The sequence below is a fragment of the Rhizobium sp. C4 genome (genome assembly GCF_021026315.1).
In the GTDB taxonomy this organism is placed as follows: domain Bacteria; phylum Pseudomonadota; class Alphaproteobacteria; order Rhizobiales; family Rhizobiaceae; genus Ensifer_A.
This window is the reverse complement of the sequence record NZ_JAJNCX010000005.1, coordinates 285,747-332,554: the sequence shown is the minus strand read 5'-3', so window position 1 is coordinate 332,554 and position 46,808 is coordinate 285,747. Positions and strand designations below refer to the sequence as shown.

The following is a 46,808-nucleotide window of genomic DNA, read 5'->3' as shown; positions in this document are numbered from 1 at the left end:
CGCTGTCCTCAATCGCATGCTGGCCTGCGCACGCCCGAAATCCGTCCGCTGCACAAAAGCTAACCCATAGAAGCAGCATCAAAGACGGAGTTCCGTTCTTTCAACGACCCACGCACCAAAGCCGTGGGTGTGCGGATATCGCGGGTAGCGTCATGGAGAACGAGGTCTTCGAGGTGGACGAGTTCGCCGTCGATCCACAGTGAGGCGCAGGCGTCGGTGAACTGGGATCGTTCGATCCATCCCTGGCCGACCGGCGAGCGGGCGATCCGCTCGTCCAGACGCGTCAGAGCGACACCAGCGTCGAAAGCTGGCCGCATCAGGTCGCTCAGGCTGATTTTCGTCAAATCGTAAGCCATTGAAATTATGGTAGATGATTTCTTATAGGAACTCTATCTGAATATTACAGTTCCTCACATGGTACGGTTGGGGGTTGGGTGGATAACCATCGATAAGTACCTCTTATCGGAGATCATATGTACGAATGGTTTGTACATCCGCTTTCCCAGTGCTATCGTTCTCCAAATCGACCAACCGGAGCCAACCATGCCTCAGACCCACTACAAGATCAGCGAGGCGCGTAAGAAGTTCGCCGAGGTGCTTGAACGCGCCAACCAGGGCGAGGAGATCATCGTGACGCGCGGTAACGAGATCTATGCGCGCATCGGTCCGGCCGACCCTTTGGGTAAGCGGCCGTTCGGGCTACTGGCGCAGCGGAAGCTCCCGGACGACTTGTTCGACGCTGAGGACGCAGAGCAGGTTGCAATCGATGCCGGCGACTGGAATGATGACACTGGGATCTTCCAAGGTAAAGCTGTCGATGGCGGGAAGAAGCCGTGAAGCTCCTGCTCGACAGCCATGCCGTCTATTGGTGGACGATCGGGAGTTCACGTTTGTCGCCGCATGCGCGGGCTTTGATCGAGGACAAGCGCAACAACGTCCTTGTCAGCGCGGTCTCCTTTTATGAACTCGACACCAAGATGCGCTTGACGAAGCTCGATCTCAAACCGCAGGAATTGCGCGCTGCCGTGAGCGCCAGCGGGCTGCAGACGCTCGCCATCAGCGACCTTCATGCAGAACTCGCGGCCGCGTTCGAATGGGAACACCGGGACCCCTGGGATCGGATCCTCGCCGCGCAGACACGGCTGGAGCGCTGCGCGCTGGTCTCGACGGATCTGGTCTTCGATGCGGTCTTGCATGAGAGGGTCTGGTGAGGAAACCTCGATGAGGGTTCTTGTTGAGGTGAATGAGGCGGCGGAACGGTTCGAGGAGCTCATTGAACTCGTTTTGCGCGGGGATGCGATTGTGATCTGCCGCGACGAGAGGCCAATTGCGACACTCATGCCGATCGCGAAGACGGCGGACACCGAACCGAGCTTCCTCGAATTGGCTGCAGAGGGTCGCAAAAGCGTTCCACCAGGGACGACCTCCGGCCATTCCGATTTCTACGACGAGCATGGCTTGCCAAAATGAGTGCGATTGATCGACGGATCCAACAGCTCGACACGATCGCCTCGGTCCTGCCAATGGGTCGCCGGGACGCGTTGGCGGACCTGCTCACCGATCAGGATGTCGAAACGCTGCGGCATCTGGTCAATCAGGGCATGGGGGAAAACACGCTGCGTGCCCTCACCTCCGATTTGGCCTATCTGCAGGCCTGGTCGCTGGCCGCGACAGGCGGTTCTCTTCCGTGGCCGGCGCCGGAAGCGCTTCTCCTGAAGTTCGTGGCCCATCATCTGTGGGACCCGGAAAAACGCCTCGCAGATCCGCAGCATGGAATGCCAAACGAAGTCGAAGACCAACTTCGCGTTCAAGGCTTCCTCAGAGCTGCCGGGCCTCATGCCCCCGATACTGTGCGCCGGCGGCTGGCCACGTGGTCGACCCTCACGAAATGGCGTGGGCTGGAGGGTGTATTCGCGTCCCCAAGGGTCAAGTCCGCTATCCGCCTTGCCGTGCGGGCCACGCCGCGTCCGCGCAAGCGCAAGAGCGCCAAGGCGGTGACGGGCGACATCCTCGCCCGGCTTCTCAAGACCTGCGAAAGCGGAAGTCTCCGCAATCTCCGCGACAGGGCCATTCTCATGGTCGCCTTCGCCTCCGGCGGCCGTCGCCGCAGCGAAGTGGCGACGCTACGCAAGGAGCAACTGACCGACGAAGAGCCGATTGCTCTTGAGGGCGGCTCTCCCCTCCCCTCGCTGTCCATACATCTGGGGCGGATAAAGACCAGTGGTGCTGATCACGAGGAAATCGTCTATCTCACCGGTCGGCCGGTCGAGGCGTTGAAGCACTGGCTCAAAGCCGCGCGAATCGAAAGCGGCAGTGTGTTTCGGGCCATCGATCGCTGGGGCAATGTCTCGCCCCGCGCGCTCGATCCTACCGCCGTGAACGACATCGTGAAGCAGCGTGCCGCCATGGCAAGTCTCGATCCGGCGGAGTTTTCCGCGCACGGGTTGCGGTCCGGCTATCTGACGGAGGCAGCCAATCGCGGCATTCCGTTGCCTGAGGCGATGGAGCAATCCCGGCATCGCTCCGTTCAGCAGGCCTCGGAGTATTATAACAGCGCGACCCGCAGGAGTGGCCGAGCGGCGCGGTTGCTTTAGCAGGCTTTTGAAAAGCAGAAATGATTTGCAATGCGAAGAGAGAGCCTGTTTCGCAACAGTTCCTGCCGGGGAAGAGACTGTCCGGGCTGTCGAGAAAAATTGGCATAAAGCCGACATTTCCGGCTTCAAAAGCAGCTGGAGCGTACGTTTAGGTGCTTATGCAGGCCCAAGGAGCGAGTCTGCCATCGCCACGCGTTGAGCCCGAAAACCTAAAACCTCGATAATACGCGGCCCATTGTGCAATAGCCCAAGATCATCTTCGCGAAGCATGGTCTTGAGGCGCCGGTCTACGCGGCTCCGCAATCGGGGAAATTCAATCTGGACCGGAATATCATCAGGAGATCTGAGGGGGACGAAAATGACCACATCAAGCATGGCGAGCGCCTTGCTGATATTGGCCAGTTCACGGCCGCCGGGCAGCCATTCAAAGCCCTCACGGGCACTGACAACCTCTAAATAGGCGAGAAAGTCGAGTGGGCAGCGGTCAAAGATCACGTCGCGGCCATGAGCATGCCCCAGGATCAGCTTGCAGCTCTCGGCAAGCTGCTTTTCAAGATCAGGTATCGTTGCTCCATTGGAAAACGCAACCCCTTGCTGCTCAAGAAGCCAATAGGGTTCCGGCACGCTTTCATAGCCGCGATGAACGGTAGTGAAATCATCGATGAATGTCGTCTTGCCTGTGCCATGCGCACCCGTAACTGCAATATGCATGATCCCTCTCGAAAAATGTCACGGTCGTGGTGGTTGCCGATCATCAGGTGTACTGGCATGGGAAGTTGGGAGAGGATACGCGCTGCCTCGGCGTAGCCCAGTGGGTCAACGTTATGAGTAAGATCACCGCTTACAATGCAGAAGGCGGAATCGCCATGCTTGCGTCCGACGTGGGAGACGCAAGATGCCAAGCACTCCTCGGGCCGGAGTCCGTGTCGTTCCTGACCGGGTGAAACAAGGTGAAGATCAGACAGGTGTATGAGTTGCAGCATCCTGAGTCTACCGAGCGCTCGGTAGACGTTTGCTTAGAAAAACGCTTCGATAGTTCGTATGCGACCACTGTGTATGCTCAACGAACCGATAACCTAAACGCTTAGCCGACTGAACATCGTGTTCATGACAGGCATGTTCCTGGGTGGCACAGCCGGATCAGCGTTGGCGACTCCGGCTTGGCGAGAAGGCGGCTGGCCGCTTGTCTGCCTGCAGGGCGCGGGGCTTGGCGTAAGCGCCTCCTGATCAAGCTCCGCCATCATCGCCGCCACCCGGCGGCGGCCGCTGGCCATTTAGGAGAAGACGATGCGATAACTCAAGATCAGAATCGCCGGCGGGTCGCTCACCGGGCTTTTCGCCGGTATCCTCCTACAGCGGGCCGGCCATGATGTCCGTATTTTCGAACGCTCGTCACACAGTCTCGCCGGACGTGGCGCGGGGCTGGTCGGCCAAAGGGATCTACTTCACATTCTGCGGGGCGCGTTGGTGCATGGATCCATTATGTGATCCATGCACCAACGCGCCCCGCAGCAATTGGCGAGGAAAAGCGTTGTCTGCGACTGCAAAAGAACCGCGCTGAATTGCAAAGCGGGCAGCGATAGAGTTATACTAGTGTTTTAGATGACAAATTGCAGGACAAGTGATGCTTCGACGGGAAAAGACAGGCCTCGGCATTCAGGTATATCAACATGTGAGACAGATGCTGTTGGACGGCACGCTTCAAGTCGATGTCATGGTGCCGATCGATGCTATTGCCAATGACCTCGGTGTGAGCCGCCAGCCGGTTATGGATTCCGTGCGTCGGCTCGCGCTTGAAGGCTTCATCAGCATTATTCCCCAGGTCGGCAGCTACCCTCGCAGCTACAGCGTCCAGGAGATGGTGGACTTCTACAAATTGTTCGCCGAAGCGGAATGCGTGTGTGTATCGCTGGCCTGCGAGCGGGCCGAAGCTGCGCATATCCGGCAGCTCAAGTCCATCTCGGTCGAGATCGGCCAGCTTGTGACGGGGCCGACGAACGAAAGCGAACTCGCACGAGACTATCGCCGCCTGAACCAGCGGTTCCATTCCGAAATCCACAACCTGATCGGCTCGGCGGCTCTGGCAGACTCCACTGAAATCATGGGCGATCTCGGCGATTTCATGGTCGCTACCGCCAAGGCTCCCATCTTCATGGAACGCCTCAAGGTGGCGCATGAGGAACATCAGGCTCTGATCGCCGCCATCGAGGCGCGCGATGCGGCGACGGCTGTCCCAATCATGAGGCAGCATGTTCTGGCCGTTTCAGAACGGATCGCCAGAGTGGGCCAGCAAAAAGCTTCGGCATCGCAGACCGAAACGGGGCGACAGCGTCTGTCTCAGCGCTGACGCGCGAAATCCCGACGCTTTCTATTATCGAGATCCTTGGTTCGGGCGACGCATGTCGCCTAAACTGCTCGACCGGACCTTCATCTTCACTACGCTCTTCGGACCCACCGCCATTGGGTACCCGTCAGTCTCGGCATTTCAGGTCTGAGGAAAATAACCTTCCAGTGGTTCAACGTTCGCGGCACATGATGCCGAAGCACTTCGTCGTCAGGCATGCGCATGTGATCGTCGCGCGGCGGATACCGGACTTTTGCGCGTTTGGGTACCGCCCAGCAGGCCGATCAAGCCCATCCTTGCCCACAGTCGAGCATCGCATTCGCCTGGCAGCATTGACTTCGCGGGCATAAATCGGTCTGTTGACGCAACATAAATACTAGAATATATATCCGGCAGGAGGCAGGGTGACTGCGCAGGATTGGATCTCGCCATATGGCTCAAGTGAAGCCGATCATTTGCAGATCGCCGCCGGTTTTCGCTGACGCAGCAGAGCCGGATTTTCAGGAGGTAAAAATGAACGCAATGGCCAATCCGAGTGAAATCCCCGTCGGATGCCCGATGCATCAGGCGGGCGCACGCTTTCAACCGTTCGAGCATCAAGGCATGACGGATTTTTACGCGTCTGTCCGACCCGAGGTGCCGATCTTCTATGCGCCCAGCATCGATTGCTGGGTCGTGACCCGACGAGAGGACGCGCTGGCTGTCTTGCGGGACCACGAGCGGTTCTCGGCCTCCAATGCGACGGCTCCGATCGTGCCATGGCCTCAGGAGATGCATCAGTTTCTTCAGGACCAGCATTTCACCAATGAAAGCGTCCAGGTCGCCTGCGATCCGCCCAGGCATACGCGCGGACGCAATGCGGCCGTCACCTTTCTGAACATGAAGAAGTTCCAGAACTACGAAGCCGATGTCAGGGCGCTTGCCCGATCCTATGTCGATGAAATCAGGAAGAGCCGCGAAGAGGTCATCGATCTCGTTGCATCCTTCACCTACGAATATCCCGCAAAGGTCGCGTTTCTCCTGCTGGGCGAAAAGGAACTGGACGCGCGTAAGCTGAAGCAATGGGCCGACCTTCGCATCAAGCTGATCTTCGGCAAGCTAAGCCATGACCAGCAGATGGAAGCCGCACGCGATCTGGCAGACTTCTGGCATTTTGCCACCGCGCTGGTGGATCAACGCAAGAAGCATCCGGGGGACGATTATCCCAGCGCATTGCTGGCGGCACGCGGGGATGACGATTCCGTTCTGACCGAAAATGAGGTGAAGAGCCTGGTGTTCGGGCTGTTGCTCGCCGCGCATGAAACCACGACGAACGCCGCCGGAAATTTGCTTTTCGAGCTTCTGAAGCGCCCGCAGACATGGCAGGCGATCGTCGATGACCAAACCCTGATCCCGAATGCGGTCGAGGAGGGTCTACGTTATGCGACATCAACCATAGCCTGGCGCCGCCGCGCCAAAGTGGATGTCGAGATTGCGGGTGTTCAACTCCCTCAGGGCTCACAGGTCCTGCTTTCACTGACATCGGCCAATCGGGACGAAAAGCAATTCGCAGATGGTGAGATTTTCGACATTGGCCGCAGCAATGCCCGATCCCACATCGCGTTCGGAAACGGCATCCACCACTGCCTCGGCGCGCCACTGGCACGGATGGAACTGCGTATCCTTCTTGAGGAACTGACCTCCGCCTTCCCGAAGATGAAACTGGTCGAAGAGGAAACCATCAGCTTTCTCCCGACCTTGTCATTTAGAGGTCCCGACCGGCTGCCGGTTCGGCTGAACGGATAAGGCAGCGGTTGAACGCTTGCGAATACAATCGCCCGGCCGAAACCATTCGGTCGGGCCTGCAATGCACTATCCCTGCACTCCTTCCCTCCACAAGTGCTGCGGAAATCCAGGACATTTCATGCCTAAGTTGATCTTTATCTCTCCCGACGGAAGCAAACGCGAAGTGACCGCCGAAAGCGGCACGTCAGTCATGGAAAACGCCATCGACAATGGTGTCGAAGGCATCGTTGCCGAGTGCGGCGGCTCCATGTCATGCGGCACCTGTCACATCTATCTGGATGAGGAAACGTTTGAACGTCTCGGAGAGCCCGGCTCTGCTGAAAACGACCTGCTCGACTTCGTGAATTCTCCCCGGCGGCCCACCAGCCGCCTCAGCTGCCAGCTGAAGGTGGATGACCGCTTCGAAGGGGCCATCTTTTTCGTTCCGGAGAGCCAGTATTAACGCGATCCATGCTGATAATCGGATCGGCTTTGAAAACTCAAGAGGCTGCCAACTCTCCATCGGAGCTGGCAGCCTCTGTGTTTTGACCCTAAAGGCTGATCAACCCGCGCAATGCCTCAGGTCCGAGCCTGATCTGCTCGGCTGTCGGGTTCACGGAAGCAGCAAGCAGCCTGCGCGCGAGAATATGTTCGGCCGGATTGCCGACGGTCTCGACGGCGACGAGCTCCGCACCGCGCAGGTGATAGACGGCCAGCCGTCCCGGTTCACCGCGAACAATACGCTCCGTCGAACCGGCAGACAGACCGACAATCTGAAGCTTGGCCGGGCCGATATCGGACCAGAACCACGGGACGGCCTGATAGGGCGTGACCTTTGACGTCGCAATGCTCTTGGCAACGTGGCGGGCTTGATCTGTGGCGTTCTGCACGCTCTCAATCCGCAAGCGGGTTCCGGTCTGAGGCGATGCGACATTCGCCACGTCGCCGATGGCCCAGACACCGGGCAAGGCCGCCCGCAACGCCTCGTCCACCAGGACACCATTGTCGGCTGCCACCGCCGCCGCGCGGGCAAGGTCGCTATCCGCATCTGCACCAATTCCGACCACAACGAGGTCACAGGCAACCCTGCCCCGGTCGGTTTCGAGCGCGGTGATGCGTTCGCCCTTGGAGACAACGTCAAGGATCCGGGCACCGGTGATCAGATCGACATTCATGTCTTCCAGAACGGCCGCGATAGCCGCCGACGTGTCCGCCGCCGCCACGCGCCTCAGAACGCGGTCGGCTGTTTCCAGCACAACAACATCGCGGCCGGTAGACCGGATCGCCGCTGCAACCTCGAGACCGATAAAGCCCCCGCCGACGATCACCACACGACGGGCCTCCGCCATGGCTATTCGCAGCGCATGCGCATCTGCAAGCGAGCGCACCGAAAACACATTGCCGGCCGCCGGCCACGCTGAAAGCCTGCGGTTGCGCGAGCCGGTGGCAAAAACGAGATGCTCGTAAGAAAGGCTGGGACCGCTCTCCAATTTGAGTCGCCGACCATTCGCATCGACCGATGTCACACGCCCGACGACCCTCTCGATGCCGCGATCGTCGTAAGCACTTGCCGGGCGAAGAGGCAGCGGCCTGGCGTCACTCTCCTTAAGGAAGGTCTTGGAAAGGGGCGGCTTGTGATAGGGAAGTTCGCCGTCCGCATCGATCAGCGTAACGGCCCCTTTATAACCCTCATCGCGCAAACTGACGGCGAGCTGGCTTCCCCCGTGGCCAGCTCCGATAATGACGACGCCACTCATGAAAGCCCCCGCGCAACCCTGCTCAATAGACAAACTGAATATGAGCGCGATGACGGCTCGGCTTTTCGATCTCGTCGACGACAGCAGATGCGAAATCCTCGCCGCCGATTGCCGATTTTCCTTCCGGGTCGAAGAGCGCCACCTCATCGCCGATGCGATAGGCCCCACGGCGCTCGCCGGGTGCAAAGGCCCCGAATACGCGACCGGGACTCATATAAAGCCAGTCGAGGTTGCTTGGTGCGTCAGCAAGCAAGTTCTCCAGCACATCCGCGGTTTCCCGCGCCGCAGCGGCAAATTCGGGCGCGACTGTGCCGGCATCGATGAAGCGCTGCGCGCCCGTGCTCGGACGAAGCGCCGTAAACCCACCCACGACCAGAAGCCGTGCCTTCGCGTCGGCCGTAAGTCCGAAAACGCCCCGATAGGCCGAGGTCAGCGCGCCGCTAAGTTCGCCGCGCGGGGAGAGAGACCCGACGACAACATCGGCCCCCTGTATCGCGGTTTTCAGAGCGTTTAGATCCGTGACGTTGCCATGCCGATAATCGACACCCGCCACGGACTCGGATGCGCCCGACCGACTGAAGGAGGTGACCTGATGACCACGGCCCGCAGCCTCGCGCACGATATGGCGTCCGGCATAACCGGTTCCACCGACAACAACTATTCTAGCCACTTGCTATTCCTCCCGATTGTCATTTTGCTTGAGAGAGCCTTTGCGTCAGGGTTCCAGCGCAAAGGGTATGCCGGCAGCCCTGTATTCGGGACCTTCCAGCGGCCCCCAGAGATTGCGCACCCGGCTTTCCGGGCCGAGGGACCATGTGCGCGGCGCATAGACATCATCGCAGTCGATGCGCTCCATCTCGATGGAGTTCTCGACGACGCAGCCGTTCGGATCGGCATAATAGGTAAAGATGTTGTCGCCCGCCCCGTGACGGCCCGGCCCCCAGAGCATCGTCCGGCTCTTGAGCGCCAGCGTATCGGCAACCTTGGCGAGGTCTTCGAAGCAGCGCGCATCGAAGCCATAGTGGTGCAGCTTTGCTTCGCCGGTCCCGATTGCGAGCGTGTGATGGAAACCGTCAGCGGCCCGCAGCCACTGCAACTCATCATTCGTGGTCCGGTCGGAAAGCCGCATCCCGAAAACGGCCTCGCAAAGCCCCCCGAACGCCTTGGCGTTCTCGACACGAACGTTGACATGTTCCAGACGGACGGGGTGAACGCCGTGACCGACATAGCGGGCGTTCTGATCGCGCGGCACCGGCGTATGCACCTCGAAAATCGGCCCTTCCGGTGTGAGAAACCGCAGGGCCTTTTCGATATTTGGAAAATAGGAGCGTTCGGACAGGATCTTGCAGCCATGATCCATGGCGCGACGGCGCACTTCGCCGACGGCCTCCGCGTTGATCGCTTCCAGCCCGATCGCAAGCGCTGCCTTCCGGGAACTCTTGAAATAGCCGACTTCGTGCCGGCGGTTGTTGCTCGACAGGGTAACTAGATCGGAGGTGCGCGCGATGATGCGCGGTCCCGAAATCTCGGCCAAGTCCTGCGCCGAGCCTTCGGGGTCGGGTGTCGCAAGCGCGATATGGCCCATCTGGCGAATAAGATAGCTCACTGAAGTCTCCTCTTGCTGCTGCGCTTGATCAGACCGCAAAATCCGCCGCCTCTTTGGCGACACCATTCCTGAGCACGCCGATGCCCGAAATTTCGACCTCGACACGGTCGCCCGCCTTCATCCAGAGTGGCGGCTTATGGAAGGCGCCGACGCCCCCGGTCGTGCCGGTGATGATCACATCGCCCGGCTCAAGCGTGATGAAGCTCGAGCAATAGGAAACCAGTTCCGGCACGCTGAAAATGAGATCATCAAGCGTTGCGCTCTGCACTTCCTGACCATTCAGGCGGGTTTTCAACGTCTGCGCGGCGATGTTGGGCAGTTCGTCGGTCGTGACCAGCCAGGGGCCGAATGCACCCGTTTTCGGAAAATTCTTGCCCGGCGCAAATTGCTGCGAGTGCCGCTGCCAATCGCGAACGCTGCCGTCGTTGTAGCAGGAATAGCCTGCCACGCGTTCCATGGCCTGCTCGGGCGTCACATAGCGACTGCGCTTGCCGATAATGACAGCCAGTTCGCCCTCATAGTCGAACTGCTCCGACACTTTGGGGCAAATCATGTCTTCATTCGCGCCGATCTGCGTCTCGGCAAAACGAGTGAAGATCATCGGCTTCGTCGGCATTTCACGGCCGGTTTCCTTGACATGGCTCGCGTAATTCACGCCAACGCAGAGGATTTTCGACGGGTCCGTGATCACCGGAAGCAGCCGCACATCGCCCCAGGCGACGGAGGGCTGAGTGCCAATGCGTGACCGGGCATAGTCAAGCCCGGCCGGATCGGCAAGCAACGCGCGAACCGAGGCATAACGGTCGCCGAGATCGATGATACCGGCTGGATTCGTTTCGTTGCCGATTACGAGACCACAGCTCTCGCGGCCGCTCTTTTCTTTGTAGCTGACGAATTTCATTGGCTTTTCAATCCTCCTCTAATCGTTTTCCTGTCACCGCCCGCCGAGAATGGTAACGACGGTTGCAGCCTCTTCAAAACCAAGGAAACCGCCCCCGTTCTCCGCGATCGCCCAACGGGCATCCGGCACCTGCCGCGTCCCGGCCTGCCCGCGCAACTGGGTGACGAGTTCGTGAATCTGGATGACGCCTGTCGCGCCGATGGGATGGCCCTTGGACAGGAGGCCGCCTGAAGGATTGACCGGTATGCGACCGCCGAGTCGTGTCGCACCTTCTTCCGTCAACCTTCCGCCTTCTCCCCGCGCCGCAAAGCCGAGGTTTTCAATTTGCAGGATCTCGGCAAAGGCCGTGGCGTCATGAACTTCCGCCAGCGACATGTCCGTTGGCCCAACGCCGGCCTGCTCGTAGGCCTTCAAAGCGGCCCGCCGTCCGAGGTGATTTTCGAAATCATCGACGGCGCGAGGGCTGGCAGATGTCAGCGCGCAAGCGGCGACCGGAACCGCCCTTTTCGCATCGAAGCGATGAAGCGCGCTTGCGGTACACAAGACCAGCGCGCCCGCACCATCACTGATGGGCGCGCACATCGCGCGGGTAAACGGCCATGAGACGGGCTTATCCGCCAGCACTTCCTCAATCGTCATGTCGAAGCGGTATTGAGCATCCGGGTTGAGTGTCGAATGGTGATGGTTCTTCGCCGCCACGGCAGCAATCTGCCGCTGGGTCGTGCCGAAGCTCGCCATGTGATGGCGTGCGAATGCCGCATAGATATCCATGAATACGCTGCGCTCAGCTGCGGGTTCGACATCGGCGGGGATGGGCGTAGCCTCTGCCAGCGCCAGCAATTGCTCAAGCTGCTGATCGAATTGCTGAACGTCGGTGCTGCCCTTGAAGGCTGCAAACATACCCTGTCGATTTTCGGGGAAGAACATCTTCTCCGCCCCGACGACCAGAGCCACCTCGCCGAAGCCGGCCTTGAGATAGGCAACGGCGTTGAGCAAGCCGGTGCTGCCGCTGGCACAGGCGTTTTCGACATTCGTGACCGGGATGCCCGCAATGCCGCTGGAGCGCAAAGCCACTTCACCGCGAACACCGTTCTGGCCCTCGAGAAGCGCCTGGCGTGTATTGGCAAACCATGCTGCCTCCACAGAGGCAGCATCCGCAAGACCCGCGTCGGCAAGCGCCTTGCTGACGGCAATCGCGGACAGCTGTCGCACCGATTTCTCCGGCTGCTTGCCAAGCGGCGTGATACCGGTCCCGACGATGTAGATTTGCGTTGCAGCCGACATTATGCATTCTCCTTTTCCAGCGCCTCGACAACCCGCAACACGTCACGGCGCGTGACCTTCCCAACCGGGTTTGTGGGCATTTCATTCAAAAAATGGATGGCCTTTGGAGAGCGAACGGGGCCGACCTGAGCTCTGGCAAAGGCGATCAGTTCTTCGGGCGTGACGCTGCTCTCTGCCGCCCGCACCACGGCCGCCTCGACACGCTCGCCCCAATAATCGTCTTCGCGCGCAATCACCGACACCTGGCGCACATCGGGATGGAGGGCCAGTGCTGCCTCCACATCGGCCGGATAGACATTGAAGCCCCCGGAAATGATCACGTCGCGCGAGCGGCCTTTCAGCGTCAGATAGCCGCTGGCATCGAAGGCACCGAGATCACCCGTATGCAGCCATCCATCCACGATGGTTTCCGCCGTCAGATCCGGTCTGTTGAGATAACCCCGCATGACAAGGTCGCCTCTGACAACCACTTCGCCCGTCTCGCCCGCCGGCAGGATCTCGCCCTGCGGCCCCATGATCTGCACATCATTGTAGGGACAAGGCCTGCCCACCGAACCGACATGCTGCTCGTCGCGCAATTCGCGGGCTGTCATTGCCGTGATCATGGTCGGTGCTTCGGTCTGGCCATAGATTGCCGCGAGACAGGGGCCGAATACCTCCTGCGCCTGCCGGACCTTGGAAGACGGCATGGGGGCCGCACCGTAGATCAGGTGGCGAAGGGCTGGATATCGCGCGCCTTTTGCGATCGCATGATCCATCAGGGAATAGATCAATGTCGGCGGCATGAAGCTTGCCGTGATCCGCTGCTCAATCATCACATCCGAAATGCGTGGCGCCTTGGCGCCATCCAGCAGCACGATGGAGCCACCGACCGCCAGAACCGGCAAGATGAATGTGCCCGCGCCATGCGTCAGGGGCGCGACCGCAAGCATGCGCTCGTCCTGATCAAACCCGAAAACCGTCAACATGCTGGCGATGCAGTTCATGAAAGCACGATAGGGCTGCATCACGCCCTTCGGGTTCCCCGTTGTGCCACCGGTGAACTTGATCGCCATGATCCCTTGATCCGGCTTCAGAATATCAGCCGGACGACGACCGGCATGACGTTCGCAGATCGCGGAAATGGTATCGCCCTTCCCGGTAGTGCCTGCGGCCAAAACCAAAGGGCGGTCCTGGCTTTCGAAAAGCGGCAGAAAATCATGATCTGTGACGATGAGTGAGAGTTCGGACGCGGCTGCGATACCGCCCAGTTCCTCTCGCGAATTGCGGGGATTGAGCGGCACCCAGACATGCCCGGAGGCAAAAACGCCGAGCATCGCGATCACATGCTGCCAATTGTTGTGCGCACAGATACCAACGCGCGCCTGCGGCTCGGGCAGCGCCTCCTGCAGGTAATGGGCGAAAGCGTCGACCTGCTGCGCAAGCTCAGCATATGTCAGCGTGAGCGCGCCATCGACGAGCGCAATGCCTTGCGCATTTATCCTCAGGCCCCGCTGGAGCATTTTGATCGGTATCATTTTCCACCCGCCATCGGCCCTGAAGCCTTTGCAGATCTGCCTCGAGAGTTCCGGCCGAGAACGGCCGATCAAAGGCACTATCTATTTGTTTTTACGTAAATTATTGGGCAGGGCTCGGTGCGCCCTGCCCCAGACTTCTCCCGTAAAGCCCGGCATCTGACATTCTTATATTCTAGAATCTAAGAATGTCAATCCGATGCGACGTACCAAAAAAGCAAGTTGGCGTTCCTTCAGTTGCCGGCAGCGCGCAGTGCATCATGAACGTCATAGCCGTAGAGCCACTCGCCATTGTTGAGCGTGGCATGCGGGTTGCTGTATTGGCGGATCTTGAACTTGAGGTTCCGCACGAAACGTTGGAGAGGAGACCGAAGGTGATTTTCCGCAGCGCGCGCGCGGGAGCCGATCTGCGCACGCGCCGTGCGTGGCAGACGCAGTCTCTCATAGAGCGACAGACGTTCCGCGATCGTCCCGTGATCCCGAGACAGAAGAAGCCCGAGTGTCAGGCCGTCCTCAAGCGCCATCGCCGCCCCCTGCCCCAGGAATGGCAGCATGGGATGAGCGGCGTCACCGAGAAGCGTGATCCGTCCCTGCGACCAGCGCGCAAGCGGCGGTCGATCAAACAGTCCCCATTTGAAACAGGTTTCCGCTCGTGCAAGCAGAGTTAGAAGGCTCCGGTTCCAGCCGCTGAAGGTTTGCAGCAGCTCGGCAGGGTCGCCTTTGAGCGCCCAGGACTCGGCGGTCCATTGAGAGGTCTCGCAAACGGCGACGATGTTCACCAGTTGTCCGCTGCGCACATAGTAGTGAACCACATGCCCGCCGGGGCCCAGCCAGTTCGTGACAGCGGGCTCGATCGCATAAGGTAGCGCTTCGACCGGAACAGTGAGACGCCAGGCGACATTTCCGGTGAATTCCGGATCATCCTTGCCAAACATGCTCTCGCGAACTGCGGATTTGATGCCATCGGCGCCGATAACGACATCTGCTTCGACCTCATCCCCATTGTCGAGAAGGACGACGGCGCAGTGCTCGTTCTGGCTGACGGATCGGCATCGGGCTTGAAAGCGAACATCGCGCTCGGGGAGTCCCGCCGCCAGAATACCATGAAGATCGGCGCGGTGGACGCTGAGATGCGGAGCGCCAAAGCGCGTCTCGTATTCCGATTTGATGTTGGCGCGGAAAAGCGTCCGCCCGCTCCGCCAGTCCCTGAAGACATGAAATTCGGGCTGGAAGGCACAGCGTCGCAACGGATCTTCCAAACCGAGTTCCCGTAGCACCTTAAAGGCATTGGGCGACATGTTGATGCCGGCCCCGACCTCGCCGAATTGAGACCCTTGCTCAAGGATCACGGTATCCGCCTGTCCCCTCAAGGCGCGGGCGACGGCAAGACCTCCCAATCCGCCGCCAACGATGGCGACGCGCAGCTTTCTGACCATGCCTTTCCGCCTCCTCCGACATCAGGCAATGCGACCGTTCCCGTTCGCGTTACACCTGTGCGATCCTCCGTCGACCGACCCGGCCCGGCGTCTCCGCTTCCTGTTGCAGTGACGATCAGAGCGGTCGCAAATCGGCGGGGCGGTCGATCAGACCACGGATCGCCCAGATCTTGTCTGATGCCTGCCCGAGGAGGTCCTGCGCACAATCCCGGGCAAACGAATTGGAGACGAGGCGATGCTGTGACGCGGTGAACATGTCCCTGAAGCAACGCTGCAGGGCGGTGTTGCGGATGGAAATTCCACCCGCCGCCTTGTGGGCGAACACGCAGATGTCGGTCGCGGTATTCGTTACATGGACCAGCGCCAGCCGCGCGAGCGTGTATTGGCGCGTTTGGACCGGGTTGCCCTCGTTCAGCGTGTTCGAAATGTCGTGCCAGACTTCGTAGCAGAGCGCGCGCGCCGCTCTCAGTTGCCCCTCGGCAAGTCCATAGTTCTCCTGGAACTGATCATCTCCGCCCTGGATCGCAAGCCGCGAAGGCCGTCCATCGGGTGATTCCGCCAACGCCGCAAGCTCCGACAGCGCCCTGCGTGCGATCCCGAGTGCCGCGCCGGTATGGCCCAGCGGCGACATTCCGACGATGCCGAGCCGAAACAGATTGCCACCTTGTTGCGGAACATTGGCATCCGGGAAATGCGTGAACTCCTCCGGAACGAAGACGTCTGTGAGTTCGTAGTCCACACTCCCGGTCGCGCGCAGACCGACGACATCCCAGTTTCCAAGCATTGTCGCCTGCTGGGTGGGCACGATGAATGTGCGCACCTCTGGCTGCCCCGTCAAAGGATTGAGGCGCGGCTTGCCATTTTCAAACACGCGTCCGCCGCTATGAAGCCATTGGGAATGAAGAACGCCACTGCCGTAGCTCCAGCGGCCAGACAAACGGAAACCCTTCCCATCCACATCGGCCCTGCCGAAAGGCCCGCCATTGCCGGCGATGATCGGAATTCCTCCGCCGAATACCTTGCGCGCGCCCTCTGGTGGCAGATAGCCCGAGGCGGAACCGATCGCCACATTGGACGCCATGACGACCCAGCCGGCCGCAGCATCAGCCTCGCAGAGGGTTTCATAAACCTCCAACACCTCCGTCGGGCCAACCTCTGCGCCGCCAAAGGGCCGCGCGGCGAGCATGGTGAAGAAGCCGCTTTTCGATAGCAGATCGAGGCTTGGAGGCGTAAGCCGGCCAGCAGCCTCATTGGCCTCCCCATGCATGCGCAGCTCTGGCGCAATCTCGCGTGCCCTATCTACCCAATTTGAAGATTGCCCGATGTTCAACTTCTCGGCGCTCGCGTTTGGCATGGGATTCTCCTCAATCCATGAAAGCAGCAAATATCCGTCCTTCGCCCAGAAACATCTGGCGACAGGCTGCCCCAGCGTCGGATCGACGCCGCGCAATTCCATTCAGTTTTCGGAAGGCCTTCGGGCCTCTTACGTGGCGGTCCAGCCGCCATCCTGCACCAGCAACTGCCCGGTCATGTAAGCCGAGGCAGGCGATGCAAGATAAAGTGCGAGCCCGAGGATTTCTTCCGCCTGTCCTCTTCGCTTCATCGGGATGCGGCTATGGATGGCGGAATAAAACCGCTCCTCGTCGCCGCTAGATGCCTGCTGTCGACGCGCTTCGCCCAATCGCGTACCGCCGTGCCAGCCGGGAGCGATCGTGTTCGCGCGGATATTGAGTTCCGCATATTCGACGGCAACCTGCTTGGTGAAGCCGATGATGGCGGACTTCGACGCTGCGTAGTCCACACCCGCCGAAGCAAAGCCGGGATAGTAGCCGCCGATCCCAAGGATGGACGCCAGGTTGATGATGGAGCCCCCCTGCTCGAACATCATCGGCAGAGCCGCGCGCGTCACCAGAAAAGTCCCCGTCAGATTGATGTCGATGACACGACGCCAGTCCTCCAAAAGGGTTTCGTGCGTGCGGGCGGGTACAGCAGACACTCCGGCGCAGTTGACCAGGATATGCAGATGCGACTGTTTGATTTGCGCAATGGCATCCGCAACGGATGCCTCGTTTGCAACATCGATCTGGCGGGCCACGGCCTCTCCGCCGGCAGAAACAATCGCCTGCGCAGCCTCTGTCGCACGATCCTCGAAAACATCCGCGCAGATCACATAAGCGCCGGCTTTGGCGAAGCCTTCCGCCATTACCCGCCCAAGTCCACTCCCGGCACCCGTGACGAAGGCAACCTTGCCGTCCAGTCCAAAAAGCTCTTTCAAAGTGAAACCTCCCTGAATTTCAATCGCGTTGCGTCAGCCGGAACGAACCTGACCGCCATCAACGTACAGCGTCTGCGCGGTCAGGAACGCGGCGTCGTCGCTCATGAGGAAGGACAGCGCACCGGCCAGATCATTGGGCTCTGATGGTCGCGGAATGGCCTGACGATTGGCGTGTGCCTCGAACAGCTGCTCGGACGTCATGCCATTGAAGTTCGGCTTGCGTGCGAGCGTGCCGGGCGTGCGCGTGAACCCGGGCGCGATGGCATTGACCGTGATCCCATCGGCCCCGAGCTCGCTGGCAAGCGCACGCGTGAAGCCAATGACGCCGGCCTTGCTGGCGATATAATGCGTCAGTCCCGGCGCAACCTGCGCATAGGAATTCGAGGTCATATTGACCACGCGGCCCCATTTGCGCTCGCGCATGCCCGGAACAAACTGCTTCGCCATCAGGAACATGGAGTCGAGATTGACCGTGATCATCTGGCGCCATTGCTCATAGGAAAGATCCTCGAACCGGCAGCTCGGGAAGATCCCCGCATTGTTCACCAGGACATCGCAGCGGCCAAAGCTTTCGAGGATCGTGGCGGCAAGCTGCCTGACGGCTTCAGGGTCCCCGACATCGCAGGTATGCGCCACAGCCTTGCCGTTGGCCTTGGTGATGTCGGCCACCACATCGTCGGCCGCGATCCGGTCAACGATGACCACGTTCGCACCCTCCTGCGCCACCCGCAGAGCGAAGGCCCGGCCGATCCCGGACGCCCCGCCGGTAATGACAACCACTTTGTTTTGATGACGCTTTTCCATGTCGAGTTCCACTAACCCCAATTGCATAACGCCTTCTTATATTCTAGAGTTTCAGTTGTCAACGGGCTGTTCTGTTGGCTCCCGAACTCTTTCAGACGGCCTCTTGGCCCGGAATGGCCAGGCGCTCGCCGCCGCGCAACGTCGATTTTCAGGGCTGGCCAACGGACGCCTCAGCCTGCATCCAACCGATAAGGAACTGCCTATGACCGTGAGCTCCTCCGTCCCGTTCCGCGCCTCTCTTGGCGAAATGGACCCGGAATCCAAAGCCCTCATGGCCGCACTACCGCGGCCGACAAGCCCGCCATCGCTGGAGATGATTCGTGACGGTCTGCGCCGCTCGCGACCGGTCAATCAACCCGACCTGCCGCATATGGCCAAGACGCGCGAGTTCGCAATTGCCGGGAAGCATGGGGACTTTCAGCTGCGTTATCATCGGGGCATGGAAACGGCAAAAAACGCGGACCTGCCCGTACTCGTCTGGTTTCATGGTGGCGGCTGGGCCGTTGGGGATCTGGACAGCCACGACTGGGTCTGCCGCGCCATCGCCAATGCAGCCAGCTATGCCGTCGTCAATGTCGATTATCATCTGGCGCCGGAGCATCGCTTTCCCGTCGCATTCGATGATGCCGAAACGGCAACGCGTTGGGTCTTTGCCAACGCCGCGATGCTGAAGATCGACCCGGCGCACATTCTCGTCGGCGGCGACAGCGCCGGCGGCAATCTGGCGGCCGCTACGGCACTCGCACTGCTGGGCGACCCGCAGATCAAGCTGCATGGGCAGGTTCTCGCCTACCCGATTACCGATCTGACATTCGAGTATGATCCACGTTTCGAAAGCGGGGTCGCCCTCACGAACGGAGACATGCGGGTCTTCATGGACCATTACGTGCCCGATCACATGCAGCGCCGGGACTGGCGTTGTTCACCCTTGCTGGCTCCAAGCCTGAAAGATCTGCCCCCGACGGAGATTATCCTTGCCGGCTTCGACCCGCTTTATGACGAGGGCGAAGCGTATGCGACGCGGCTTGCGTCCGAGGGTGTGGAAACACGCGTTGCACGCTTCCCCGGCCAGATGCATGGGTTCATCTCGCGGCCAAAACTGATGCCGAAGGCCTATGAGGCGATTTCGGAAATTGCCGCCTTCCTCAAAACGCAGTCATAGCCGTTTTCAGCCAGAGCTGTTCGGAACGTGCCGCTGGGTGATCAAACGTCGCTCGCCCAGCGGCCACACGGAGGCAGCCATCGCGGTGCCCCGCAAATACGCTCAAGCAGCGAGATTCTTGGAAGAAAGAAAGGAAGGGAGGCCCCGCTCAAGGCCCCATTTCCGCATACTCTTGACGAATGCGCTTCTTTTATACTAGAATTTAACATCGCGAGAGAAGACCTCGCCTGACCTTTGCAGGAGTCCCATGTCCATTCCCCTGATCGATACGGCTGAAACGTCTCCACGCGCGTCCTTCGACATGCGCGAACTCAGAGATTGCTTCGGCGCGTTCTACACAGGCGTCACCGTCGTCACGACAAGGGACGACGAGGGACGCATCTACGGAACAACCGTCAATTCCTTCAGTTCTCTCTCGCTGGATCCACCTCTGATTTTGTGGAGCCAACGCCGGGTGTCGTCGACCTTTCCGATTTTCAGTGCCGCGCGATATTTCGCCGTCAATATTCTGGCGGAAGATCAGGTAGAGATATCGCAGGCCTTTTCGAGCACCCGGCCGGACAAATTCGCAGGCATCCGGACGCAGCCAGGGCTTGGCGGCGCGCCCCTCATCCTGGGCTGCTCCGCCTATCTGCAATGCTCGAACGAGATGAGCTATCCGGGCGGCGATCACGAAATTTTCGTTGGGCGAGTTGAGCAGATCGAGACGATGCAACGCCCCCCGTTGATTTTCGGGGCCGGTCGTTACCGGACGTCGCAGCTCTTGCAGGCCGGCGCCGGCCGATAAGACCTCTCCCAGAATCAAGAACCCGCCAGTCTCGCATCGAGGCTGGCGGGTTCTTTGTATTCCTGGTTGCGCCGGATTTTTTGCGGCGGGCAATCACACAGTCGAGCGGCGAAGACCATCGACCGTCCAGCTGCCGCCGCCTGCAAAGGCGATGTAGAGGAAGATGAAGCAGAAAAAGATTGCCGATTCACCCATATTCAACGTGGGCCAGAAACTGGAAGGCATGTGACCCTTGAAATAGGCAATGGCCATTTCACCGGACGCGATAAAGGCTGCTATGCGGGTCTGATAGCCGACGAGCATCAGAACCGATGTCACGGCCTCAATGAGACCGGCCACCAGAAGAAGCGTCGGCATTGGGCTTCCGACGCCGGGGATGGCCGCCGGGAAATGCAGAAATTTCATCGTGGCGTGCTCCAGGAAAAGAAGCGCAGTCACAATGCGAAGAATGGCCAGAACATTGGGCGTCCAGCTGTTGAAATTCGGCATGCTATATCTCCAGTGAGTTCTCGTTTCCCTTAAGCAGCAGGCGCTGCCGTCTTGACTTCGATATGATCCAGAGCCGCACAGCATCGTGCCGGGCATAACCCAGCAAGCAGCGCTTGGTGTCTGGAAAACAGTTGCTCCCAACGAAGAGCAGCTCGAAAGCGTATCAGGCTCTCATATTCGAAAGGCTGAGATCGTCACCCCGCCTGATGCACGGGCATCCGGTGCATGCTGCAATTTGAAAATAACGAGTTCATGGTTGCCTCCCAAGAAGCAGCATCTCTCACGCGGGGAGGACAAATTGATCGATTGCAATGGCCCGACGGCCTGTCTTGTTTCTGCACGATGCGTTCAACCTCCCAGTCGGCGCCACCTCTCGCGGTTTTATATATTCTAGTATTTATCATCGGTCAATTCTGGACGTCGATTTTCCCTGCATGCGTCGATCGGCCATGCGTCTAGCCGAGTAAGGGCGTAAGGTTTGACATTTGTAAGATGCTAGAATATATGAAGCTTGGGAGCATGGCGTGGACCTCATTGTTTGGTCTCCGCCTTGTGGGACCTACACGCATGCGGCGCCTTGGCAGGATGTAGACGCCTTGTCGACCCGGGGGGAAATGCCTGGACCGCATGAGCCACATCAGGGAGGAACTTCATGAAACAGCTATCAAAATTCGCGTTTAGCGCCTGCATTGGCGCGGTTGTCAGCGTGGTCGCCGCATTTCAGGCGCAGGCTGAAATTGTTGTCGGGGGGACATTCTCGCTGACCGGCCCCGCCGCCGCGCTTGGCACGTCCTTTCAGAGGACGCTTCCTCTTCTGCCGAAGGAAATCGCCGGGGAGCCGGTCCGCTACGTCATCGTAGACGATGGGTCAGACCCGTCTGCGGCGGTGCGCAATGTCAGAAAGCTGATCACCGAAAACCATGTCGACGTTCTGATCGGCCCGACAAACGCGGCGACCGGCTATGCCATTGCACCTGTTCTGGGAGAATTGAAGGTGCCCTTGATCTCCGGCACCGCACTCGATCTCTTCGGCGACAAGAGCGACTGGTTCATCAACCTCTCGACTCCGATCACGATGTGGGTTGCCCAGATCGTCAAGCATATGAAGGAAAGCGGGCTCAAGAAGGTTGCCTTTGTCGGCTATAACGACGTCTACGGCGACACGGCGTTTGCCGCCTTCAAGAAAGATTGCGCCGAGGCTGGCCTGGAAATTGTGGCTGACGAGCGTTTCGCGCGCTCGGACACGAGTTTCGTCGGTCAGTCCCTGCGCATTTCCACAGCCAAGCCAGACGGCGTTTTCATTGCCGCTTCCGGCAGCCCGGCCGTGTTGCCCAATGTGACGTTGCGTGAGCGGGGATATGCAAAGCCTCTCTATAACGCTCCGGTCGCAGTGAACCAGGATTTCCTGCGCCTTGGCGGCTCCAAGGTGGAAGGCATTATTTCAGCCGCCTACCTGATTGCTATTCCGCACCAGATTCCGGATAGCAACCCGTCGAAGAAGGCCGTCACCGAACTCTACGATCAGTTCACGAAACTGTATCCGAATGTGCAGCCCGACACGCAGAACCCGACCGCCTATGACTCCGGCGTAGTCCTGAAAATGGTTGCAACCGAAGCGCTGAAGGTGGCAAAGCCGGGCACCGAGGAATTTCGCGTGGCTATTCGCGATCGCCTGCACACGATCAAGGGCCTGGTCGGCAGCATCGGCGTCTATGAATTCAAGCCCGGTCAACCCTATGGCGTTCAGGAGAACAGCATCGTCTTCGTGACCGTCAAAGACGGCAAGTGGACCTATCTCAGCCAGTGAACTTTCAGCCTTCCTGGTGAACACAGGAAGTGGCGAGCCAGACAATACATGCGGCCACGGTATTCCGTGGCCGCATTTACTTGAGCGCAATCACAAGCTTTGTGTCGAGGCAGAGCTTCAGCGGGACGTCTGATGGAAAGGCAATCATGATCGCCGCAAAGGCGATGAACAGGATGCTCCCAGCCACGTTGATCACGAGAGCCTGGGCGGAAATCACGGTTCCCGCCACGTCACCGATCATGCTGTCGAAGCGCTTCCGGCTTTGAGCCGCTCCGTCGGAAAGCATGCATGACCGACATGCACACAATGGCCATGTCATAGGAAACGAGACACAAGAACCACCACAGAAAGTGGACTTTGCGAGATGCTCTACTGATAATTGGTCAGGTCATTTCAAAACTGAGGGATAAAGCTTTAGCGACCCTGCCGGAAACAGCCGCAGCGAATGCCGTGTTTCCGACCCGTGCGATCAAACTCACGCGCCGCCCAGGTAGGCCTTCGCAAGACGAGGATCTTTCAACAATTCACTGGCGGTGTTCTGCAGCGTGATCTCGCCCGTCTCCATCAGGTAGCCATAGTCCGCGCATTCCAGCGCGGCACGAGCATTCTGCTCGACAAGCAGGATCGCCACGCCGGCCGCCTTCAACTCGCGGATAATCCGGAAGATCTCCTGAACGATCAGCGGAGCAAGACCGAGACTTGGCTCATCCAGCATCAAGAGCCGTGGCTGGCTCATGAGCGCGCGCCCGAGCGCCAGCATCTGGCGTTCGCCGCCCGAAAGAGTGCTCGCCTGTTGTTTGCGACGTTCGGCAAGTTTGGGAAAGAAGTCGAATACATCCGCCAGCCTCGCATTCAGCCCGGCACGTTTCCTGCGGTGAACATAATATCCGAGCTGCAGATTGTCCTCGACCGACATCGAGCCGAAGAGCTCGCGGCGTTCGGGAACAAGGCACAGGCCCATTTCCGCCCTGTCTTCAACATCGAGCAGATCGAGCGCGCATCCGTCGAATTCGAAATATCCGGATGCAGGGATCAGACCCACCGCTGCATTCAGCAATGTTGTCTTGCCTGCCCCGTTTGCCCCGATGATCGTCACCATGGTTCCGGCCGACACATCGACGCTCGCGCCCTGTACCGCAGCGATCCTGCCATAGCTGACCTGCGCGTCGCGCACCTTGAGAATAGAGTTCAAAGAATGCCTCCCAGATAGGCTTCACGGACGACGGGGTTGGAACGTATTTCCTCCGGCGTTCCTTCCGCACGCTGCTTGCCAAAGTCCAGCATGATGATGCGATCGACCAAGCCCATGACGAATTCCATGTCATGCTCGACGAGCAAGAGGGTCACTCCGGCGGCGGATATCTCCTTGAGCAACTGGCTCAGCTGGTCCTTCTCAAGACGGCGCAAACCTGCTGCCGGCTCATCGAGCAGAAGAATGACAGGGTCGGAGGCCAGAGCCCTGGCGATCTCGACGGCGCGCTGTTGACCAAGCGGCAGGCTGCTCACCATATCGTTCGCCCGTTCGAGAAGCCCGATACGTTGGAGCTGGAAGGCCGCCTCTGCTCGCAATTGCTTCTCGACGGCCGTATCGAGGTGCAGCGCACCAGCCAGAAATCCCGTTTTCGTTCTGGAATATGCGCCAAGCATGACATTCTCCAGCAGCGACATATTGGGCCGCAACTTCACATGCTGGAACGTGCGCGCCACGCCGGCTTTGACGAGATTGACCGGCTTCTCGGTCGTCAGATTCTCGCCCGAGAACGTCACGGTTCCCTTCGTAGGTCGCAGGGCTCCCGAAATCAGGTTGAAGGTCGTGCTTTTGCCTGCGCCATTGGGGCCGATGAGCGCGACGATCTCGCCCGCCCGAACATCGAAGTTGACGTTGTCGACAGCCGTCAGACCACCAAACCTCTTCGACAGACCCGAGACCTGAAGCAGCGGCTCGCCGCGCATCGGCAGAGAGCGGCGCGCCAGGGGTTCGGCTGTCTGTGCGACGGGTTCGCTTTTACGCGGTGTGAAGCGCGGCAGCATGCCGACAATACCGGACCTGGCATGCTGCAGAACCAGGATGAAAAGGCATCCGTAGATGATCTTTTCAATATTGCCGGCCCGCGAGGTTACCAGCGGCAAAAGATCCTGCAGGATGGAGTGCAGCGAGGTGAACAGGGTGGCCCCGATGACCGCCCCGGCAATGTGGCCCGAACCGCCGATCACCGCCATCAGCAGAAACTCGATGCCTGTCTGGATGCTGAAAGGATCCGGTCCGACATAACGCTGCGAATGCGCATATAGCCATCCGGCAAGCCCGGCCAGCAGCGCGGAGATGACGAATATTCCCAGCCGGATGCGGAACTGGCTGATCCCGAGGCTCGTGACCAGCGTCTCGCCGCCCTTCAGCGAGCGGATCGCCCGCCCCTGCCGGGATTGCATCAAAAATGTCGTGCCCAGCATGACAAGGATGAGGCAGACGGCGACAAGATAGAAATACCGCTCCTGAGGCGCCAGGGAAATGCCCGCAATGGAAAGCGCAGGGATATCGCTAATGCCTGTGTGTCCGCCCAGTTCCTCCAGATTGCCGAACAGAAGCGTGATCACCATCCCCCAGGCTAGCGTCACAAGCGCAAGATAGTGGCCAGACAGATGCAGGGTCACCATGCCGAGAACCGCTGCGGTAAACGCAGACACGGCCAATGCGACAGGCAGTCCCATCCAGGGCGAAAAGCCGAGCTTAGCGCTCAAAACGGCGGTCGCATAGGCCCCCAGGCCCACAAACGCCGACTGTCCAAAGGAGATCAGCCCTCCCGAACCGGTGAGAATGACAATACCGATTGCGACAATCGAATAGATCCCGACGAAGTTCAGGATCGCAATGTAAAAGCTGCCTAGAACATAGGGCGCAAGCACGACAAAAATCAGTACGGCGAGGCTCAAAATCACGGAACGCGTGGTCATCAGAGCTCCTCCTCTTCTTCTTCAACTTCAGAATGGACCGACAAGCCGCGCAAGAGGACGATCGGTATCAACAGCGCAAAGACTGCCACATCCTTCAAGGCACTGGAGTAGAAGGATCCAAAGGACTCGATGATGCCGACAAGGAGCGAGCCGAACAGGGCTAGCGGATAGCTGGCAATTCCACCGATAGCGGCGCCGACAAAGCCTTTCAGACCGATCAGGAAGCCAGTATCCGAATAGACAGTCAGATTGGGCCCGATCAGAATTCCCGAAATCGCCGCGAGCCCGGCCGCAATGAGGAAGGCCGAATTGCCGGCCGAGGCGACGCGAATTCCAACGAGACGCGCGCCGACACCGTTCACAGCAGTGGCACGCAGCCCCTTGCCCCACAATGTTCGCTCGAAGAAAAAGTAGAGACTGATGGCTATGATAGCCAGAGCGATCAACACGACGATATTGGCTGCCGGGATCTCAAGGCTCCCGATCGTGACACTGCCGCTGATATATTCCTTTGTCCTGTAGCCCTCCGCCCCAAAGAACAGCAGCGCAACACCGGCCATCGGAAAATGAACGACCGCAGCGGTCATCAGCAGCGTAAGCACGGATGCAGAGCGCATCGGCTGGAAGACAACGCGATACATCAATGGACCAAGCGGCAGAATAAGAGCAAATGTCAGCGCGATTTGAACAGCCATCGGCAATTCGTAGGTTGGCAGCACAGCCGCCACGACAACCGGCGCACAGGGCAATACGCCATAGGAAACCGCCGACCGCCAGAACTTCGACAAGCGTTTCCGACGATAGAGTTCCACCGCCTCCATGAACAGCGCAAGACCTGACAGGATCAGAATAAGCCAGACTGTCCCGGGGAGCGTATTTGCCTGGATCGACGCCAGTGTCAGCACGGAATAGGCAATGAGGTCGCCATACGAAACAAACGCGATGCGCGTTATGTTGAAGACAAGCACCGTGCCTAGAGAAAGCAGCGCATAAATCGCGCCGCCAGCAACTCCTTCGCGTAGAAGAAGCAGGGCAATATCAAATTCCATATTAGAGATTCGCTCCCAACGATAATGCGCATGAAGACCACAGCAGGGGATGAACCCACAACGGCTGGATCTGGCACCTTCTCTTGCCCCCGAGAGAAATGCCGTTCTTCGATCGAGGCCCAGAAATGCCGCAAGAATTCATCGCACCTGCTCCATCCCACTCTCCCCAAACCACATTTTTCTGCCCCCTGCCGGTAAGCCAAGGCGCAGCGCCTCCGCAGCAAGCCTGCAACTCCCGTTTCTTATATTCTAGAGTATTAGGTGAGGAGTTAACACGAGTCAACTCTGAAAGAGCCTGCTTGCAAGGCAGCCATGAAGAGCCATCCGTGGGGCTTTGTCGCAAACTTTTGGTATGGTCGCAGAGAGGGCCTGTCGCAAGTTTCCGTGGGTGACGCGCTGTTGACGATCGGCAGGGAAATTACCGTTCCCAATGTCGAAGCATAGCCATGACTCTGAATGCCATTGCCGAAAAGCTGACGCGCCAATCGAAGGACGATTTCAAAGGGCGTCATTCAGAGGCATGGCTGATTATGCAGGCGGTGACCTGGTATTTGCGTTATCCGCTCAGATATCGTGACCTTGAGGAAATGTTTCGTGAACGCGGCTTCGAGGAGATGTTGTGGCTGCCGAAGGGATATGAACCCGCGACCCCTTCGTTAAGAGAGCTATACGTCCAAAATAATATGATATTTTACACCTTGCATGAAAGGTCCGATGTGGAGCTGCTTCCCAACGTTCCAGTTTGGAAGTCGAGGATGAAATTGCTGCCATGGCGCAGGACACCTCGATAGCCGCCTTTCACCTCGTCTCGGACATCAGACAATCAAGCTGACAATTCAAAACCGGTCGTTGCGCTTTGCGTGAACAGCCGTCGATACTTCGTTGCGCGCAACAAAAGGATCGCGCAGCAGTTTGCGATCCTGGCGCTGGCGAGCCGCCGCCAGCCGCTGCGCCGTTCATCCCAACTCAACCGCACAAAAAAGCGGGCCATTCCATCCTCCTGAAATCAGGCCCATTATAGTCTTCGTTGCATTTGAAATTGGAATCTGCCCTCGGCTACACACTTTAGGTTGATCGTTTATAATGGAACTCACGTTCTTTTTCTCTGAAAGCTGATTGAAAGCTTGGCCTGCTAGGTATGCCTACATGCTGAGGAGAAGGCGATCGGGATGATTGCCTTGGCATGTATCAACCGGGAGGAAATAATGACTTTCAATCGTAAAGCCGTGCGCGCAATTGCGGGTTCCACGCTCACCGTACTCACGCTTCTGGCCGCCACGTCGCTGGCAAGCGCTGCCGACAAGATCACCATCATGGTCGGCGGCTATGAGAAGCAGATCTACCTGCCCGCCAAGCTCGCCGAGTCGCTCGGTTACTTCAAGGATGAAGGCCTCGATGTCGAACTCCTGAACGAGGCGGCCGGCGTTGACGCGGAAAACCAGCTTCTGGCCGGTGCAGTGCAGGGCGTTGTCGGCTTCTACGACCATTGCGTCGACCTTCAGGCCAAGGGCAAGTTCGTCGAATCCATCGTTCAGTTCAGCCAGGCGCCGGGCGAAGTCGAACTCGTCTCCAACAAATATCCCGACATCAAGAGCTTCGGCGACCTCAAGGGCAAGAATCTCGGCGTGACCGGGCTCGGCTCCTCCACCAATTTCCTGACGCAATACATGGCTTCGAAGGCTGGCCTGAAGCCGGGCGACACGGTGTCTGTTCCCGTCGGCGCTGGGGGAACCTTCATCGCCGCCATGCAGCAGGACAAGATCCAGGCCGGCATGACAACCGAGCCGACCATCTCGCGCCTGCTCAAGACCAACGAGGCCCGCGTTCTCGTCGACATGCGCACGGTCGAAGGCGCGCGTGCAGCGCTCGGCGGCACCTATCCGGCCGCCTCGCTCTACATGGAAACCAACTGGGTCAACGCCCACAAGCCGGAAGTACAGAAGCTTGCCAATGCCTTCGTCAAGACGCTGAAATTCATCAACACGCATTCGGCGGCCGAAATTGCCGAAAAGATGCCGAAGGATTTCTATGTCGGCGACAAGGACGGCTATGTCGCAGCCCTCGACGCCGGCAAGGGCATGTTCACGCCGGACGGCGTGATGCCGGAAGATGGCCCGAAGACGGTTCTCGCCGTTCTCTCCGCCTTCTCCAAGAATGTACAGGGCAAGCAGATCGATCTTGCCAAGACCTACACGACCGAATTCGTGAAGGCCGCGAAGTAAACCACCACCCAATCCGTGCCTCTGCCCCAACCGGCGGAGGCGCTCCCGACCTTAGTTCGCCTGCGCGACGCCGCGCGGAAAGGATGCCCCATGTCCGACAGACAGTCCGGCCCCCCGGCCATCGAGCTGATCAACATCACCCGCCGCTTCGTTTCACCCACCGGCAAGTCGCTGACCGCTATCCGCGATTTCAACATGACGGTGGAGCGCGGCGAATTCGTCGCCGTTGTCGGCCCGACCGGCTGCGGCAAGTCGACGACGCTGAATCTCGTGACCGGCCTTGCGAGGCCCTCTGCCGGCGAGGTTCGCCTGATGGGCGCGCCGGTGAACGGCATCGACCCGCGCGTTGGCTTTGCCTTCCAGAAGGATGCGCTCTTCCCCTGGAAGAATGTCATCGAAAACGTCATGGCCGGCCCCCTCTTCCGTGGCCGCTCCAAGGCGGAAGCGGAAAAGATGGCGAAGGACTGGCTCGCCCGCGTCGGGCTTTCAAAGTTCCTGTATCACTATCCCCACCAGCTTTCCGGCGGCATGCGCAAGCGCGTCTCACTGGCGCAGACCTTCATCAACGAGCCGGAAATCCTGCTGATGGACGAGCCCTTCTCGGCGCTGGACGTACAGACACGCACCGTCATGCACGAGGAGCTCCTGAAGCTCTGGGCCGAACGGCAGGCCTCCGTGGTCTTCGTCACGCATGACCTCGAAGAGGCGGTGGCGCTGGCCGACAAGGTCTATGTGCTGACTGCAGGGCCTGCGACGGTGAAATCCGTCTACACGATCGACCTGCCGCGCCCGCGCGTCGTCTCCGAAATCCGCTACGAGCAGGGCTTCATCGATTACTGCAAGACGATCTGGGAAGACCTGCGCCAGGAAGTCGAAACCAGCTACCGCCGCGCCAGCGAAGCCGCGTGACATCTTTGTTTTTCGCAATTCCGGACGCGAAACCGGTTCCCACTTTCGCTGGAATTGCTTTGGAAGGAACACCCCATGACCGATACAACCATGGAAAGCGTCAGCACGCTCTTCCGCCCCGGCACATCCGACAAGGAAATCGAAGCCGCTGCCCTGAAAGCCATCACCGCGCGCAAGCGCACCGTGCTCTTCTGGCAGATCACCATTCTCGTGGCGATCGTCGGCCTCTGGGAAATCGGCGCACGCACGGGCATCATCGATCCCTTCTTCTACGCGAGCCCCTCCGCCATCGGCGCGCGCCTCTACGAATGGGCGACCGAAGGCACGACGGAAGGCTCGCTCTGGTACAATCTCGGCGTCACGATGGAAGAGGCACTCATCGGCTTCTTCACCGGCTCGATTGCCGGCATCGTGGTCGGCGTCGGCCTCGGCCAGAACAAGCTGCTCTCCGACATCCTCTCCGTCTATATAAAGGCGATCAACTCAATCCCGCGCGTGGTTCTCGCACCGATCTTCATCATGATCATGGGCCTCGGCCTCGCCTCCAAGGTGGCGCTCGCCTTCATCATGGTTTTCTTCGTCGTCTTTGCAAACGCCTTCCAGGGCGTGCGCGAGGCCGACCGCGACATGATTGCGAACGCCCGCATCCTCGGCGCATCCGAGTGGAAGGTGACGCGCGAGGTCATCGTACCGTCTGCGATGAGCTGGATCTTTGCCAGCCTCCACGTATCCTTCAGCTTCGCCATCATCGGCGCGATTGTCGGCGAGTTCGTCGGCGCGCGCTACGGCATCGGCCAGTTGATCTCGATCGCCAAGGGAACCTTCGACGCCGCCGGCATGTTCGCCGCCATCGTCCTCGTCATGATGGTCACGCTGGTGGCCGAATACCTGATGACTCTGGTCGAGAACCGGCTGGCCAAGTGGCGTCCGCAGCAGAGTTTGGATACGCATTGAGACGGGAAGCGACTGCGAAGACTGGAGGGCCGGGTCACCGGCCCTCTTTACGTTTGGATCGCGCTGCGTTGCGCCTTTATCCTTGCGGCCCAGATCGAAACGCCAACTTCGACAATATGTCGGCTATGAAGGCGGTCTTCGCGTTCGTATAGCCCTCACGGTCTTCTCCGAAGGTCCGGGCAAGTTCCTGTTTCAGTTCTCCATAGGCATCGGACGCGGCGCGATCGGTGATCAGGTGGTTGCGGAAAGCGATATGTCTCGCCAGTTCAGGATTGTCGGCCGCGCAGACGTAAAGATGATGTGTCGGTAGACCCATCGGCTGAACGAAGGCATGACGCCCTTCAATGCCCCTTTCTCCCGCATAACTGTAGCCGAGCAGCAAAAGCCTGCTGATGGCTTCTTGTAGTTCAAGCTCGGAGGAAATGACGACATCAATGTCGATCACCGGCTTGGCGACCAGGCCCGGAACTGCCGTGCTGCCGACATGCTCGATCCTCAATGCAACCGCGCCCATCACAGCCGAAACGTCATCCCTCAGGCGGGCGAAAATCTTCGGCCATTCGAGATCGTAGGGAACAATCATGACAGGTTCAGCCATCGTCTCACCCCGCCATCGGCAGTCGCACCATCACAGACAGCCCGCCCGCCTTCGAAGTCCCCAGCACCACCGTTCCCCCTGCCCCTTCGACCACCTCGCGAACGATGGCGAGGCCCAAGCCGCTGCCTTCGGCCTGCGTGCCCATGATGCGGTAGAAGCGCTCGAAGACATGGTCGCGCTCATCTGCCGGAATTCCCGGTCCGCCGTCGTCGACGGTGAGCACGACCGAGCCTGACTCCTGCCCGACGCGAACGGTCACTTCACCGCCGTCGGGCGTGTAGCGCAGCGCATTGTCGACGAGGTTGACGACCATTTCACGCAGCATCGTGCCATCGCCCACGACTGGAGCTGCGCCATCGCCTTCCAGGCCAAGGTCAATGCCGCGTCTGAGCGCATCCTCGGCCTGCGCTTCCAGAACATGGCGGGCGACCTCGATCATGTCGATGCGCTCGGCGCGCGGTGCGCGGCTGCCGGGCTCTGCACGCGTCAGCGTCAGCAGTTGTTCGGCAAGGCGCGAGGCCTGTCGCGTCGAGCGTGTCAGCGCTTCAAGAGCATCGCTGCGACGCTGGTCGTCGGTCTCGCGCGCGGCAACGCTCGCCTGCGTCGTCAGAAGCGTCAGCGGGGTGCGCAACTGATGCGCAGCATTGGCGACAAACCGGCGCTGCGCCGCCATCTGCCGCTGCACGCGCGCCATGTAGTCGTTCAGGGCATGGACCAGCGGGCGCAGCTCCGTCTGCACGCTGGCCGGATCGAAAGGTTCAAGCCGCTCGCGCCGGCTGGCGATGACTGCCTCGCGCAGCCGCATGAGCGGGCCGAGGCCACGCCGCAGGCCGAGAAGCGTTACGACGCCGGCAACAGCGACAAGCACGAACTGGTTGAGGAAATCCGACATCCATAGCCGCCGCGTCAGATCCGTCTCGCCCCCGACCGTCACGGCGACGGTGACGCTGATGGAGGCGTCTTTCTCCAGCCCGATCACGGGATGTTCGATCGCAATCGCGCGTACCTCCTCGCCGCGAAAGCGCATGGTCTCGCCTCGACCGGGGACCGCGGGTGCCGTGAGTTCCGCAAAACCGGCAATCATCGTCCCCCAGGCGGTCCGCACGCTGTAATAGACACGGTCGCCATAACCGTTGTCGAAATTCTCGAGCGCCGCCGGCGGGATTTCGACCGTGACATTGCCGTGCTCGTCGGTGCGCACGGCCTCCGCGATCATCCGCGCCGAGCCCATCAGCGTGTTGTCGGTGACGATGCTGGCGATTTGGCCGGCCTGACGCATGCTGAAATAGATGTTGAGGCCAAGAACGCCGAGCAATGTCAGCAGCACCCAGATGAGAAGCTGGGCGTAAAGGCTTTCCCGGGCATAGCGCGAGAAGCCCGCGAACTCCTTCAGGCGCTCCATGTCACAGCGCCCGTAGCATGTAGCCGAGACCGCGCAACGTGGCGATCTGCACGCCGCTGCCCTCGATCTTCTTGCGCACCCGATGGACGTAGATCTCGATGGCGGCCGGGTCGGGCTCGGCGTCGAAGCCGAAGACGCTTTCGTGCAGCGCCGCCTTGGTGACGGTGGTGCCGGACTTCATCACCAGATATTCGAGCACCGAATGCTCGCGCGGGGTGAGTTGCAGCGGCGCGTCCTTCAGCATGAACTGGCGGCTGGCGCTGTCGAGCGACAGGTCGGCAATGGTGATTTCAGGGCTTGCGAGATCATGGCCACGGCGGATCACGGCGCGCAACCGCGCCTCCAGCTCCGCCAGTTCGAAGGGCTTGGCGAGATAGTCGTCCGCACCGGAATCAAGCCCCGCCACTCGCCCGTCGAGCGAGGCATTGGCCGTCAGAATGATGACCGGCGTGCGGTTACCCTTGCGGCGGATGCGCTTGAGCACCGTCATGCCGTCGATATGCGGCAGCGACAGATCGAGCACGATCGCGGCATATTCGCCAAGCGCGATCAGGTGCTCGGCCTCTTCCCCGTCATGGGCGACCTCCACCGTGTAACGCGCCTGCACCAGCGCCCGCGCCAGCCACGCTGCAAGTTCATGATTATCTTCAACAATCAGCAATCGCATGATGAATTTTCGTCTTTTGCGCCTGCCTCACTCGCGTTCCCGCACTCGGCGGGGTCTCGCCCGGATCAGCAGGCGCGTCCCCTCCGGTATCCTTCAAGGCAGGCTAGCATGTCCAATTGGGCGAGGCGAGCGGCTTCCTGAAGGAGATCAACTCAAGGTGGTTTCCGCCTTTTGAAAGGTATCAGATATCGCACTCAGGCCACGCGAATGTTGTGCGAAGGTTCTGGTCCCGATGGCCTGAGTGGTTGCAGTCCAAACGAATTCGCGCGAACATATGTATTCGTGTGAAGGAGAATTGCATGCAGAAAAAATCAACCCCGATTGACCAACACGTGGGATCACGCATCAGGCTTCGCCGGATGACGGTCGGTATGAGCCAGGAGAAACTCGGTGACTGCCTTGGGGTCACGTTCCAGCAGGTTCAGAAATATGAGAAGGGTGTAAACCGGGTCGGAGCCAGCCGGCTTCAAAGGATCTCCGAGGTGCTGAATGCACCCATCTCGTTTTTCTTCGAGGAGGCGCCCGCCACGTTTGATCACCAACTGGAAGTACGGGAGAGGGATTCCCTTTCAAAGGTGCTCGCGTCAAAGGAGTTTCTATCTTTGACGAATAGTTTCAGTGCCATTCGAGATCCGAAGATCCGTCAGAAAATCATCGACCTTGTTGACGCGCTCGCGGCAACCGACCCCGATGCGGGCGATCATGCTGCAGAGAACATTACCGCTGCACGCTCGGACCGCCTGTGACCTATCGGCTCATCACGTTTGGCGCCGGCCAACTGCTATGGCAAGAGGCTTCCGAGCCTTTGCGCGTTCCCGATCTGTCAATCGCCCTGCTGGCTTATCTTTACGACTGCAAGGCGCCTGTTGAACGGCGCGAGCTGGCACGGCTCCTTTGGCCTCATGCGCGCGATGCCGCTTCGACCAACCTGCGCTCACTCCTTCGCCGACTGACGGCAGCACTTCCCGCAGAGGGAAAGAACCTGCTCGATGTTGATGATCGACACATGTCGATCAGACGCGAGATGGTCGTATCCGACATCGATGCAACAGCTACCGGATCTCCTGCTGAAGAACTCGCCGCCCTGGCCGAGCGCGTTACCAAACAATTCTTGCCCGCTTATGGGAAAGGCTCCGAGCGTCTGGATCTGTGGGTTCGAGATCTGCGAAACCGCATGCTGGTGGCGTTGCGCGAAGCCTTCTTCGAAGCGACAAAAGCTCAAACAGATAGCGCAGCCCAAGCTGCATCCAGGCGCGCAGCCTTTGTCCTGCTCGAACAGAACCCCGAGGACGAGGACGTCAGAGCAACTCTGCTGATCGGGGCCAAGGCAATTCTCCCCGCGCATTCCCGAACCCGGCTGGTGGTCGGCTCTCACATCGGTTCGGCTGAACAGGGAACGGGCGAGACGACGAACCTCCCTCCCCGCCTGGCACTGCTGCCTCCGGACGAAAGCGGGTTGGCCGTCAAGCAACAGTCGGTCTCCAATGCGCTGATCGAGGATTTGACGATCGATCTCTGCACCAGTCGAGCTGTCTCCGTCATTGCCCCCTATACGTCCGAGCAGATCAAGGCCTCGCGGGACAAGGTCGAGGCGTTGAGGCGCCATCATGTGCATTTCGCGCTCGATACGCGCCGCTCGGGGGATTATCTGTTCGTGCAGTTGATCTTTCTGCCGGCCGACGAAGTTGTTTGGGCGGCGCGCTTTGCCCTGAGCCCCGACGGTCTTCTGGAGCAGAGACGGCAGATCGCGGACACGATACGCTCCGTCATCGCACAACGCGTTGAACAGAAATCTCCACAGACGGTGGATTTCCAAGCCGGTCCCGAGGCCTATTTCGCCTATCTGCGGGGGCTGCAGAGCCTTTCCAGCGTGAGCCTGCCTGCCGTCAGAAAGGCGCGTCGGCATTTTCGGGAGGCGCTCGATCACCAGAGCGGCTTTGCTCTGGGTCTTGCGGGCGTAGCCCGAACATTGAGCCTGGAATGGGTCTTGACCGCCAGGGGGGATACGGAGCTGCTGATGGAGGCCGAACGCCTCGCCCGAACGGCAGTCGACAGGGATGAACAGTGCTCGGGCGCACTCAAGGAGCTGGGCGTGAGCCAGCTTTACATGGGCAAGATTGATGAAAGCCTGGATGCGCTTCAACGCGCGGAAGCCGTCAGCCCCCATTACGCCGACGCCTTGTGCAGCTATGCCGACAGTCTCAATCACGGCAGCAGGCCGGCGGAAGCCTACGAGAAGATAATGGCTGCGATCGACCTGAACCCGCTCAGTCCGGACACGTATCTCTGGACCGCCGCCGGCGCCAGCTACTTCCTTGGCGAGCATGAGCGCGCACTCTCTCTTATCGAACGCATGCGTGATCCAAATCCAGCCTCGCGGCTGGCGGCAGCCTGCTGGGGCATGCTCGGCAATGCAGCCAAGGCACGCGCCTGCAGGTTGAAGGTGATGCGCGACAATCCCCATTTTGATGTGGAAAAATGGCTTGCCATGATCCCTCACAAAGAATCATGGCAGACTGAGCTTTATCGTGAGGGTCTGCTGAAGGCCGGTTTTTAACAAGGAGATAGTGATGGCAAAGGTTGTCGTGATGGGCATTACAGGTGAGGCCGGACTCTGGCTGGTGGATCTGAAATCAGGCACCGTTGTGCCTTTCGAGAGCCCTGAGGGCGAGCTCGCAAAGACGGCCGCCCTCAGAAAGGTCGGCGCAACCGTGGTCAAGGGCGTCGATTTTGCAATCGCGGTCTCGACGGCAAGCGAAGCTGCGGCCGGACTGCACGAGGTGGCTAACGGGCTTCACGAGGTTGCCTCGGGTCTGCATGAAGGCTGATCGGCCCACATCGACCAGCGCTTTTCGCGCCTGTTCGCCTGAAGAAACGTTCGCAAGAGTAAGCCCTCACCTTTCCCGCCTGGGAATCACAAGGGTGGCAAGCCAGACAGGGCTCGACAATGTCGGGCTGCCTGTCTGGTGCGCCTATGCTCCCAATGCCAAGGCAATCGTCATTGCCCAAGGCAAGGGCCTCACCGACGCCGAGGCCAGAACGTCGGCGGTCATGGAGGCGATCGAGCGTGCCGTTGCGACAGAACCGGCCTGTGAGAAAGTGCTGACCTGCAAGAGCGCGCTGAAGCGCGGCAAGGCCCGCTTCGACACTGTCGACAGCCTGCTGTCGTCCGCTCAGCCGCCGCTCGGCGAAGAGGAGGAAACAGAGTGGGTCGAAGCTGTTGATCTCATTCATGGAGATCCCGTCTGGTTGCCGTTTGACGCCATCTGGTTCGACCGAACTGTTCCCAGGCCTCGTTACTGGCGCTCGTCTGATGGTCTGGCATCCGGAAACCTGCGTCACGAGGCCAGGCTTCACGGTCTCCTGGAACGCGTGGAACGTGATGCGCTGACGCTCTGGAGCATTGAGCCTGCCCGCTCCCGGTTTGGCAGGCGGATACGCCCCGATGGGGCCGGTCTGCTCGGCGGCGCCAGGGATATGCTCGACCACATCGAACGGGCCGGGCTGGAACTGGCGCTTTTCGACATCACCACGGATCTGGGGATCGCCTCTATCGCGGCCCTATTGAAGCCTCGACAGACGCAGTTCTTGCGTCCGCTTCGCTATGTGGACCTGACCTTGGGCGCAGGCGCCTCGCTCGATCCTGTGGTGGCCGCGGCCCGAGCGATCTCCGAAGCCGTACAATCCAGAATGACATTCATTGGCGGCGCGCGTGATGATCTCCTCCCCGAGATTTTTGCACGTCCGGCCGATCAAAGCTCTTTGCAGGCGTTCGATGCCGCGCCCGTGGTCAATTGCGAGGATTTGCCGAGGCTTGAAGCCAGAAGCTCAGCCGATGGACTATCCCTTCTCATCGAACAACTGCGCCGGTCCAACATTCGAAAGCTCTATGCCGTGGATTTGCAGCCTGCATGGTTGCCGGTCAATGTCGTCAAGGTCATCGCGCCCGAGCTTGAAAATCCCGAAGGGGATCGTCGCCAAAGCCTTGGAAGCCGGGCGATTTCCAGGAGTCTCCGATGAAAGTTGTGTTCGCCGGGCCCAGCCTACCGGATGCCTTTGAATTGGTTGCCGAAGACACGCGGATCATGCCTCCTGCAACGCAAGGCGACATGATGAAGGCGCTGCAGGGCGGGGCGAAGGCCATCGGATTGATTGACGGTCAGTTCGAGTTCGTCGCGCCGGTCTGGCACAAGGAAATTCTCTATGCTCTTTCTCAGGGCGTCCCTGTCCTCGGAGCATCCAGCATGGGCGCGCTTCGGGCCGTTGAATGCGCCGCGTTCGGTATGATCGGGATTGGACGAATCTACGAGGATTACATGACCGGGCGTCGATGGGACGACGGCGATGTCGCACTTCTCCACGCCCCCCGCGAATTGCAATATGCGCCGCTAACGATCCCGCTCGTCAACGTCGACGCAACGCTTCAAAGAGCGCGATCGCTGGAACTCCTCACTCCAGAAGACTCGGAAAGGATGTTCACGTCAGCAAGACGCCTCTTTTTCAAGGACAGGACCTGGCGACGGATCGCTGAAATCGCAGGCATCTCGTTTGCGGGTTTTGAAGCCATCCTGGCCGAGGCATGGGTAGACGAGAAACGGCAGGATGCGCTGGAACTTCTAGAGGCGCTGAAGCGTCTCGACCCGACGCCGAATTCCAGAGAGAAGCCTGGCTGGATATTCAATTCGACGCCCCTTTGGCGCAATTTGTATAACACAGACCTCTAATGCAGCCTTGTGGTTGGTCGCCACGGCGTCTCCTGCGTGTGCAACGGTTCTGCAACGCGCAAATTGGTCCGGCCTCTGACAATATGAAGGTACAACAATATGGATCACCTTCAATGCGAACTGCGACCAGCCCTGATGAAAATGAACGTTCCGGCGAGATGATCGCGCTCCTGAATATGATTATCTATGCTCAGGCGATCGCTGACGACATGCAGCTCGATAACACGATCTATTATCTATCAAGTGCCGCACAGGAACTGGCAGGCATCCTGAAGGAAGGCATGCAAACCGAAATTTCGAGCATCATGCTCGCATCGCTCGTCACGAGCAAGGCCGGCAACTGCTGAGGCTTTCTCCTCCTGGAAGCATTTGAACGGAAGACCTGCCTCAGAACCGCATCGCCTTGTCTGCTTGCGTATCGTTCCGAGTATGTTTTCGTCCCTTGGCCTCATTTGTGTTGCCTAAAGCGTTTCCGCGTTTCATGGAAACGCGAAGGCGCTCTATCTCTTTGTTTTCACGCAATTCTGGACGCGAAACCGGTTTCCACTTTCGCTGGAATTGCTCTAGAACGCAGCTTTCTAAGCCTTCGACACAAAGCTGTTCTTCGTCGGCTGTCTCCGCCCCACCCTGTGATGGTCGCTTGCTCCTGTGCTGCACTTGAGCAACGGCCGCAGCGTGGGAGGTCACATTCGAACGGTGTCTGATCACTCGTTCCGATCCAGAGCCAAGTCGCAAACCATCGTGAAGATGTTCGACCAGCGGCGGCGAGAAGAAAGTCCATGATGCTCCGCTTGCCCGTCAGGATCTCGGCCTTGATGGACATGCCGGGCTGCAAGGTCACCTTGTGATCGCCGTCGGTCAGACCGGCTGCCGGGTCAAGGGCGACCCTGACCGCGTGGCGCAGACGAGGGAATATGGATCGACTTGTCGCCGGGAGCGCGCATCAAGGTTCTGCACACCAAGCCCGACATCCGGCGCCGGACATTTCTGCTCGAACTTGCGCCCGGCGCTGAGGCAGAAAACTACGCGCATGATGACGATGAAGGATGCTATGTCATTTCGGGCGACATCTGTTTTGGCGACAAGGAGCTTCGGGCCGGCGACGACCATCTGGCCCAAAGAGGGTCCAGGCACGGACCATCAAGGTCAAACTCCGGCTGCCTTTGAGTTATCATCGCCGCAACGGACTGAGACGCTGCGGACGTCATGAGGCGATTTCGGAATGTCCCAAGCGGTCGGCGCGCGTATTGACAACCTGCCATTCGATTGCCGGTTCGCCTTTTGTGCAAAGACCAGCTAGACTGACAGAATACTGAATATGACCGTTGGGCTTCATCTTCAGAGATTCGACGCATTCGAACCGAACTGGAGAGCATCTTGGGCTGGAAAACACCAAAATTTGAAGTCGTCAATGGATACAAGATCGTCGAGGTCGACGGCCCCGCTTTCAAGGTCTACGACGACGGTCACCAACTGGGCGACGACTTCCCATACTCCGGCGAGGCTGCCGCTTACGCAAATTCTTTGCCAAAGCGGGACCGTCAGGGCAAATAGAGCGCGTCCCGCCAAACTGCGTCAGCGGTTTTGCGTCCGGCCTGCGTCAAAACAACGTGATGGTGCATTTCAGGTGACCCGGTTTTCACCGGAAATGCTCTGCGCCGCAGGCCAGCGACGATCACAGGTGAACTCTGTCGAAGAATGCGAATGGAAACGTGACGAACACGCCTCTTCCCACACCCTTGGAATTGCTGGGCTGGTCCGACTTCTTCTCCGATCAGGTCAATCCGGCCGAAGCCGATCTCCTGCCCAGACGCATCGCATCGGTGCATCGCGCCCGTATCGAGGCGATCGGGGTTCAAGGGCCAGTCAGGCTGGAGCTTCCAGCTGGGGCGAACACCGCTGAATTCGCGGTGGGCGATTGGGTGCTTGCCGATCCCTTTTCCGACATGCTCGTCCGCCGGCTCGACAGAAAGTCCGTGTTTCAGAGACGCCCCGAGGTGGGACGCGAGCAGCAACTTGTTGCCGCCAACATCGATACGCTGCTCGTCGTGACCTCGTGCAACGCCGATTTCAATATCGAGCGGCTGGAACGTTACCTGATCATGGCGAACCAGGCAGGAAGCAATCCGGTGATCGTCTTGACGAAGGCGGACACCGCAGAGGACGTTGGCCTGCTGCAGAGCCAGGCTGAAGCCCTGCAGCGTGACGTGCCCGTCATTGCACTGAACGGACGCTCCGACGACGCACGCTCTCTTCTGAGTGCCTGGTGCGGCATTGGCCAGACGATCGCCCTGGTGGGGTCCTCCGGGGTTGGAAAGTCGACGCTCGTCAACACGCTGACGGCATCTCATTCACAGCAGAAAACCGGGACCATTCGCGAATATGACGCACAGGGCCGTCACACCACCACCGCGCGATCGCTGCATTCTATCCCCGGCGGCGGTTGGGTGATCGATACGCCAGGCATTAGAACACTCTATGTGAGCGATGTCACCGACGGGATCGACATGCTTTTTGCCGACATCACCGAACTGGCCCCGCTTTGCAAATTTCGTGATTGCACCCATGTGCATGAACCGGGCTGCGCCGTCCAGGCCGCTGTCAAGAACGGTACTCTGGCGGCCGAGCGCGTCGAACGCTGGCGCAGCCTGGTTTCGGAAAATCGCGACAGAACCCCGGTTGTCGGCGGACCGCGCGGCAACAAGATCGCCCGAAAGAAGAAATATTGAAGGTACGCCGGCAAGAGCCGGCGCACTTCCTCTTGTGACCACACGCGACAGCATCAGCTCCAGGCGTGGAACGGCGGCTTATCGCCTTAGAGGTGACGTGCCGGACAGCGTCGTCTTCTGCCCGAACCAGGACGTCGCCGAACGATCCTCAATTCAGGTTTTCAGACAAAGGCAGTTGCGGGTGGCGTCGCACATCGTCAGGACCGTCAGCCACGTCAACGCCTTCCGCCGGCTGCCATACGCCTGGACGTCTGCTCCCCGGCATAGGGGGCTGCACTCCGCGATGTCGCGTTCGTCGAGCCAGAATGACCTGCTGGCCCCACCTGGAACTGACCGATCAGGTCTGCCAGATCCGCTGTCTCCTGAGACAGGGCATGCCCTGCTGCCGTCGACTCCTCCACCATGGCCGCATTTTGCTGCGTCAATTGGTCGAGCTGGTTGATGGCGGAATTGATTTCCTGGAGCCCGATTGCCTGCTCCTTCGCGCCGCTGGCAATTCCGGTCATGACATCATTGATCTCGGTCACCTGCGCCATGATGCGCTCGAGCGAGCTGCCTGTCTCGCTGACCAGTTTGAAGCCCTGATCAACCTGCGTCGTCGATGTGGAAATCAGGCTCTTGATGTCTTGTGCGGCCTCAGCCGAACGTTGGGCAAGTGCGCGCACTTCAGACGCGACAACTGCAAAGCCTCGCCCTGCATCGCCCGCCCGCGCCGCTTCGATCCCGGCATTCAGTGCAAGCAGGTTGGTTTGGAAGGCGATCTCATCGATCATGCCCACGATATTGCTGATTTTCTCGGCCGACTTGGAGATCCCAGCCATGGCCTCGACAGCCTGGCGAACCACAACAGCGCTCTGCTTGGCGTCGACATCGGCCGAGGCGACAATCGTGCGGGCATGCATCGCGCCTTCGGCAGATTTTCTGACTGTCGCAGTAATCTGGTCCAGCGCGGCTGCGGTTTCTTCGAGATTCGCCGCCTGCTGCTCTGTCCGTTTCGAAAGATCATTCGAGGCAGTTGAGATCTCCAAAGTGCCTGACTGGATGACATTGCTGCTGCCGGCCACACTGCGCATTGCGCCTTCAAGTTCCGAGATGGCCGCGTTGAAGTCAGCCTGCAGCTTGAAATAGGCCTCCGGAATGTCGCCGGGCATACGATAGGTCAGATCCTTAGCGGCAAGCTTCGACAATGCCGTACCGACCGTCGCTGCGACGACTGATCGCTCCTGTTCGATTGCCTGGCGCTGAGCCAGTTCATTGCGGTTTCTATCGCCCTCGGCCTCCGAGCGGCGGTCGGCCGCCTCGCGCTCGAGACGCGCATTTTCGATGGCCGAGTCCTTGAAAACGAGGACCGCCTTTGCCATTTCGCCGAGTTCGTCAAGACGGGTTACGCCGGGAATGGACTGGCGAAGATCTTCATCCGTGCCGCGGGCCAGACTGGTCATCGTCTCCGTGAGGCGACGGATGCCGTTGGTCAGCGAACGCCCGACAAGGACCGCCAGGATGAGCAGGACCACGACCTGAACCGCGCCGGCGATCAGAAAGGCCAAACGGGCCTTTGCGAACCCTCCCACCAACGTGTCGTGGGCATCTCGAGCGTTGGCGATGCGTTGTTTCAGCTGCTCCAGAATACCATTGCGGATATTGGTGATTTCCTTGGCGAGCTGGCCTGAGTTCTGGAATCCCAGCGCCACATTGCGCTCAAGGAGCACAAGTGCACTGGCGGTCTTGGTCTGAAGGAATTCGACCTGCTGATCGGAAAGAAGCGTCTTGTCATTGGCGGACAAGGCCTTCAGCCTGTCGAGCTCCGCCGAGATATCAGCCTTGATCGCAGCCGCGTCCTCCGGATTGCCCTTCATGAACAACCATGTGGTCAGCTTGAAGAGATCTGACTGCAGGGACAGCATGGCCGTTGAGGCTTCCTGCCCCCGGGCGGTGGCCTCCATTGCCTGGTCCTGCACCTTCACAGCTGAAAGCCCAACCTGCACCGCGCTGACCGTCACGCCCAGCAGGATGAGCAGCATCACGACGCCGATCGCCGGACCAAGGCCGATCTTGAACGCGATGCCGTGCCAGAAGCTGCGGCGCGTCTGCTTTCTTGAAGCGGAAGAGGGCGTGGTTTTGTTCATGATCAGCTCGTGTGTTTTGCGTTTGCAGGGGCAGTGACTACGTCGAAATCAAGAGACCTCAGGCACCCCCAACTTGCTAGCGCTCGTTTCGCCGGGCAAGGCAGGGGTGTTGTGCCGTCGTGATCGCTATCGGTTAGCGTTCTTCAACCTCGGTCCAGCCGCAAAGGAGGTGTTCTGCATCGATCTGCGCGCAATATCCTTCGGCGTGACCGGCATGCGAGCTGTTGGGAACAGCGAAGCGAAGCTGAACAACCGCGCCATTCGGGGACTTCTCCACGGCCTTGGCCACGAACGGCCCAAGGGCATTGCCGTCCAGATCAGACACTTCGTTCCACTTCATCCCGACCAGTTCCGGAAATCCGCTGTCAGCGACCAGCGTGCTGTCCTTGAGCGTCACTGTCACATGGAGGCCATACTTGTCCTCGTACCACTTCTTCGGGGTGTTGAATTCCTTGATAGCAGCTTCCGGCCCCAGCTGTTTGAAAACGGGCGCCGCTTTCTCATAATACGCCTTGGTTGCCGCCGCTTCTGCCGAATAGTCGGCAGCATGGGCGCCGGCAGCGACGGGAAGAAGTATAGCGGCTGCGTAGATGATCTTGAGCGATGTATTCATGAATATTCCTCCAGTAACCATTGCATGTGTGATTGGTTTCGTTTCAGTGCTTTGATCTTGTCATACGTTAGACTGAGATTTTTGCGGCTTTATACGATTCATCTCCCCCATATTCAGTTTCATCCCCCGTCAAAGTTGCGGCCGGAAAATTCTCTCCGTCCCTGACAAACCGCTGCGAAAGTTCAACGGCTTCAGATTTCGGAGCGTCTTATGGCGCGCCGCAGAGAATTCGAACGTAATATAACTGTCTTAACAGCTCCTAAAAGAAACGTAATATCGCCGTATTGTCGGTGCAATATCATAAATTATAGCTATATTTTGCATAATTAAATCTACTATTTGTACTATAACGTACATAATGGTTTAAGTTGTACGATATAGTACATTTCAAAGATAATTTTTTACAATAAAATACCTATTATTATGTATTGGATTTGAAATGTATGTGCATTATAGGAGCCCCATCAGGCGGCCTCGCCCAACCTGCATGGAGCGAATGATGCCGAGTGCTTTTTGGGTTTGTGCGAGCGCCGTCCGCACGGATGAGCGTTCATGACATGCAACGACCCGACATGAACAACTTAAAAGAGTATTAGGGCTTTGAGATGATTTTGGTGCCGACTTCCTCGGTGAGCGCAATACAGGTCCAAGCGAGAGGGGATTTTCCAACCGGCTCCATCTGCGCTTCTGTTTCTATCAACGCATACCTCGTCCGCTCGCCGCGACTTCTTTGCAAAATTACCCAACGAGCAACCGATAAAAATGTATTTCATAAGTAGAAAAATTGGTTTTAAGTCGCAAATATGAGACATATATTATTGCGCAAACGGATAAAATGACAAAACAATTCTAGAAAAATTGATCAATACGTGCGATTTGATTTGCCTAAATCACAAATGAAACGTAGCGTTATTTTGCATATAGCCACAAAGGCGACTTTCTCGCTTGGAAGGCTGTCGTGCTTTCGCCCCAAGTAGAGAGCTTGATAACCGTTCAGATGGCACACCCGTTTCAAAACCGATTGCTACGCGCCCTATCGGCTGCCGATCTCGCGCTGGTCTTGCCGCATCTGGAAAGCGTGAGACTGCAGTATCGGCAGGCGCTGGAGACTGCCCAAGAGCAGATTGAATTTGTTTACTTTCCGGAGACTGCCCTGGGTTCTGTTGTCGCTGGGAAAGAAGCAGGCTCGTCGATTGATGTCGGCCTGTTCGGCCGCGACGGCATGTCTGGAACATCCCTCGTGCAAGGTGATAGCAGAAGTGCATTCGACTGCATCACGGCGATCGAGGGATACGCGATGCGTATTTCGGCAGACAATCTGCAAGACGCCATGCGCCAGAGCGCATCCCTGAAAAGCTTGATGGCACATTACGCCCGAGCGCTGGGAATTCAGACGACTTACACTGCTTGGGCAAACGCGGAGATGAAGCTGGAGCAGCGTTTGGCGCGATGGATCCTGATGGTCGATGATCGCATTGACGATCATCGCTTTCGTGTCACGCATGAGTTCATCGCAATCATATTGGGCGTGCGCCGCGCTGGTGTTACCGTCGCGCTCAAGCGCCTTGAGGAACAACGCCTGATCAAGATCGAACGTCGTGAAATCTGCGTCCTGGATCGAGATGGACTTATCAATTTGACCATGGGCAGCTACGGCCCGGCTGAGGTTGAATATCAACGTTTGATCCAAAACTGGTCTGACGGTGCAACGATGGAAGAGGTTCAGAGGCCTCGTGCGGTCGAGCCCGTTTGACAGCCTTGCATTGCCCTCCCTTCAATGCCCCCGAGTTTCGTGGATAGTCTCGGGTTGGATTTTCTGCAGCATCTCGAACGCAACGGGCGACCGCATTTCTGTTTCGAAGCGCGTGCGTTTGAGGTTTTGGGGCATTTCAGAGAATCGTCCGCGCCGGGGAACGGCGAGCCCTGATCCGAATGGATCGGCACCTTGCACTTCGGCTTGCGCGATAGATTCCGCAATTTCGCTTTTTAACAGTCTGCGCCTTCATCCCGGCAAGACGGGTGGGGTCTCCGCGCATTTCGACACGTTTGCAACGACAACACCAAATCAGTGGCGCCAGGTTGGACGGTTGCCGGCCCAATAGGAATAGCTCTCAAAAAGGCAGCGCTATTGGCGCAAATTGATGCTTTTCCGGTGACGAGCTGCGGCCCTATACAAAATCCAAGGCATGAGCTTCGCATGGGCTCGCCGGATCTCGAACGGACGGCGGGTCGCCATCTGGTTGGATCGGCAGCGAGCAACTCAGCCATTGCATTTTTGGAATTCGGCTGAACAGCGCGGGAAGGAAACTCCATGGCACGACCATTCTACTGGCACGAACTGACCGCGTATGAGTTCAGGTCGCTGAACCCGGACGAGACGATTGCCATCCTTCCACTGGCCTCCACCGAGCAGCACGGGCCGCATCTTCCGATCTCCACAGATGTCACCATTGCCAATGGAATGCTCGGCGAAGTGCGCAGCATCCTGCCGGACGACCTCGCGGTTCTCGTCCTTCCGACACAGGAAATCGGCAAGGCCAACGAACATATCTACGGTCCTGGCACACTCTCACTTCCCGCAGGGCTTCTGATCGAGGCATGGACCGCGATCGGACAGAAGGTTGCTGAAGCCGGTATTCGAAAGCTCGTCATGGTAAACTCCCATGGCGGCAATCTCGACATCATGAGCATCGTTTCGCGCGAAATGCGCGTCCGCTTCGGCATGATGGCTGTCGCCACGCAATGGGCGCGCTTCGGTCATCCCGAAGGCCTTGTCCTCTCGCCGAATGAGCAGCGGTTCGGCATTCATGGCGGCGAAGTGGAGACATCCTTGATGCTGCATTTCAGGCCAGATCTCGTGAAAATGGATCAGGCACAGGATTTCCGCTCCAAGGCAGAGTGGATGGCGAACAATACGAAATATCTCCAGCCGCTCCCGCCCCATTCCGTCGGATGGATCGCGCATGACCTCAATCCGTTCGGCGTCGTCGGCAATGCGGCAGCAGGCACCGCCGAGAAGGGCCAGATGATCGCAAGCCATACGGCGCGTGCCTTCATCGACCTCCTCTACGACGTAAAGGCCTATCCGCTGACCAACCTCTATTCGCCCGAATAAACGGCCTGCTCTTCTTGGTGAACGCCGGGCCCGGCGCTCTTGACGCCTTGCGCGGACAGCGTCGCGAGCAGTGAGGTCAGTTCTGCAAGCAGGAACTCGACAAACAGGCTTGTCGCGCTGTCGAGCGGCGTCCGCGCCCGCGCGAAGACCTTCATCTGCTGAACTTTGACATGCGGGTCGGATAGCGGCCTGAAGACAAGATCGCCGCGCTCGCAATCGTGGAT

The 46,808-nt window shown here is 59.1% G+C and carries 47 protein-coding genes and 3 pseudogenes (1 of these 50 only partly in view); 26 read left to right on the top strand and 24 right to left on the bottom strand.

The annotated features are described in order from the left end of the window. Nucleotides 1–83 precede the first annotated feature (83 nt). Nucleotides 84–365 (bottom strand): annotated as a pseudogene (locus tag LQK84_RS11955) (RHE_PE00001 family protein); the annotation flags it as partial. A gap of 178 nt (nt 366–543) precedes the next feature. On the opposite strand from LQK84_RS11955, the gene LQK84_RS11950 reads away from it, so the two are divergent. The 4 genes from LQK84_RS11950 to LQK84_RS11935 are packed head-to-tail and all read left to right on the top strand — an operon-like array spanning nt 544 to nt 2,594. Then, the gene (locus LQK84_RS11950) at nt 544–837 is read left to right on the top strand and encodes a type II toxin-antitoxin system Phd/YefM family antitoxin (protein ID WP_230828944.1); all 294 of its coding nucleotides are present in this window, start codon (nt 544–546) and stop codon (nt 835–837) included. Then, complete coding sequence (locus tag LQK84_RS11945; RefSeq protein WP_230828943.1) at nt 834–1,211, top strand: type II toxin-antitoxin system VapC family toxin; 378 nt, start codon at nt 834–836, stop codon at nt 1,209–1,211. Before LQK84_RS11950 ends, LQK84_RS11945 begins: the two co-directional genes overlap by 4 nt. 10 nt (nt 1,212–1,221) lie before the next feature. Then, a complete protein-coding gene (locus LQK84_RS11940) occupies nt 1,222–1,470 on the top strand; it encodes a type II toxin-antitoxin system Phd/YefM family antitoxin (protein WP_230828942.1) in 249 nt (82 codons plus the stop codon). Further along, nucleotides 1,467–2,594 carry a site-specific integrase gene (locus tag LQK84_RS11935; protein ID WP_230828941.1) on the top strand — a complete coding sequence of 376 codons (1,128 nt, stop codon included), beginning with the start codon at nt 1,467–1,469 and terminating at the stop codon, nt 2,592–2,594. Before LQK84_RS11940 ends, LQK84_RS11935 begins: the two co-directional genes overlap by 4 nt. 156 nt (nt 2,595–2,750) lie before the next feature. Here LQK84_RS11935 and LQK84_RS11930 read toward each other — a convergent pair whose 3' ends face one another. Then, on the bottom strand, nt 2,751–3,305 hold the full coding sequence (locus LQK84_RS11930) for an AAA family ATPase (RefSeq protein WP_230828940.1): 555 nt from the start codon (nt 3,303–3,305) through the stop codon (nt 2,751–2,753). Between the two features lie 591 nt (nt 3,306–3,896). Here LQK84_RS11930 and LQK84_RS11920 point away from each other — a divergent pair. From LQK84_RS11920 to LQK84_RS11905, 4 genes and pseudogenes are all read left to right on the top strand, one after another. Next, nucleotides 3,897–4,052 (top strand): annotated as a pseudogene (locus LQK84_RS11920) (NAD(P)-binding protein); the annotation flags it as partial. 166 nt (nt 4,053–4,218) lie between these two features. Then, entirely contained in the window at nt 4,219–4,941 is a 723-nt protein-coding gene (locus tag LQK84_RS11915) for a GntR family transcriptional regulator (protein ID WP_230828939.1), read from the top strand. A 429-nt stretch (nt 4,942–5,370) separates the two neighbouring features. Beyond that, the gene (locus LQK84_RS11910; RefSeq protein WP_230828938.1) at nt 5,371–6,723 is read left to right on the top strand and encodes a cytochrome P450; all 1,353 of its coding nucleotides are present in this window, start codon (nt 5,371–5,373) and stop codon (nt 6,721–6,723) included. A gap of 118 nt (nt 6,724–6,841) precedes the next feature. After that, nucleotides 6,842–7,165, top strand: coding sequence for a 2Fe-2S iron-sulfur cluster-binding protein (locus tag LQK84_RS11905; RefSeq protein ID WP_230828937.1), 324 nt, complete (start codon nt 6,842–6,844; stop codon nt 7,163–7,165). Between the two features lie 88 nt (nt 7,166–7,253). On the opposite strand, the gene LQK84_RS11900 is transcribed toward LQK84_RS11905, so the two are convergent. The 10 genes from LQK84_RS11900 to LQK84_RS11855 all read right to left on the bottom strand — a co-directional run bounded on the left by LQK84_RS11900 (nt 7,254) and on the right by LQK84_RS11855 (nt 18,279). Next, a complete protein-coding gene (locus tag LQK84_RS11900) occupies nt 7,254–8,459 on the bottom strand; it encodes an NAD(P)/FAD-dependent oxidoreductase (protein WP_230828936.1) in 1,206 nt (401 codons plus the stop codon). 22 nt (nt 8,460–8,481) lie between these two features. Beyond that, entirely contained in the window at nt 8,482–9,129 is a 648-nt protein-coding gene (locus LQK84_RS11895) for an NAD(P)-dependent oxidoreductase (RefSeq protein WP_230828935.1), read from the bottom strand. 45 nt (nt 9,130–9,174) lie between these two features. After that, nucleotides 9,175–10,065, bottom strand: a complete 891-nt coding sequence (locus LQK84_RS11890; protein WP_230828934.1) for a VOC family protein — start codon at nt 10,063–10,065, stop codon at nt 9,175–9,177. A 28-nt stretch (nt 10,066–10,093) separates the two neighbouring features. Further along, a complete protein-coding gene (locus tag LQK84_RS11885; protein ID WP_230828933.1) occupies nt 10,094–10,966 on the bottom strand; it encodes a fumarylacetoacetate hydrolase family protein in 873 nt (290 codons plus the stop codon). Between the two features lie 33 nt (nt 10,967–10,999). Beyond that, nucleotides 11,000–12,250, bottom strand: coding sequence for a thiolase family protein (locus LQK84_RS11880; protein ID WP_230828932.1), 1,251 nt, complete (start codon nt 12,248–12,250; stop codon nt 11,000–11,002). Then, complete coding sequence (locus tag LQK84_RS11875) at nt 12,250–13,767, bottom strand: class I adenylate-forming enzyme family protein (protein WP_230828931.1); 1,518 nt, start codon at nt 13,765–13,767, stop codon at nt 12,250–12,252. The genes LQK84_RS11880 and LQK84_RS11875 overlap by 1 nt, the downstream gene beginning before the upstream one ends. 230 nt (nt 13,768–13,997) lie before the next feature. Then, entirely contained in the window at nt 13,998–15,200 is a 1,203-nt protein-coding gene (locus LQK84_RS11870) for an FAD-dependent monooxygenase (protein WP_230828930.1), read from the bottom strand. A 115-nt stretch (nt 15,201–15,315) separates the two neighbouring features. After that, on the bottom strand, nt 15,316–16,650 hold the full coding sequence (locus LQK84_RS11865; RefSeq protein WP_230828929.1) for a hypothetical protein: 1,335 nt from the start codon (nt 16,648–16,650) through the stop codon (nt 15,316–15,318). Between the two features lie 33 nt (nt 16,651–16,683). Then, entirely contained in the window at nt 16,684–17,475 is a 792-nt protein-coding gene (locus LQK84_RS11860) for an SDR family NAD(P)-dependent oxidoreductase (RefSeq protein WP_230828928.1), read from the bottom strand. A gap of 33 nt (nt 17,476–17,508) precedes the next feature. Then, nucleotides 17,509–18,279, bottom strand: a complete 771-nt coding sequence (locus LQK84_RS11855; protein WP_230828927.1) for an SDR family NAD(P)-dependent oxidoreductase — start codon at nt 18,277–18,279, stop codon at nt 17,509–17,511. Between LQK84_RS11855 and LQK84_RS11850 the strand changes: the two genes are divergently transcribed. Together LQK84_RS11850 and LQK84_RS11845 are read left to right on the top strand one after the other, a co-directional pair. Continuing rightward, nucleotides 18,278–19,441: an alpha/beta hydrolase gene (locus LQK84_RS11850; RefSeq protein ID WP_230828926.1), complete on the top strand. Its 1,164-nt coding sequence runs from the start codon at nt 18,278–18,280 to the stop codon at nt 19,439–19,441. The two genes, LQK84_RS11855 and LQK84_RS11850, sit on opposite strands and share 2 nt — an antisense overlap. A 247-nt stretch (nt 19,442–19,688) precedes the next feature. Continuing rightward, nucleotides 19,689–20,228 carry a flavin reductase family protein gene (locus tag LQK84_RS11845; RefSeq protein WP_230828925.1) on the top strand — a complete coding sequence of 180 codons (540 nt, stop codon included), beginning with the start codon at nt 19,689–19,691 and terminating at the stop codon, nt 20,226–20,228. A 93-nt stretch (nt 20,229–20,321) separates the two neighbouring features. Here LQK84_RS11845 and LQK84_RS11840 read toward each other — a convergent pair whose 3' ends face one another. Further along, nucleotides 20,322–20,717 carry a DoxX family protein gene (locus LQK84_RS11840; protein ID WP_230828924.1) on the bottom strand — a complete coding sequence of 132 codons (396 nt, stop codon included), beginning with the start codon at nt 20,715–20,717 and terminating at the stop codon, nt 20,322–20,324. A gap of 652 nt (nt 20,718–21,369) precedes the next feature. Between LQK84_RS11840 and LQK84_RS11835 the strand changes: the two genes are divergently transcribed. After that, the gene (locus tag LQK84_RS11835) at nt 21,370–22,524 is read left to right on the top strand and encodes an ABC transporter substrate-binding protein (RefSeq protein ID WP_230828923.1); all 1,155 of its coding nucleotides are present in this window, start codon (nt 21,370–21,372) and stop codon (nt 22,522–22,524) included. Nucleotides 22,525–22,600: 76 nt separating this feature from the next. Here LQK84_RS11835 and LQK84_RS11830 read toward each other — a convergent pair whose 3' ends face one another. The 4 genes from LQK84_RS11830 to LQK84_RS11815 form a co-directional block, all read right to left on the bottom strand. Then, nucleotides 22,601–22,810: a hypothetical protein gene (locus LQK84_RS11830; protein WP_230828922.1), complete on the bottom strand. Its 210-nt coding sequence runs from the start codon at nt 22,808–22,810 to the stop codon at nt 22,601–22,603. A 189-nt stretch (nt 22,811–22,999) separates the two neighbouring features. Continuing rightward, on the bottom strand, nt 23,000–23,716 hold the full coding sequence (locus LQK84_RS11825) for an ABC transporter ATP-binding protein (RefSeq protein WP_230828921.1): 717 nt from the start codon (nt 23,714–23,716) through the stop codon (nt 23,000–23,002). After that, entirely contained in the window at nt 23,713–25,476 is a 1,764-nt protein-coding gene (locus LQK84_RS11820; RefSeq protein ID WP_230828920.1) for a branched-chain amino acid ABC transporter ATP-binding protein/permease, read from the bottom strand. Before LQK84_RS11820 ends, LQK84_RS11825 begins: the two co-directional genes overlap by 4 nt. Next, entirely contained in the window at nt 25,476–26,525 is a 1,050-nt protein-coding gene (locus tag LQK84_RS11815) for a branched-chain amino acid ABC transporter permease (RefSeq protein WP_230828919.1), read from the bottom strand. Before LQK84_RS11815 ends, LQK84_RS11820 begins: the two co-directional genes overlap by 1 nt. A 446-nt stretch (nt 26,526–26,971) precedes the next feature. On the opposite strand from LQK84_RS11815, the pseudogene LQK84_RS11810 reads away from it, so the two are divergent. Next, a pseudogene (locus LQK84_RS11810) lies at nt 26,972–27,136 on the top strand (IS6 family transposase); the annotation flags it as partial. Nucleotides 27,137–27,348: 212 nt separating this feature from the next. On the opposite strand, the gene LQK84_RS11805 reads toward LQK84_RS11810, so the two are convergent. After that, nucleotides 27,349–27,516: a hypothetical protein gene (locus LQK84_RS11805; RefSeq protein WP_230828918.1), complete on the bottom strand. Its 168-nt coding sequence runs from the start codon at nt 27,514–27,516 to the stop codon at nt 27,349–27,351. 214 nt (nt 27,517–27,730) lie between these two features. Here LQK84_RS11805 and LQK84_RS11800 point away from each other — a divergent pair, with 214 nt between their 5' ends. The 3 genes from LQK84_RS11800 to LQK84_RS11790 all read left to right on the top strand — a co-directional run bounded on the left by LQK84_RS11800 (nt 27,731) and on the right by LQK84_RS11790 (nt 30,610). Then, nucleotides 27,731–28,747 carry an ABC transporter substrate-binding protein gene (locus tag LQK84_RS11800; protein ID WP_330166410.1) on the top strand — a complete coding sequence of 339 codons (1,017 nt, stop codon included), beginning with the start codon at nt 27,731–27,733 and terminating at the stop codon, nt 28,745–28,747. A 90-nt stretch (nt 28,748–28,837) separates the two neighbouring features. After that, entirely contained in the window at nt 28,838–29,656 is an 819-nt protein-coding gene (locus LQK84_RS11795) for an ABC transporter ATP-binding protein (protein ID WP_230828917.1), read from the top strand. Between the two features lie 75 nt (nt 29,657–29,731). After that, entirely contained in the window at nt 29,732–30,610 is an 879-nt protein-coding gene (locus LQK84_RS11790; RefSeq protein ID WP_230828916.1) for an ABC transporter permease, read from the top strand. 76 nt (nt 30,611–30,686) lie between these two features. Here LQK84_RS11790 and LQK84_RS11785 read toward each other — a convergent pair whose 3' ends face one another. Genes LQK84_RS11785 through LQK84_RS11775 form a run of 3 tightly spaced genes read right to left on the bottom strand, consistent with a single transcriptional unit; the run spans nt 30,687 to nt 33,277 of the window. Further along, nucleotides 30,687–31,208 (bottom strand): GrpB family protein, encoded by a 522-nt coding sequence (locus LQK84_RS11785; protein WP_230828915.1) that lies wholly within the window; start codon nt 31,206–31,208, stop codon nt 30,687–30,689. A 4-nt stretch (nt 31,209–31,212) separates the two neighbouring features. Then, on the bottom strand, nt 31,213–32,610 hold the full coding sequence (locus LQK84_RS11780; RefSeq protein WP_230828914.1) for a sensor histidine kinase: 1,398 nt from the start codon (nt 32,608–32,610) through the stop codon (nt 31,213–31,215). 1 nt (nt 32,611) lies between these two features. Further along, a complete protein-coding gene (locus tag LQK84_RS11775; protein WP_230828913.1) occupies nt 32,612–33,277 on the bottom strand; it encodes a response regulator in 666 nt (221 codons plus the stop codon). A 299-nt stretch (nt 33,278–33,576) separates the two neighbouring features. Between LQK84_RS11775 and LQK84_RS11770 the strand changes: the two genes are divergently transcribed. The 9 genes from LQK84_RS11770 (at nt 33,577) to rsgA (ending at nt 40,730) form a co-directional block, all read left to right on the top strand. Continuing rightward, nucleotides 33,577–34,023 carry a helix-turn-helix domain-containing protein gene (locus LQK84_RS11770; protein ID WP_269071999.1) on the top strand — a complete coding sequence of 149 codons (447 nt, stop codon included), beginning with the start codon at nt 33,577–33,579 and terminating at the stop codon, nt 34,021–34,023. After that, nucleotides 34,020–35,834, top strand: a complete 1,815-nt coding sequence (locus LQK84_RS11765; protein ID WP_230828912.1) for a hypothetical protein — start codon at nt 34,020–34,022, stop codon at nt 35,832–35,834. The genes LQK84_RS11770 and LQK84_RS11765 overlap by 4 nt, the downstream gene beginning before the upstream one ends. 13 nt (nt 35,835–35,847) lie before the next feature. Then, on the top strand, nt 35,848–36,105 hold the full coding sequence (locus tag LQK84_RS11760; RefSeq protein ID WP_230828911.1) for a hypothetical protein: 258 nt from the start codon (nt 35,848–35,850) through the stop codon (nt 36,103–36,105). Next, nucleotides 36,095–37,297 carry a YcaO-like family protein gene (locus LQK84_RS11755; protein WP_230828910.1) on the top strand — a complete coding sequence of 401 codons (1,203 nt, stop codon included), beginning with the start codon at nt 36,095–36,097 and terminating at the stop codon, nt 37,295–37,297. Before LQK84_RS11760 ends, LQK84_RS11755 begins: the two co-directional genes overlap by 11 nt. Continuing rightward, the gene (locus tag LQK84_RS11750) at nt 37,294–38,001 is read left to right on the top strand and encodes a TfuA-like protein (protein ID WP_230828909.1); all 708 of its coding nucleotides are present in this window, start codon (nt 37,294–37,296) and stop codon (nt 37,999–38,001) included. Before LQK84_RS11755 ends, LQK84_RS11750 begins: the two co-directional genes overlap by 4 nt. A 113-nt stretch (nt 38,002–38,114) precedes the next feature. After that, the gene (locus LQK84_RS11745) at nt 38,115–38,348 is read left to right on the top strand and encodes a hypothetical protein (RefSeq protein WP_230828908.1); all 234 of its coding nucleotides are present in this window, start codon (nt 38,115–38,117) and stop codon (nt 38,346–38,348) included. Nucleotides 38,349–38,925: 577 nt separating this feature from the next. Beyond that, nucleotides 38,926–39,168 carry a cupin domain-containing protein gene (locus LQK84_RS25320; protein ID WP_442966951.1) on the top strand — a complete coding sequence of 81 codons (243 nt, stop codon included), beginning with the start codon at nt 38,926–38,928 and terminating at the stop codon, nt 39,166–39,168. 210 nt (nt 39,169–39,378) lie between these two features. Then, nucleotides 39,379–39,555 (top strand): hypothetical protein, encoded by a 177-nt coding sequence (locus tag LQK84_RS11740; RefSeq protein WP_230828907.1) that lies wholly within the window; start codon nt 39,379–39,381, stop codon nt 39,553–39,555. Nucleotides 39,556–39,713: 158 nt separating this feature from the next. Then, nucleotides 39,714–40,730: a ribosome small subunit-dependent GTPase A gene (gene rsgA / locus LQK84_RS11735; RefSeq protein ID WP_230828906.1), complete on the top strand. Its 1,017-nt coding sequence runs from the start codon at nt 39,714–39,716 to the stop codon at nt 40,728–40,730. 215 nt (nt 40,731–40,945) lie between these two features. Here the strand turns inward: rsgA and LQK84_RS11730 are convergent, their stop codons facing one another. Beyond that, on the bottom strand, nt 40,946–42,856 hold the full coding sequence (locus LQK84_RS11730; protein WP_230828905.1) for a methyl-accepting chemotaxis protein: 1,911 nt from the start codon (nt 42,854–42,856) through the stop codon (nt 40,946–40,948). A gap of 133 nt (nt 42,857–42,989) precedes the next feature. Then, nucleotides 42,990–43,469, bottom strand: coding sequence for a hypothetical protein (locus tag LQK84_RS11725; protein WP_230828904.1), 480 nt, complete (start codon nt 43,467–43,469; stop codon nt 42,990–42,992). 958 nt (nt 43,470–44,427) lie between these two features. Between LQK84_RS11725 and LQK84_RS11720 the strand changes: the two genes are divergently transcribed. Both LQK84_RS11720 and LQK84_RS11715 read left to right on the top strand, forming a co-directional pair. Further along, on the top strand, nt 44,428–45,222 hold the full coding sequence (locus LQK84_RS11720; RefSeq protein ID WP_230828903.1) for a Crp/Fnr family transcriptional regulator: 795 nt from the start codon (nt 44,428–44,430) through the stop codon (nt 45,220–45,222). A gap of 558 nt (nt 45,223–45,780) precedes the next feature. Then, a complete protein-coding gene (locus LQK84_RS11715) occupies nt 45,781–46,584 on the top strand; it encodes a creatininase family protein (RefSeq protein ID WP_230828902.1) in 804 nt (267 codons plus the stop codon). Here the strand turns inward: LQK84_RS11715 and LQK84_RS11710 are convergent. Beyond that, nucleotides 46,569–46,808 carry the 3' end of a LysR family transcriptional regulator gene (locus LQK84_RS11710; protein ID WP_230828901.1) on the bottom strand. It continues 741 nt past the right edge of the window, so only the last 240 of its 981 coding nucleotides appear in the window; its start codon lies beyond the right edge, outside the window — the gene reads right to left on this strand; the stop codon is at nt 46,569–46,571. The two genes, LQK84_RS11715 and LQK84_RS11710, sit on opposite strands and share 16 nt — an antisense overlap.

What these genes read in the sequence shown, in the direction of transcription:
- LQK84_RS11950 (WP_230828944.1), top strand. Translation starts at nt 544, where the DNA reads ATGCCTCAGACCCACTACAAGATCAGCGAGGCGCGTAAGAAGTTCGCC.
- LQK84_RS11940 (WP_230828942.1), top strand. Translation starts at nt 1,222, where the DNA reads ATGAGGGTTCTTGTTGAGGTGAATGAGGCGGCGGAACGGTTCGAGGAG.
- LQK84_RS11935 (WP_230828941.1), top strand. Translation starts at nt 1,467, where the DNA reads ATGAGTGCGATTGATCGACGGATCCAACAGCTCGACACGATCGCCTCG.
- LQK84_RS11930 (WP_230828940.1), bottom strand. Translation starts at nt 3,305, where the DNA reads ATGCATATTGCAGTTACGGGTGCGCATGGCACAGGCAAGACGACATTC.
- LQK84_RS11915 (WP_230828939.1), top strand. Translation starts at nt 4,219, where the DNA reads ATGCTTCGACGGGAAAAGACAGGCCTCGGCATTCAGGTATATCAACAT.
- LQK84_RS11910 (WP_230828938.1), top strand. Translation starts at nt 5,371, where the DNA reads ATGGCTCAAGTGAAGCCGATCATTTGCAGATCGCCGCCGGTTTTCGCT.
- LQK84_RS11905 (WP_230828937.1), top strand. Translation starts at nt 6,842, where the DNA reads ATGCCTAAGTTGATCTTTATCTCTCCCGACGGAAGCAAACGCGAAGTG.
- LQK84_RS11900 (WP_230828936.1), bottom strand. Translation starts at nt 8,459, where the DNA reads ATGAGTGGCGTCGTCATTATCGGAGCTGGCCACGGGGGAAGCCAGCTC.
- LQK84_RS11885 (WP_230828933.1), bottom strand. Translation starts at nt 10,966, where the DNA reads ATGAAATTCGTCAGCTACAAAGAAAAGAGCGGCCGCGAGAGCTGTGGT.
- LQK84_RS11880 (WP_230828932.1), bottom strand. Translation starts at nt 12,250, where the DNA reads ATGTCGGCTGCAACGCAAATCTACATCGTCGGGACCGGTATCACGCCG.
- LQK84_RS11875 (WP_230828931.1), bottom strand. Translation starts at nt 13,767, where the DNA reads ATGATACCGATCAAAATGCTCCAGCGGGGCCTGAGGATAAATGCGCAA.
- LQK84_RS11870 (WP_230828930.1), bottom strand. Translation starts at nt 15,200, where the DNA reads ATGGTCAGAAAGCTGCGCGTCGCCATCGTTGGCGGCGGATTGGGAGGT.
- LQK84_RS11850 (WP_230828926.1), top strand. Translation starts at nt 18,278, where the DNA reads ATGTCGAGTTCCACTAACCCCAATTGCATAACGCCTTCTTATATTCTA.
- LQK84_RS11855 (WP_230828927.1), bottom strand. Translation starts at nt 18,279, where the DNA reads ATGGAAAAGCGTCATCAAAACAAAGTGGTTGTCATTACCGGCGGGGCG.
- LQK84_RS11845 (WP_230828925.1), top strand. Translation starts at nt 19,689, where the DNA reads ATGTCCATTCCCCTGATCGATACGGCTGAAACGTCTCCACGCGCGTCC.
- LQK84_RS11840 (WP_230828924.1), bottom strand. Translation starts at nt 20,717, where the DNA reads ATGCCGAATTTCAACAGCTGGACGCCCAATGTTCTGGCCATTCTTCGC.
- LQK84_RS11835 (WP_230828923.1), top strand. Translation starts at nt 21,370, where the DNA reads ATGAAACAGCTATCAAAATTCGCGTTTAGCGCCTGCATTGGCGCGGTT.
- LQK84_RS11830 (WP_230828922.1), bottom strand. Translation starts at nt 22,810, where the DNA reads ATGCTTTCCGACGGAGCGGCTCAAAGCCGGAAGCGCTTCGACAGCATG.
- LQK84_RS11820 (WP_230828920.1), bottom strand. Translation starts at nt 25,476, where the DNA reads ATGACCACGCGTTCCGTGATTTTGAGCCTCGCCGTACTGATTTTTGTC.
- LQK84_RS11815 (WP_230828919.1), bottom strand. Translation starts at nt 26,525, where the DNA reads ATGGAATTTGATATTGCCCTGCTTCTTCTACGCGAAGGAGTTGCTGGC.
- LQK84_RS11805 (WP_230828918.1), bottom strand. Translation starts at nt 27,516, where the DNA reads ATGGCCCGCTTTTTTGTGCGGTTGAGTTGGGATGAACGGCGCAGCGGC.
- LQK84_RS11800 (WP_330166410.1), top strand. Translation starts at nt 27,731, where the DNA reads ATGACTTTCAATCGTAAAGCCGTGCGCGCAATTGCGGGTTCCACGCTC.
- LQK84_RS11795 (WP_230828917.1), top strand. Translation starts at nt 28,838, where the DNA reads ATGTCCGACAGACAGTCCGGCCCCCCGGCCATCGAGCTGATCAACATC.
- LQK84_RS11790 (WP_230828916.1), top strand. Translation starts at nt 29,732, where the DNA reads ATGACCGATACAACCATGGAAAGCGTCAGCACGCTCTTCCGCCCCGGC.
- LQK84_RS11785 (WP_230828915.1), bottom strand. Translation starts at nt 31,208, where the DNA reads ATGGCTGAACCTGTCATGATTGTTCCCTACGATCTCGAATGGCCGAAG.
- LQK84_RS11780 (WP_230828914.1), bottom strand. Translation starts at nt 32,610, where the DNA reads ATGGAGCGCCTGAAGGAGTTCGCGGGCTTCTCGCGCTATGCCCGGGAA.
- LQK84_RS11775 (WP_230828913.1), bottom strand. Translation starts at nt 33,277, where the DNA reads ATGCGATTGCTGATTGTTGAAGATAATCATGAACTTGCAGCGTGGCTG.
- LQK84_RS11770 (WP_269071999.1), top strand. Translation starts at nt 33,577, where the DNA reads ATGCAGAAAAAATCAACCCCGATTGACCAACACGTGGGATCACGCATC.
- LQK84_RS11760 (WP_230828911.1), top strand. Translation starts at nt 35,848, where the DNA reads ATGGCAAAGGTTGTCGTGATGGGCATTACAGGTGAGGCCGGACTCTGG.
- LQK84_RS11755 (WP_230828910.1), top strand. Translation starts at nt 36,095, where the DNA reads ATGAAGGCTGATCGGCCCACATCGACCAGCGCTTTTCGCGCCTGTTCG.
- LQK84_RS11750 (WP_230828909.1), top strand. Translation starts at nt 37,294, where the DNA reads ATGAAAGTTGTGTTCGCCGGGCCCAGCCTACCGGATGCCTTTGAATTG.
- LQK84_RS11745 (WP_230828908.1), top strand. Translation starts at nt 38,115, where the DNA reads ATGCGAACTGCGACCAGCCCTGATGAAAATGAACGTTCCGGCGAGATG.
- LQK84_RS11730 (WP_230828905.1), bottom strand. Translation starts at nt 42,856, where the DNA reads ATGAACAAAACCACGCCCTCTTCCGCTTCAAGAAAGCAGACGCGCCGC.
- LQK84_RS11725 (WP_230828904.1), bottom strand. Translation starts at nt 43,469, where the DNA reads ATGAATACATCGCTCAAGATCATCTACGCAGCCGCTATACTTCTTCCC.
- LQK84_RS11715 (WP_230828902.1), top strand. Translation starts at nt 45,781, where the DNA reads ATGGCACGACCATTCTACTGGCACGAACTGACCGCGTATGAGTTCAGG.